This window comes from Martelella lutilitoris (assembly GCF_016598595.1).
Classification (GTDB): domain Bacteria; phylum Pseudomonadota; class Alphaproteobacteria; order Rhizobiales; family Rhizobiaceae; genus Martelella; species Martelella lutilitoris_A.
Genome location: NZ_CP066786.1, coordinates 2,326,967 through 2,381,329, shown reverse-complemented (window position 1 = coordinate 2,381,329; position 54,363 = coordinate 2,326,967). Strand labels below are relative to the sequence as shown.

62 protein-coding genes, 1 other RNA gene and 1 pseudogene (2 of these 64 only partly in view) are annotated in these 54,363 nt (G+C 62.8%); 39 read left to right on the top strand and 25 right to left on the bottom strand.

Annotation, left to right across the window (positions count from 1 at the left end; translation table 11 throughout):
• The 6 genes in view from bamA to lpxB are tightly spaced (at most 45 nt apart) and all read left to right on the top strand, a layout consistent with a single transcriptional unit that may run on beyond the window.
• A protein-coding gene (gene bamA / locus JET14_RS11310; RefSeq protein ID WP_200333604.1) for an outer membrane protein assembly factor BamA crosses the window boundary here: on the top strand, positions 1-787 show its 3' portion. 1,553 nt of this gene lie to the left of the window's left edge; only the last 787 of its 2,340 coding nucleotides appear in the window; its start codon lies beyond the left edge, outside the window; its stop codon occupies positions 785-787.
• A 45-nt stretch (positions 788-832) separates the two neighbouring features.
• On the top strand, positions 833-1,888 hold the full coding sequence (lpxD, locus tag JET14_RS11305; protein ID WP_200333602.1) for a UDP-3-O-(3-hydroxymyristoyl)glucosamine N-acyltransferase: 1,056 nt from the start codon (positions 833-835) through the stop codon (positions 1,886-1,888).
• On the top strand, positions 1,881-2,348 hold the full coding sequence (fabZ, locus tag JET14_RS11300) for a 3-hydroxyacyl-ACP dehydratase FabZ (RefSeq protein ID WP_200333600.1): 468 nt from the start codon (positions 1,881-1,883) through the stop codon (positions 2,346-2,348). Before lpxD ends, fabZ begins: the two co-directional genes overlap by 8 nt.
• Positions 2,345-3,175 carry an acyl-ACP--UDP-N-acetylglucosamine O-acyltransferase gene (lpxA, locus tag JET14_RS11295; protein WP_200333598.1) on the top strand — a complete coding sequence of 277 codons (831 nt, stop codon included), beginning with the start codon at positions 2,345-2,347 and terminating at the stop codon, positions 3,173-3,175. The genes fabZ and lpxA overlap by 4 nt, the downstream gene beginning before the upstream one ends.
• The gene (locus tag JET14_RS11290) at positions 3,172-4,053 is read left to right on the top strand and encodes an LpxI family protein (protein WP_200333597.1); all 882 of its coding nucleotides are present in this window, start codon (positions 3,172-3,174) and stop codon (positions 4,051-4,053) included. Before lpxA ends, JET14_RS11290 begins: the two co-directional genes overlap by 4 nt.
• A 30-nt stretch (positions 4,054-4,083) precedes the next feature.
• Entirely contained in the window at positions 4,084-5,247 is a 1,164-nt protein-coding gene (lpxB, locus tag JET14_RS11285; RefSeq protein WP_200333596.1) for a lipid-A-disaccharide synthase, read from the top strand.
• Positions 5,248-5,322: 75 nt separating this feature from the next.
• Here the strand turns inward: lpxB and rpsI are convergent, their stop codons facing one another.
• Positions 5,323-5,802 carry a 30S ribosomal protein S9 gene (rpsI, locus tag JET14_RS11280; protein WP_024707949.1) on the bottom strand — a complete coding sequence of 160 codons (480 nt, stop codon included), beginning with the start codon at positions 5,800-5,802 and terminating at the stop codon, positions 5,323-5,325.
• Positions 5,802-6,266 (bottom strand): 50S ribosomal protein L13, encoded by a 465-nt coding sequence (rplM, locus tag JET14_RS11275; protein ID WP_138749648.1) that lies wholly within the window; start codon positions 6,264-6,266, stop codon positions 5,802-5,804. Before rplM ends, rpsI begins: the two co-directional genes overlap by 1 nt.
• A gap of 374 nt (positions 6,267-6,640) precedes the next feature.
• Here rplM and JET14_RS11270 point away from each other — a divergent pair, with 374 nt between their 5' ends.
• The 3 genes from JET14_RS11270 to murI all read left to right on the top strand — a co-directional run bounded on the left by JET14_RS11270 (position 6,641) and on the right by murI (position 8,733).
• Entirely contained in the window at positions 6,641-7,057 is a 417-nt protein-coding gene (locus JET14_RS11270) for a VOC family protein (RefSeq protein ID WP_246750293.1), read from the top strand.
• 73 nt (positions 7,058-7,130) lie between these two features.
• Positions 7,131-7,925, top strand: a complete 795-nt coding sequence (locus JET14_RS11265; protein ID WP_200333594.1) for an RNA methyltransferase — start codon at positions 7,131-7,133, stop codon at positions 7,923-7,925.
• Positions 7,918-8,733: a glutamate racemase gene (gene murI, locus JET14_RS11260; protein WP_200333593.1), complete on the top strand. Its 816-nt coding sequence runs from the start codon at positions 7,918-7,920 to the stop codon at positions 8,731-8,733. Before JET14_RS11265 ends, murI begins: the two co-directional genes overlap by 8 nt.
• Here the strand turns inward: murI and JET14_RS11255 are convergent.
• On the bottom strand, positions 8,730-10,043 hold the full coding sequence (locus JET14_RS11255; protein ID WP_200333592.1) for an Nramp family divalent metal transporter: 1,314 nt from the start codon (positions 10,041-10,043) through the stop codon (positions 8,730-8,732). The genes murI and JET14_RS11255 overlap by 4 nt on opposite strands.
• Before the next feature lie 347 nt (positions 10,044-10,390).
• On the opposite strand from JET14_RS11255, the gene mntR reads away from it, so the two are divergent.
• Positions 10,391-10,807 carry a manganese-binding transcriptional regulator MntR gene (mntR, locus tag JET14_RS11250; protein WP_200333591.1) on the top strand — a complete coding sequence of 139 codons (417 nt, stop codon included), beginning with the start codon at positions 10,391-10,393 and terminating at the stop codon, positions 10,805-10,807.
• Here the strand turns inward: mntR and JET14_RS11245 are convergent.
• Positions 10,804-11,013, bottom strand: a complete 210-nt coding sequence (locus JET14_RS11245) for a DUF1127 domain-containing protein (RefSeq protein ID WP_200333590.1) — start codon at positions 11,011-11,013, stop codon at positions 10,804-10,806. The two genes, mntR and JET14_RS11245, sit on opposite strands and share 4 nt — an antisense overlap.
• 117 nt (positions 11,014-11,130) lie before the next feature.
• On the opposite strand from JET14_RS11245, the gene JET14_RS11240 reads away from it, so the two are divergent.
• Complete coding sequence (locus tag JET14_RS11240; RefSeq protein ID WP_200333589.1) at positions 11,131-11,862, top strand: ArsR/SmtB family transcription factor; 732 nt, start codon at positions 11,131-11,133, stop codon at positions 11,860-11,862.
• A 77-nt stretch (positions 11,863-11,939) separates the two neighbouring features.
• The gene (locus tag JET14_RS11235; RefSeq protein ID WP_200333588.1) at positions 11,940-13,466 is read left to right on the top strand and encodes an ATP-binding protein; all 1,527 of its coding nucleotides are present in this window, start codon (positions 11,940-11,942) and stop codon (positions 13,464-13,466) included.
• 217 nt (positions 13,467-13,683) lie between these two features.
• On the opposite strand, the gene JET14_RS11230 is transcribed toward JET14_RS11235, so the two are convergent.
• The 4 genes from JET14_RS11230 to ssrA form a co-directional block, all read right to left on the bottom strand.
• Positions 13,684-13,896 (bottom strand): ribbon-helix-helix domain-containing protein, encoded by a 213-nt coding sequence (locus JET14_RS11230; protein WP_200333587.1) that lies wholly within the window; start codon positions 13,894-13,896, stop codon positions 13,684-13,686.
• Positions 13,893-14,075, bottom strand: a complete 183-nt coding sequence (locus tag JET14_RS11225; protein ID WP_246750292.1) for a DUF4169 family protein — start codon at positions 14,073-14,075, stop codon at positions 13,893-13,895. Before JET14_RS11225 ends, JET14_RS11230 begins: the two co-directional genes overlap by 4 nt.
• 33 nt (positions 14,076-14,108) lie before the next feature.
• Complete coding sequence (locus tag JET14_RS11220; protein WP_024707937.1) at positions 14,109-14,588, bottom strand: SspB family protein; 480 nt, start codon at positions 14,586-14,588, stop codon at positions 14,109-14,111.
• Between the two features lie 103 nt (positions 14,589-14,691).
• Positions 14,692-15,051: a transfer-messenger RNA gene (gene ssrA, locus JET14_RS11215) on the bottom strand.
• A gap of 99 nt (positions 15,052-15,150) precedes the next feature.
• Between ssrA and JET14_RS11210 the strand changes: the two genes are divergently transcribed.
• The 6 genes from JET14_RS11210 to JET14_RS11185 all read left to right on the top strand — a co-directional run bounded on the left by JET14_RS11210 (position 15,151) and on the right by JET14_RS11185 (position 20,500).
• Positions 15,151-15,945 (top strand): thymidylate synthase, encoded by a 795-nt coding sequence (locus JET14_RS11210; RefSeq protein ID WP_200333585.1) that lies wholly within the window; start codon positions 15,151-15,153, stop codon positions 15,943-15,945.
• Between the two features lie 25 nt (positions 15,946-15,970).
• A complete protein-coding gene (locus tag JET14_RS11205; protein WP_432443033.1) occupies positions 15,971-16,489 on the top strand; it encodes a dihydrofolate reductase in 519 nt (172 codons plus the stop codon).
• Between the two features lie 153 nt (positions 16,490-16,642).
• Positions 16,643-17,806 (top strand): FtsH protease activity modulator HflK, encoded by a 1,164-nt coding sequence (gene hflK, locus JET14_RS11200; RefSeq protein ID WP_200333582.1) that lies wholly within the window; start codon positions 16,643-16,645, stop codon positions 17,804-17,806.
• Entirely contained in the window at positions 17,806-18,756 is a 951-nt protein-coding gene (hflC, locus tag JET14_RS11195; protein WP_024707933.1) for a protease modulator HflC, read from the top strand. The genes hflK and hflC overlap by 1 nt, the downstream gene beginning before the upstream one ends.
• Positions 18,756-18,947 (top strand): DUF2065 domain-containing protein, encoded by a 192-nt coding sequence (locus JET14_RS11190; protein WP_200333580.1) that lies wholly within the window; start codon positions 18,756-18,758, stop codon positions 18,945-18,947. The genes hflC and JET14_RS11190 overlap by 1 nt, the downstream gene beginning before the upstream one ends.
• Positions 18,948-18,994: 47 nt before the next feature.
• Entirely contained in the window at positions 18,995-20,500 is a 1,506-nt protein-coding gene (locus JET14_RS11185; RefSeq protein WP_246750291.1) for a Do family serine endopeptidase, read from the top strand.
• Between the two features lie 100 nt (positions 20,501-20,600).
• On the opposite strand, the gene JET14_RS11180 is transcribed toward JET14_RS11185, so the two are convergent.
• Positions 20,601-21,161 (bottom strand): GNAT family N-acetyltransferase, encoded by a 561-nt coding sequence (locus tag JET14_RS11180; protein WP_200333578.1) that lies wholly within the window; start codon positions 21,159-21,161, stop codon positions 20,601-20,603.
• On the bottom strand, positions 21,158-22,045 hold the full coding sequence (serB, locus tag JET14_RS11175) for a phosphoserine phosphatase SerB (protein ID WP_200333576.1): 888 nt from the start codon (positions 22,043-22,045) through the stop codon (positions 21,158-21,160). The genes JET14_RS11180 and serB overlap by 4 nt, the downstream gene beginning before the upstream one ends.
• Here serB and miaA point away from each other — a divergent pair.
• From miaA to JET14_RS11155, 4 genes are all read left to right on the top strand, one after another.
• Positions 22,044-22,949: a tRNA (adenosine(37)-N6)-dimethylallyltransferase MiaA gene (gene miaA / locus JET14_RS11170; RefSeq protein ID WP_200338071.1), complete on the top strand. Its 906-nt coding sequence runs from the start codon at positions 22,044-22,046 to the stop codon at positions 22,947-22,949. The genes serB and miaA overlap by 2 nt on opposite strands.
• Positions 22,950-23,249: 300 nt before the next feature.
• On the top strand, positions 23,250-25,001 hold the full coding sequence (locus tag JET14_RS11165; protein ID WP_432443084.1) for an acetolactate synthase 3 large subunit: 1,752 nt from the start codon (positions 23,250-23,252) through the stop codon (positions 24,999-25,001).
• 21 nt (positions 25,002-25,022) lie between these two features.
• Positions 25,023-25,595, top strand: coding sequence for an acetolactate synthase small subunit (gene ilvN / locus JET14_RS11160; RefSeq protein WP_200333573.1), 573 nt, complete (start codon positions 25,023-25,025; stop codon positions 25,593-25,595).
• An 89-nt stretch (positions 25,596-25,684) separates the two neighbouring features.
• Entirely contained in the window at positions 25,685-26,281 is a 597-nt protein-coding gene (locus tag JET14_RS11155; protein WP_200338070.1) for a LysE family translocator, read from the top strand.
• Between the two features lie 39 nt (positions 26,282-26,320).
• Here JET14_RS11155 and JET14_RS23060 read toward each other — a convergent pair.
• Together JET14_RS23060 and JET14_RS11145 are read right to left on the bottom strand one after the other, a co-directional pair.
• Positions 26,321-26,710, bottom strand: a pseudogene (locus JET14_RS23060) (RNA polymerase sigma factor); the annotation flags it as partial.
• An 88-nt stretch (positions 26,711-26,798) separates the two neighbouring features.
• Positions 26,799-27,185, bottom strand: a complete 387-nt coding sequence (locus JET14_RS11145) for a COG4315 family predicted lipoprotein (protein WP_200333569.1) — start codon at positions 27,183-27,185, stop codon at positions 26,799-26,801.
• A 142-nt stretch (positions 27,186-27,327) separates the two neighbouring features.
• Here JET14_RS11145 and JET14_RS11140 point away from each other — a divergent pair, with 142 nt between their 5' ends.
• The 3 genes from JET14_RS11140 (at position 27,328) to cobU (ending at position 30,537) form a co-directional block, all read left to right on the top strand.
• Positions 27,328-28,455 carry an ATP-dependent DNA helicase gene (locus JET14_RS11140; RefSeq protein WP_200333567.1) on the top strand — a complete coding sequence of 376 codons (1,128 nt, stop codon included), beginning with the start codon at positions 27,328-27,330 and terminating at the stop codon, positions 28,453-28,455.
• Positions 28,456-28,778: 323 nt separating this feature from the next.
• Positions 28,779-29,783 carry a glycine betaine ABC transporter substrate-binding protein gene (locus JET14_RS11135; RefSeq protein WP_200333565.1) on the top strand — a complete coding sequence of 335 codons (1,005 nt, stop codon included), beginning with the start codon at positions 28,779-28,781 and terminating at the stop codon, positions 29,781-29,783.
• 229 nt (positions 29,784-30,012) lie between these two features.
• Entirely contained in the window at positions 30,013-30,537 is a 525-nt protein-coding gene (gene cobU, locus JET14_RS11130) for a bifunctional adenosylcobinamide kinase/adenosylcobinamide-phosphate guanylyltransferase (protein ID WP_348648066.1), read from the top strand.
• Here cobU and JET14_RS11125 read toward each other — a convergent pair.
• Positions 30,527-31,312: a TSUP family transporter gene (locus tag JET14_RS11125; RefSeq protein ID WP_246750289.1), complete on the bottom strand. Its 786-nt coding sequence runs from the start codon at positions 31,310-31,312 to the stop codon at positions 30,527-30,529. The two genes, cobU and JET14_RS11125, sit on opposite strands and share 11 nt — an antisense overlap.
• 129 nt (positions 31,313-31,441) lie before the next feature.
• Between JET14_RS11125 and JET14_RS11120 the strand changes: the two genes are divergently transcribed.
• Positions 31,442-32,392: a nucleoside hydrolase gene (locus JET14_RS11120; protein ID WP_200333559.1), complete on the top strand. Its 951-nt coding sequence runs from the start codon at positions 31,442-31,444 to the stop codon at positions 32,390-32,392.
• 117 nt (positions 32,393-32,509) lie between these two features.
• A complete protein-coding gene (locus tag JET14_RS11115; RefSeq protein ID WP_081725849.1) occupies positions 32,510-32,962 on the top strand; it encodes a L,D-transpeptidase in 453 nt (150 codons plus the stop codon).
• Positions 32,963-33,102: 140 nt separating this feature from the next.
• Here the strand turns inward: JET14_RS11115 and JET14_RS11110 are convergent, their stop codons facing one another.
• Complete coding sequence (locus JET14_RS11110; protein WP_200333557.1) at positions 33,103-33,804, bottom strand: outer membrane protein; 702 nt, start codon at positions 33,802-33,804, stop codon at positions 33,103-33,105.
• A gap of 389 nt (positions 33,805-34,193) precedes the next feature.
• Between JET14_RS11110 and cysS the strand changes: the two genes are divergently transcribed.
• From cysS to rarD, 5 genes are all read left to right on the top strand, one after another.
• Positions 34,194-35,672 (top strand): cysteine--tRNA ligase, encoded by a 1,479-nt coding sequence (cysS, locus tag JET14_RS11105; protein ID WP_200333555.1) that lies wholly within the window; start codon positions 34,194-34,196, stop codon positions 35,670-35,672.
• 80 nt (positions 35,673-35,752) lie between these two features.
• Positions 35,753-36,115, top strand: a complete 363-nt coding sequence (locus JET14_RS11100; RefSeq protein WP_200333553.1) for an endonuclease domain-containing protein — start codon at positions 35,753-35,755, stop codon at positions 36,113-36,115.
• Positions 36,112-36,612: a GFA family protein gene (locus JET14_RS11095; protein WP_200333551.1), complete on the top strand. Its 501-nt coding sequence runs from the start codon at positions 36,112-36,114 to the stop codon at positions 36,610-36,612. The genes JET14_RS11100 and JET14_RS11095 overlap by 4 nt, the downstream gene beginning before the upstream one ends.
• 43 nt (positions 36,613-36,655) lie before the next feature.
• The gene (gene cimA / locus JET14_RS11090) at positions 36,656-38,275 is read left to right on the top strand and encodes a citramalate synthase (protein ID WP_200333549.1); all 1,620 of its coding nucleotides are present in this window, start codon (positions 36,656-36,658) and stop codon (positions 38,273-38,275) included.
• 115 nt (positions 38,276-38,390) lie between these two features.
• Positions 38,391-39,335 carry an EamA family transporter RarD gene (gene rarD / locus JET14_RS11085; protein ID WP_200333547.1) on the top strand — a complete coding sequence of 315 codons (945 nt, stop codon included), beginning with the start codon at positions 38,391-38,393 and terminating at the stop codon, positions 39,333-39,335.
• 19 nt (positions 39,336-39,354) lie between these two features.
• Here the strand turns inward: rarD and JET14_RS11080 are convergent, their stop codons facing one another.
• The 10 genes from JET14_RS11080 to JET14_RS11035 all read right to left on the bottom strand — a co-directional run bounded on the left by JET14_RS11080 (position 39,355) and on the right by JET14_RS11035 (position 46,917).
• Positions 39,355-39,924, bottom strand: a complete 570-nt coding sequence (locus JET14_RS11080) for an antibiotic biosynthesis monooxygenase (RefSeq protein ID WP_200333545.1) — start codon at positions 39,922-39,924, stop codon at positions 39,355-39,357.
• Complete coding sequence (locus tag JET14_RS11075) at positions 39,921-40,121, bottom strand: 2-hydroxymuconate tautomerase (RefSeq protein WP_024709392.1); 201 nt, start codon at positions 40,119-40,121, stop codon at positions 39,921-39,923. The genes JET14_RS11080 and JET14_RS11075 overlap by 4 nt, the downstream gene beginning before the upstream one ends.
• Position 40,122: 1 nt before the next feature.
• A complete protein-coding gene (locus JET14_RS11070; RefSeq protein WP_200333543.1) occupies positions 40,123-40,890 on the bottom strand; it encodes a 2-keto-4-pentenoate hydratase in 768 nt (255 codons plus the stop codon).
• On the bottom strand, positions 40,887-41,906 hold the full coding sequence (dmpG, locus tag JET14_RS11065) for a 4-hydroxy-2-oxovalerate aldolase (RefSeq protein WP_200333541.1): 1,020 nt from the start codon (positions 41,904-41,906) through the stop codon (positions 40,887-40,889). Before dmpG ends, JET14_RS11070 begins: the two co-directional genes overlap by 4 nt.
• A 1-nt stretch (position 41,907) precedes the next feature.
• Positions 41,908-42,852, bottom strand: coding sequence for an acetaldehyde dehydrogenase (acetylating) (locus tag JET14_RS11060; RefSeq protein ID WP_200333539.1), 945 nt, complete (start codon positions 42,850-42,852; stop codon positions 41,908-41,910).
• 4 nt (positions 42,853-42,856) lie between these two features.
• Positions 42,857-43,651: a 2-keto-4-pentenoate hydratase gene (locus tag JET14_RS11055; protein ID WP_200333537.1), complete on the bottom strand. Its 795-nt coding sequence runs from the start codon at positions 43,649-43,651 to the stop codon at positions 42,857-42,859.
• Between the two features lie 9 nt (positions 43,652-43,660).
• Entirely contained in the window at positions 43,661-45,109 is a 1,449-nt protein-coding gene (locus JET14_RS11050; protein WP_200338069.1) for a 2-hydroxymuconic semialdehyde dehydrogenase, read from the bottom strand.
• A 66-nt stretch (positions 45,110-45,175) separates the two neighbouring features.
• Positions 45,176-45,607, bottom strand: a complete 432-nt coding sequence (locus JET14_RS11045; protein WP_200333531.1) for a GlcG/HbpS family heme-binding protein — start codon at positions 45,605-45,607, stop codon at positions 45,176-45,178.
• Entirely contained in the window at positions 45,607-46,527 is a 921-nt protein-coding gene (locus tag JET14_RS11040; RefSeq protein WP_200333530.1) for a catechol 2,3-dioxygenase, read from the bottom strand. The genes JET14_RS11045 and JET14_RS11040 overlap by 1 nt, the downstream gene beginning before the upstream one ends.
• Before the next feature lie 24 nt (positions 46,528-46,551).
• Positions 46,552-46,917 (bottom strand): 2Fe-2S iron-sulfur cluster binding domain-containing protein, encoded by a 366-nt coding sequence (locus JET14_RS11035; RefSeq protein WP_200333529.1) that lies wholly within the window; start codon positions 46,915-46,917, stop codon positions 46,552-46,554.
• A 185-nt stretch (positions 46,918-47,102) separates the two neighbouring features.
• Here JET14_RS11035 and JET14_RS11030 point away from each other — a divergent pair, with 185 nt between their 5' ends.
• The 7 genes from JET14_RS11030 (at position 47,103) to JET14_RS11000 (ending at position 53,365) form a co-directional block, all read left to right on the top strand.
• Complete coding sequence (locus JET14_RS11030; protein WP_161633052.1) at positions 47,103-47,819, top strand: GntR family transcriptional regulator; 717 nt, start codon at positions 47,103-47,105, stop codon at positions 47,817-47,819.
• Positions 47,820-47,828: 9 nt separating this feature from the next.
• On the top strand, positions 47,829-48,362 hold the full coding sequence (locus JET14_RS11025) for a redoxin domain-containing protein (RefSeq protein ID WP_200333528.1): 534 nt from the start codon (positions 47,829-47,831) through the stop codon (positions 48,360-48,362).
• 247 nt (positions 48,363-48,609) lie between these two features.
• On the top strand, positions 48,610-49,887 hold the full coding sequence (locus JET14_RS11020; protein WP_200333527.1) for an ABC transporter substrate-binding protein: 1,278 nt from the start codon (positions 48,610-48,612) through the stop codon (positions 49,885-49,887).
• A 157-nt stretch (positions 49,888-50,044) separates the two neighbouring features.
• Positions 50,045-50,779, top strand: coding sequence for an ABC transporter ATP-binding protein (locus tag JET14_RS11015; protein WP_200333526.1), 735 nt, complete (start codon positions 50,045-50,047; stop codon positions 50,777-50,779).
• Positions 50,763-51,485 (top strand): ABC transporter ATP-binding protein, encoded by a 723-nt coding sequence (locus tag JET14_RS11010; protein WP_200333524.1) that lies wholly within the window; start codon positions 50,763-50,765, stop codon positions 51,483-51,485. Before JET14_RS11015 ends, JET14_RS11010 begins: the two co-directional genes overlap by 17 nt.
• Positions 51,485-52,345 (top strand): branched-chain amino acid ABC transporter permease, encoded by an 861-nt coding sequence (locus JET14_RS11005; protein ID WP_200333522.1) that lies wholly within the window; start codon positions 51,485-51,487, stop codon positions 52,343-52,345. The genes JET14_RS11010 and JET14_RS11005 overlap by 1 nt, the downstream gene beginning before the upstream one ends.
• A gap of 9 nt (positions 52,346-52,354) precedes the next feature.
• On the top strand, positions 52,355-53,365 hold the full coding sequence (locus JET14_RS11000; RefSeq protein WP_200333520.1) for a branched-chain amino acid ABC transporter permease: 1,011 nt from the start codon (positions 52,355-52,357) through the stop codon (positions 53,363-53,365).
• Between the two features lie 314 nt (positions 53,366-53,679).
• On the opposite strand, the gene JET14_RS10995 is transcribed toward JET14_RS11000, so the two are convergent.
• Positions 53,680-54,363, bottom strand: the final stretch of a protein-coding gene (locus tag JET14_RS10995; protein ID WP_200333518.1) for a hypothetical protein. 5,805 nt of this gene lie beyond the right edge of the window; 684 of the gene's 6,489 nt are visible here — the last part of the coding sequence; its start codon lies off the right edge, out of view; the stop codon is at positions 53,680-53,682.

Genomic DNA, 54,363 nt, shown 5'->3' with positions numbered 1-54,363 from the left:
GGCCGGCGATATCCGCCTGACGGCGCCGCTGACCGACGAGCTGAGCTCGACGATCAAATATGTCTATCAGCAGTTCGAATATGACGGCACGGGCGACTGGCAGAACCCGAACAACCTGTCTCCGATCTTCCAGAACCTGATCGACGGCAGCCCGTGGACGGTGTCCTCGGTCGAACAGGCCTTCAACTTCTCTAGCGTCGACAATTACCAGCAGCCGCGCGAGGGCATTCTCGCCAATCTCACCAATACCGTGGCCGGTCTTGGCGGCGATTCGCACTATTATGCGCTGACGGGTAAGGTCCGCTGGTATCAGATGATTTCCGATCAGGCCGACATCATCGGCTCGCTGACGGCGCGCGGCGGTCTCGTGACCCCGTTCGACAGCAATCTGAACGTGTTCGACCAGTTCACGATCGGTGGTCAGGAAATCCGCGGCTTCAAGCAGAACGGCCTTGGTCCGCGCACGGTGCAGCAGGGCGATGCGCTCGGCTCGCAGTACTACACCACGATTTCGGCCGAGGCGAATTTCCCGCTGCCGGGTATCCCCGAGGACATCAATCTGCGCGGGGCGGCCTATGTGGATGCCGGTTCGGCCTGGGGTAATGCCGTTGAGCTTGCCAATACGGCCATCGAGGGAACGGATTTCTCGATCCGTGCATCCGGCGGCGTCGGCCTCATCTGGAATTCGCCCTTCGGCGACCTGCGCTTCGACTACGCCATTCCCTTCGCCAAGGAAGATTTCGACGAAACCCAGCGGTTCCGGTTCGGAATTGCCAACACCTTCTGATATTGCTGTCCAGAGCTCATATCGTTTCCGTTCTGGAGAGATTGAATGGATCAGAACCAGTTTTTCGGTGCGCGACAGTCAATTCGTCTCGACGAGTTGGCGTCGCGCATCGGATCTGTTTTGTCGAACGCGGATGCCGGCGAGCGGATGGTGGAATCCGTTGCGCCCATCTATCGCGCAGGTCCCTATGATATTTGCTACATCCTGTCCCGGCACAGCATTGACCAGTTGAAGAGCTGCAGGGCAGCGGCGGTGATCTGTTCCCCGGAAATGAAAAAGCATATTCCGGCGTCCTTGCCGTCGCTCGTTTCCGATATGCCGCAGCTTGCCTTTGCCCGCGCGGCGGCACAGCTCTATCCGGCCGCCATGCGACCGCAGCCGGTGATGCAGCGCCAAAGCGGCATCTCCGCGCAGGCCGTTATTGACGATTCGGCCGTCATCGAGAAGAGCGTGGAGATCGCGCCGTTTGCCGTGGTCGGCGCGCGCGCCGTGATCGGCGCGGGAAGTCGCATCCTGTGCGGCACGGTCGTGGGAGCGGATGTCAAGATTGGCCGCAATGTCACCCTGGGAGCGCATGTTTCTGTCTCCAATGCGTTGATCGGGAATAATGTGATCATTCACACCGGCGCGCGCATCGGTCAGGACGGCTTCGGCTATGCGCCCGGACCGACCGGCATGGTGAAACTGCCGCAGATCGGCCGGGTCATCATTCAGGACGATGTCGAGATTGGCGCGAACAGCACGATTGACCGCGGCGCGATGGACGATACCGTGATCGGCGAGGGTACAAAGATCGATAATCTCGTGCAGATCGGGCACAATGTGCAGATCGGCCGGCATTGCGGAATTGTCAGCCAGGTTGGAATTGCCGGCAGCACCAGGATCGGCGATGGCGTGATGATCGGCGGACAGGCTGGGCTGAACGGCCATATCGAGATCGGCAGCGGCGCGCAGATCGCCGCGAAGAGCGGCGTGCTGACCTCCGTGCCGGCCGGCGCCCGCATAGGGGGGAATCCGGCCCGGCCGATCCGGGACTATCTGCGGGACGTGGCGGAGATCGCCCGGCAGGCCGCCAAATCGGGAGACAAGCAAGGTGAGTGACGAGACCAAGACGACGATGGGGAAGATGGATCTTCTTGAGATCATGAAGTTCCTTCCGCACCGTTATCCTTTTCTGCTGGTGGACCGGATTATCGAGATCGACGGCGACGACAGTGCGGTCGGCATCAAGAATGTGACGGCCAATGAACCGCATTTTCAGGGCCACTTCCCGGAAATGCCGATCATGCCGGGCGTTCTGCTCGTGGAGGGCATGGCCCAGACCGCCGGCGCGATCTGCGCGCGCAAGGCCGACGAGATCGACAATCTCGTATATTTCATGACGATCGACAATGCCCGCTTCCGCAAACCCGTGGTGCCGGGCGATCAGGTGCGGTTCAAGGTCGTCAAACAGAAGCAGCGCCGGCGCGTGTGGAAGTTCCACTGCGAAGCGCTTGTCGACGGCCAGCTCGTCGCCGAGGCCGATATCGGCGCCATGATGGTGCGCAAGGACGAAGAATGACCAGGATTTCCAGCTCCGCGAAAATCGACAGGACTGCCATTGTCGAGGACGGAGCCGTGATTGGTGAACATGCCGCGATCGGCGCGTTTTGCTATGTCGGGGCGAATGTCGTGCTCGGCGACAATGTGAAGCTTCACCATCACGCCGTGGTCGAGGGCATCACGCGGCTCGGCGATGGCTGCGCGGTCTTTCCCATGGCCGTCATCGGCGGCGCGCCGCAAAGCATTCGCCACGATGGCAGCGATACGCGCCTCGAGATCGGCGCCAATTGTATTTTCCGCGAGGGCGTCACCGTCAATACCGGTTCCTCCCATGGCGGCGGCGAGACAATTGTCGGCCACGACAACCTGTTTCTGGCCAATTCCCATGTCGGTCATGACTGCCGCATCGGCAGCCACGTGATCCTTTCAAACAATGTCATGATCGGCGGCCATGCCACCGTTCACGACCGGGCGATCCTGAGCGGCGGCGCGGCGATCCACCAGTTCGTGCAGATCGGCCGCCAGGCTTTCATCGGCGGGCTGGCGGGGGTCGTCAACGACGTCATTCCCTATGCGATGGTGGTCGACAATCCGGCCTTCATGGGCGGGCTGAACGTTGTCGGCATGCAGCGCGCCGGCATGAGCAAGAGCGAGGTTCATGCCGTGCGGCGGGCATACCAGGCGATCTTTTCGGCGGGGACGGTTCTGGAGAATGCGCGGGCGCTGCGCAGCGGACCGGATGCGCCTGAAGGGGCTGCCCGCGAGATCATCGATTTCATTCTCGACCGTGACAGCGAGCGGGCGCTGACGACACCGGGTTCGCGCCGCCGGGGCAGCCAGGCGTGAGCGGCACATCGGCCCGCGATGCGGAGCCGGTCGCGATCATCGCCGGAAACGGCCGTCTGCCCCTTTATGTCGCCGAAGCCGCACGGGAGGTCGGTACGCCGACCTTCATCGTTCAGTTGCGTGGCGAGGGCGGCAATGACTGGTCGGATTTCGAACATATGGACGCCGATCTCGGCGGGTTCCAGCCGGTTGTCGCGGCGCTGCAGAAGCGCGGGATCCGCAGGGTCGTGCTCTCTGGCGGCGTACGCACTCGCCCGGAACTGAAGAGCCTGCGTCCGACGGCGCGGGTGATCTGGTCGCTGCCCGCTATCCTGAAAAAGCTGCGTAGCGGCGGTGATGACAAGGTCCTGCGCATGGTGATCGACCTGTTCGAGCGCCACGGCTTCGAGATCATCGCCGCGCAGGACATCGCCGGCGATCTTCTGGCGACCGCGGGCACGCTCGGCGCTGTCGCGCCGGATCGCGAGGATCGGTCCGATATCGACGCTGCGGCACGGGCGGCTCACGTCATCGGCTCCATGGATATCGGTCAGGGCGCCGTCAGTCTCGGCGGGCGCGTGGTGGCTCTGGAGGGCGCGGAGGGCACCGACCAGATGCTCGAGCGCGTGCGGACGATGCGCGCGGCCGGTCGGATTTCAAAGAAGCGTCGCGGCGTCCTTGTCAAACTGTGCAAACCGCAGCAGGATCTGCGCGCCGACCTGCCGTCGATTGGCCCGGAGACGGTGCGTGCGGCGGCTGCCGCCGGGCTTGGCGGCATTGCCGTGGAAGCCGGGCGGGCACTGGTCCTGGATCGGGAAGCGGCCATTGCCGAAGCCGACAGGGCAGGGCTTTTCCTGCTGGGACTGGAGCCGGGCCAGGCTGAGAAAACGGTCACCTGAACGAGCGACACATTCAGCGGAGGGAGCCTCTTGTCCAGAAGCTTGAAAATCGGCGTGATCGCGGGAGAGGTTTCCGGCGATCTGCTCGGCGGCGACCTGATCGCCGCGCTGAAGGCGATGCATGCCGGTCCGATCGAGCTCGTCGGCGTCGGTGGCGATGCGCTCACCGAAGAGGGGCTCGAGTCTCTCTTTGACTATTCCGATCTGTCGATCATGGGGTTCACCCAGGTGCTCGCGCGGCTGCCGCTCCTGATCCGCCGCATTCGCCAGACGGCGGATGCGCTGATTGCCGCGCGGCCGGACGTGCTCATCATCATCGACAGTCCGGACTTCACCCATCGGGTGGCCAAACGGGTGAAGAAGGCGCTGCCGGATCTCTCCGTCATCGATTATGTCTGCCCCAGCGTCTGGGCCTGGAAGGAATACCGCGCGCGCGACATGCTGGCCTATGTCGACCATGTGCTGGCGGTTCTGCCCTTCGAGCCGGCGGCGATGGAACGCCTTGGTGGCCCGCCGACAACATTCGTCGGCCACCGGCTGAGCGAAGAGCCGGGCGTCCTTGCGGCCCGTCGCCACACTGCCTTGCCGGAGGAGGGTGCGCCACCGACCATTCTTCTGTTGCCGGGATCGCGCGCGGGCGAAATCAATAGTCTTGCGCCGATCTTCCGCGATGTTGCCAGCATCTATGCCGAGCGCAACGCGATGCCCCGCTTCGTGCTGCCGACGGTCACCCGCCGCGAAGAGATGGTGCGCGCCGCCATTGCCGACTGGCCGGTGAAGCCCGAGGTCGTGGTCGGCGACGCGGCCAAATGGGAGGCCTTTTCTGCGGCGCATGCGGCCGTTGCCGCCTCCGGAACGGTGGTGCTGGAGCTCGCGCTTTCCGGCATTCCGGTCATTTCAGCCTACAAGGCGGATTTCATCGGCCGGTTCATGCTGAAGAAGATCACCATCTGGTCCGCCTCTTTGCCGAATCTGATCGCCGACCGACCTCTGGTGCCGGAATATTTCGATGACACGATGCGGGCCGGCGCGCTGGCGCGGTGGATGGAGCTTCTGACCCGCGACACGCCGCAGCGCAAGACCATGCTGGATGGTTTCGACGAGGTCTTTGCGAAGATGCACACAGAGGTCCCGCCCGGCAGGCGGGCGGCGGAAGTGACGCTTCAGGTGCTGGAAGACAGGAACGCTCTGTAGCCGGACCCGCAGACTCGGACAGCAAAAAGGGCCGCGATTGCGGCCCTTTTCGATAATTGCAAGGGGCTTTTGAAATCAGCGCTTGGAGAACTGGAACGAACGGCGGGCTTTCGCGCGGCCGTACTTCTTGCGCTCGACGACGCGGCTGTCGCGGGTGAGGAAGCCGTTCTTCTTCAGGATGCCGCGCAGTTCCGGCTCGAAATAGGTCAGAGCCTTGGAGATGCCGTGACGCACGGCGCCTGCCTGACCGGAAAGGCCACCGCCGGTGACCGTCGCGACGATGTCGAACTGGCCGGCACGCGACGTCAGCACGATCGGCTGCTGCAGGATCATCTGCAGAACCGGGCGACCGAAATATTCGGTGAAATCCTTGCCGTTGACGGTGATCTTGCCGGAACCGGCCTTCACCCACACGCGGGCGACGGCGTCCTTGCGCTTGCCGGTGGCATAGGCGCGGCCGAGATCGTCAACCTTGCGTTCGTGAACGGGGGCTGCGGGGGCTTCGGAGGCCGTGGCGACATCGCCAAGCGTCTTCAGATCGGACAGGTCAGCCATTAAGCGCTCCTTACATTCTTCTTGTTGAGCTTGGCAACGTCGAGAACTTCGGGCTGCTGGGCTTCATGCGGATGGTTGGTGCCGGCGTAAACGCGCAGGTTCTTCATCTGGCGGCGGCCAAGCGGGCCGCGCGGAATCATGCGCTCGACAGCCTTCTCGATGACGCGCTCGGGGAAGCGGCCCTCGATGATCTGGCGCGCATTGCGCTCCTTGATGCCGCCGGGGTAACCGGTGTGCCAGTAGTACATCTTGTCATTGTACTTCTTGCCGGTCATCGCGACCTTTTCGGCATTGATGACGATGACATTGTCGCCATCATCGACATGCGGGGTGTAGGTGGCTTTGTGCTTGCCGCGAAGACGCATGGCGACGAGCGAAGCGAGACGGCCGAGGACGAGGCCTTCGGCATCGATCACGACCCACTTCTTCACCACCTCTTCAGGCTTCTGGGAGAAGGTAACCATTTTCTGATACTCTCAAATTCAATCCGATCCCGAGGGACGGACGTTTCTTGTTGCTTTGCTTGGCGTATCCAAGCGGTAACAGATGCGGGATGCGCATATGTTGGCGGTTGTATAGAGCGCGCTTTGCTGAACGTCAAGCGCAATTGCGTGACTGAAGAAATGAATTCTGTATATTTTTCAATGACTTGTGATTGAGGTAATATTTTACCGTATTTTGTTCGCCCAGTTTGGACCTCAACCCGGCGTCAAGCGGAGAAAGTTTTCTCCAGGACGGCTCCATTTCCTGTAGCCTGCCATGTGAATTCGTGAGAACATATGAAGAACAAAATAGATATTATCGGGAGTTTGGGATGGGCCTTGAGCGCAGGATAAGCATGATCACACTCGGCGTCGACGATCTGCCGGCGGCAACCGCCTTTTATGAGCGGCTCGGCTGGAAGCGGTCATCGGCCTCGCAGGAGGGCGTGAGCTTCTTCAGGCTCGACGGCATTGTGCTCGGTCTTTTCGGGCGCAGGGCGCTGGCGGAAGATGCGAGGCTGACAGGCATTGCGGCGGAACGGCCCGCATTTTCGGGCGTAGCGCTTGCCTACAATGTTTCCTCCGAGAAGGCGGTGGATGAAACCATCGCCTTTGCCGAACAGTGCGGCGCGACGGTGGTCAAGCCGGGCGAGGCGGTGTTCTGGGGCGGCTACAGCGGCTATTTCGCCGATCCGGAGGGGCATCTCTGGGAAGTCGCCTATAATCCGTTCTCGCCCCTTGATGCGGACGGCCGCATGACCTTGCCGGATTGACGGCGTTTTTCTTGCATTCACCGGCCTGCGGAGCGATAAGCCGCTGCAATCGATCGAAATGAAGAAGGATGCCATGGCAGGCACGAACAGCGAGCTTCCGCTCATCGCCGAAGGTCCGGTGATCATTCTGGTAAACCCGCAGCTGGGCGAGAACATCGGCATGGTGGCGCGCGCCATGGCGAATTTCGGGCTTGCCGAACTGCGCCTTGTCGACCCGCGCGACGGCTGGCCGAGCGATACGGCCCGCGCCGCAGCCTCCAAGGCCGACCATGTGATTGACGGCGCGACGGTGCACGGGACCCTCGCCGATGCGATTTCCGACCTCAACTTCGTCTACGCCACGACGGCGAGAAGCCGGGACGGGTTCAAGCCGGTGAGGGGACCGAGCGTTGCCGCCCGCACGCTGCGAACGCGCTATCGCGGCGGCGAGCGCACCGGCATCCTCTTCGGCCGCGAACGCTGGGGCCTCAACAATGAGGAGGTCGGCATGGCAGACGAGATCGTCACCTTTCCGGTCAACCCGGCCTTTGCCTCGCTCAACATTGCCCAGGCCGTGTTGCTGATGTCCTACGAGTGGATGAAATCCGGCATGGAGGACGAAAGCCAGACGCCGTTCCAGGCGGTCGAGCAGACGCCCGCGACGAAACAGGATCTCTTCGGTTTCTTCGACCATCTGGAAGAGGCGCTCGATGCCCGCGGCTATTTCCGCCCGGCCGACAAGAAGCCGCGGATGATCGACAATCTGCGTTCGGTGTTCACCCGCCGCGCCATGAGCATGCAGGAAATCCATCTTCTGCGCGGGGTGATCTCCTCGCTCGACAGATACAGCCGCAAGAACCCGCGCGGCGGCGAGGGCAGCGATGGCTGAGGCGGCCGAAGGTCCGGTCCTGGTCTTCGATTCCGGCATAGGCGGGCTGACCGTGCTGCGCGAGGCGCGCATGCTGATGCCGGATCGGCGCTTCGTCTATGTCGCCGACAATGCCGCCTTTCCCTATGGCGACTGGCCGGAGGAGGCGCTGCTGGCCCATCTTCTGGCGCTGTTCGAGCGCCTGCTCGAAGATATCCGTCCGGCCTGCGTCATCATCGCCTGCAATACCGCCTTCACGCTTGCCGGAAGCGCGCTGCGCGCCCGGTTTCCGGCAACCGATTTCGTCGGCACGGTTCCGGCGATCAAGCCGGCGGCCGAACGCACCGCTTCGGGGCTGATCTCGGTTCTGGCGACGCCGGCGACAGTCAAACGCGATTACACCCGCGCGCTGATCGAAAGCTTCGCCGCCCATTGCCATGCGCGGCTGGTCGGCTCGAAATATCTGGCCGCTCTTGCAGAGTCCTATATCAGCGGCGGCGTGGTTTCGGACGAGGCCTTGTGGGCGGAAATCGCGCCCTGCTTCGTGGAGGAAGACGGCCGTCGTACCGATATCGTCGTGCTCGCCTGCACGCATTATCCCTTCCTTGCCAACCGTTTCCGAAAGCTTGCGCCGTGGCCGGTCGACTGGCTCAACCCGGCGGAGGCGATTGCGCTGCAGGCCAGACGGGTTCTGGGCGAGCGGCCGTCTGCGGCGATCGAGGGGGTGAACCGCGACGTCGCGATCTTCACCGGCAGCGATGTTCGAGCGGAGATCAAGCGGTTGATGCAGGGCTTCGGACTGATCGTCGCCGACGCGGCGGAGGTTTAGCCGGCCGCAAGCCCCGGAATCGGAACGCCGAAGGTTTGCGCCAGCAGCACGATGTTGAGCGAGAGCACGGCGAGCGCGCCGAGGATCGCCAGCGCGCCGATCAGCCGGCCATTGGCATAATCGCCCATGATCGCGCGGCTGCGGGTAAAGATCACCAATGAGATCATCGGCACAGGCAGCGCGATCGACAGGATGATCTGGCTGACCACGAGCGCTTCCGTCGCGTTGACGCCGAGCGCCACGACCACGAAAGCCGGCGCCATGGTGATCAGCCGGCGCAGCCAGATCGGAATACGGAAACCGACAAAACCCTGCATGATCATCTGTCCCGCCATGGTGCCGACAACCGAGCTCGAGATGCCCGAGGCGATCAGCGAGATCAGGAAGGCGCCGGCGGCCGCGCCGCCGAGAAGCGGCGTCAGCATGTGGTAGGCGGTCTCGATCTCCGCGACCTCGCTGTGGCCCTTGTGGAAGGCGCTTGCCGCCATCATCACCATCGCCATGTTGACCACGCCGGCCACGGCAAGCGCCACCACTACCTCGGTGTTGGAAAAGCGCAGCACGCGGCGGCGGTCGGCCTCGTTGCCGATCTTGATGCGGTGCTGGGTGAGGCCCGAATGCAGGAACACGGCGTGCGGCATCACGGTCGCGCCGATAATGCCGACGGCGATCGCAAGCGCGGTCGCGTCGGGTATTTCGGGCCTGACAACGTGGAAGGCGGCTTCGCCCCAGGCGATCGGGGCGATGAACAGTTCGACGATATAGCAAAGGCTGATCACGCCGATCAGCGCGCCGATGATCAGCTCCATCGGACGAAAGCCGCGCCGTTCGAGCAGCAGGATGCCATAGGTGACGATCGCGGTGACGCCCATGCCCGCCATCAGCGGCATGTCGAACAGCAGCGCGAGCCCGATGGCGCCGCCGAGGAACTCGGCAAGGTCGGTCGCCATGGCGGCGATCTCGCTGACGATCCACATCAGGATGACGACGGGCTTGGAAAACTCGTCGCGACAGACCTCGGCCAGGTTGCGGCCGGTGACGATGCCGAGCTTGGCGGAGAGGCCCTGGAACAGCATGGCGATCAGATTGGCGAACAGCACCACCCACAACAGGGTATAGCCATAGCCGGCGCCCGCCTGGATGTTGGTCGCGTAATTGCCGGGATCGACATAGGCGATGGAGGCGATGACGGCCGGGCCGACGAAGAGCAGCGCGGAGCGCGGCCTGACGCGGCCGGAAGCCATGGCCTGCTCGATCGCCGTATTGGTGCGCTCACTCAGGGAGGGACGTCTGGATTGGGTGTCTGGCATTCTGGAACTGGCGCAAAATCACAATTGGAATGATTATGAATATAGCCAAGGCTACATTTTTGTCAATCGGCGTTATAACCGAAAAGCCTTTCCCGTCGCTTCGGTTCCGCCTAATATTGCGATGACACAGTTTAGCCTGGGCTTGAAAGTGTGATATGGCGCAATTCCGCCATATTGGGGCGGCTTTGTTGGCAATGCCGTGACGCGCCCTGCGGCGCGGCGGCTTTGCGCGTGTTGCGGCGGGCAAGGCCGGTTTGTTCTCGACCGCGCGATCGCGGGAACGAAGAGACGAGGCGAAGCGCGTTTGCGGCAGATGCGGTCTTCGGGCAGAAGGAAGAGGCAGCGACATGAGCGACGGACCCGAGAGCCAGGCGGATCGTTTCTCCAAGGCCCGCTCGGAGCGCGCCTCGGCGCTTCTGGAGGACTATACGGAGCTGATCGCCGACCTGACGGATGAGCACGGCGAGGCGCGACTGGTCGATATCGCCAGAGCCATGGGCATTGCCCATCCGACGGCGGCAAAGGCCGTTTCCCGGCTGAAGCGCGAGGGGCTTGCGACATCGCGGCCCTATCGCGGCGTGTTTCTGACGGAGGCCGGCGAGGCCATGGCCGAGAAGGCCCGTATTCGCCACGCGCTGGTTTTCGATCTGCTTCTGGCGATCGGGGTTCCCAAAGAGGCCGCCGAGCTCGACGCCGAAGGCATCGAGCATCATGTCTCCGACGAGACTCTCACGGCCTTCGAGGCGTTTTTGAGGAAGGGCTAGTCCCAGAATGGGCGGCTTGCCTCCTGTCGCGCCTGATGCGGCTCGATCCCTATATCGCGCAGCCGCTCGTCGGTCAGTTCGAGGAGTTGCAGCCGCTGCCGGCGACGCTGCGGCCAGCGGATGAAGATCAGTCTCGCCAGATTGCGGGCGCCTGTGGCGATCTTCGTGGGTAGGGAGCGGGGCTTGGCGATCACGGTCTCATGCATGGTCTTTTCCTTCGGTTGGAAACGAAGGCAATAGCCCGTCTGCATTCGCGCATGCTTCGATCGGGAACGAAGTAACGGACGCTGACGGCGGCGGTTTGCGGTGGTAGATTGAGCGTCATGACAAACATGGTTTCGGGAAATACGCTCGCCGCCGTCGCCGCGCTCATCGGCGATGTCTCGCGCGCCAATATCCTGGCGGCTCTCATGGGCGGCAGGGCGCTGACGGCCGGCGAGCTTGCCGAATGCGCGGGTGTTTCACCACAGACGGCGAGCAATCATCTGTCCAGGCTCGTGGATGGTCAGCTGGTCACCGTCGAAAAACAGGGCAGGCATCGCTATTTCCGGCTGGCGTCGGCGGAGGTTGCCGAAACGCTGGAACATCTGAGCCTGCTCTCGGCCATCGGCCCCGTGCGATACCGCCCGACAGGACCGAAGGAGGAAGCGCTGAGGGTGGCGCGCACATGCTACGACCACATGGCCGGTGCGATCGCGGTCGGCATCGCCGATTCGATGGTGCGGTCCGGCGCGGTCGTCTTCGACGGCAATGCCGGCATGGTGACCGACAAGGGAGAGGCGCTTCTCGCGGAGTTCGGCATCTCGCTTTCCTCCGCCGGCAACAGCCGGCGCCCGCTCTGCCGGACCTGTCTCGACTGGAGCGAGCGTCGCCCCCATATCGGCGGCTGGCTCGGCGCGGCGGTGCTTCGGCGCTCCTGCGAGCGTCACTGGCTGCGGCCGGCCGCCGAGGGCCGTGCATTGATGCTGACGCGCTCCGGCCAGGCCGGCCTTGCCGCGCTCTTCGGCCTGCCCGACGAGATGCTGAAGATCGTCACCCCGGAAAGCTGTGGGTAACGACGCGAGGTCTCGGCACGGGCGCTCATGACCTGTTACAAACGGGCGCAACACCGAACAGAAGGCAAAGGCGAAAAGTGCAGGTCGATATCGATATGGGAACGACATCGGCGGGTGACGTGGCCACACTCGATATCGAGGAGCTGCTGGCGACCCGTCTTCTCGTCCAGGGCAATTCCGGTTCGGGAAAGTCTCACCTTCTCAGGCGGCTTCTGGAGCAGTCGGCGAAATGGGTGCAGCAGGTGGTGATCGATCCGGAGGGCGATTTCGTCACCCTTTCGGACGCGTTCGGCCATATCGTCGTCGATGCCGAGCGCTCGGAGGGCGAACTGATCGGAATCGCAAACCGCATCCGCCAGCATCGCGTTTCCTGCGTGCTGACTTTGGAAGGTCTCGAGATCGACGACCAGATGCGCGCTGCCGCCGTCTTCCTCAATGCGCTTTTCGATGCCGACCGCGACCACTGGTATCCGGTGCTGACCGTGGTGGACGAGGCGCAGATGTTTGCCCCGTCTGCCGGCGGCGAGGTGAGCGAGGAGGTGCGCCGGCTTTCACTCGGGGCCATGACCAACCTGATGTGTCGCGGGCGAAAGCGCGGCCTTGCCGGCGTCATCGCCACCCAGCGGCTGGCCAAGCTTGCCAAGAATGTCGCTGCGGAAGCCTCGAATTTTCTGATGGGGCGGACCTTTCTCGATATCGATATGGCGCGCGCGGCCGATCTTCTCGGCATGGATCGCCGCCAGGCCGAACAGTTTCGCGATCTGAAGCGCGGCAATTTCGTCGCTCTCGGGCCGGCCCTGTCGCGCCGTCCGCTGCCGGTCACGATCGGGCCGGTGGAAACCTCCGCGCGCTCCTCCAGTCCGAAGCTGATGCCGTTGCCGGAAAAGCCGGAGGATGTGGAGGATCTGATCTTCACGCCGGATCCGGAAGATATGGCCCGTCAGGCCTCGGCCCCGCGCCGGGTGGCCCCGCGTCCGCGCCCGACCGTCGACATCATGGATGCGCTGTCGAAGTCTTCCGAAGAGGCCGAAGCGCCTGAGACGCCGACGCGCGGACCCCGTGCGCCGGCGATGTCGGATGAGGAAAAGGACGACTGGATCGCGATGACGCTGGCGGAGATCGCCGGCGCTCCGGAATCTGCTTTTCGTTCTGATTCAGAGCTTTACCAGGATTTCCTGATGCGCGGTCGGATGAAACGGATATCCGGCGCTCCGCTTGCCATGAACGAATTCCGCCGCCGGCTCGCGATCGCCCGTTCGGGCGCGGACGCGGCGATGGTGGAAAGCGAGCAATGGCAGATGGCGGTCTCGCTGCTGGCGCATGTCACCGAAGACCTGCAGGGCGTGTTCCTGATGCTGGCAAAGGCGGCGATCGCCGGCGATGCCTGTCCCTCGGACGCCATGATCGCGCGCGCCTACGGCACGCATTCGGCGCGCCGGGCCAGGCGCTTTCTCGACTGGTTCGAGGAGCAGGGGCTGATCGTGCAGCACACCGGTCTTGCCGGCCTGCGCATCGTCGCCTTTCCCGATCTCGACCGGCAGACGGCGGGCGGGAACCCGGACGCGCCGGCGGAAGAGGCCGAAAGGCGGGATGCGGCCGAGTAGGACGCTTCAGGACTTTAGATCATCGGGCGATTAGAGCGCCGTGCGTCCTTTAGGACGCACAAAGGACGCTCTAACTTATTGAATCTGCGCATCGTTCTTTTCGAAAATCGATTCCGATTTTCGAGCCGATGCGCTAGTTGGCATCGCCCGATGATCTAGGTTCTCTTTTTGATGCATCGGGTTATCGAAAAACCGGATTCCACTTTTTCGGCCGATGCTATAGGCGTGCCTTCAGGTCATCCAGCACGAACAGGCGCACGGCGGAGGAGAGGTTCACATCCGGCGGGCGCTGTTCGTCGATTTCGCTGAGAAGGAAGGCAAGGCTGACGCCGCGCCTGTCGGCGATGTCACGGATCTCGTTGAAGAATGCATCCTCAAGGGAAAAGCTCGTGCGGTGCCCGTGAAGGCTGACGGAGCGCTTGCGGATCAATCGTCCTTGTCCCCTTGGGAAGGCGTCAGGCGTTCGATGCGCCCTTGCTCAAAGCGCCGCTCGCTCTTCTCGCGTTCCAGCTTGTCGCGGCCCTTTTCGCCCTTTGTGCGGCCGTGGATCGCCCGGTTTTCAGCGGCGTTGTCGGCCGCCTTCTGCCGCGCCGCGCGCTTGCGGCTCATCCTGAGATTGACGATCTCGGCGCACATCGGCTGTCAGTGCTTCTTGCGGAAGGCATCGAGGGAGACGACCGAAGCGCCGTCATCGCCGCCGGGGCCGTCATCGTCACCACCCTCGTTTTCCGGCTCGAGCGGCTTTTCGTCTTCCAGATCCAGCGTGGCGACATCGAATTCGAGCTCGAAATTCACCGACGGATCGTAAAAGCCGACGATGGCGTTGAAGGGGATGACGAGGCGCTCGGGCACATCGGAGAAGGACAGGCCGATCTCGAAATGGCTGTCGGTCACCTTCAGGTCCCAGTACTGGTGCTGGATGACGATGGTCATCTGCTGGGCATATTTTTCCTTCAGCGCCTGGGAAATGCGCACGCCCGGCGCGTTGGTCAGGAAGGTGATAAAGAAGTGATGCTCACCGGGCAGGTGGCCTGTTGCGGCGACCTCTGCGAGAACCTTGCGCACCATGCCGCGCAGTGCGTCCTGTGCCAGAATGTCGTAGCGAATATGGTCTTGCCCCATCACGTCTTTCCCGCCTTTGGCCGTTTGATTGCGCTCTGCCTGTAGCCAATTAAGTCGCCTGATGCCGATGCGCAATCTTTATAGGGGATTTTGTTCAAATTCAGGTGGAGGCTTCTGTTGCCAGGTGCCTCCGGACCCCGCCTTACAGTGCTACCCGCAAGGACTTAAGGTGGGTTTCTGGAACCGCCATTAGGCAGCTACAGCGTAACCCTGAGCTTTGTTGTCATTTGCAACTACTCGTTTGACCCGATAACGGTGGTATCATGCCGGGTAAAAGGTCGTTCTTTACACTCTTGTCGATCCTGTTTCGCCCCCATCACAAAAAGGCCTGAACCGCCTGTTTGTGGTGGAGGCGCCGGGTACCGCCCCCGGGTCCAATGAGCTTATTACAACGCCGTTTATCACCATAGCCGGTCAAGCCGGCACGCTTGATATAAGTGTTTCAAAAGCTTCTGCAAAGGGGGGGTGGCGCGCAAAAGGCGGGGAAAGGCGTCTCCGGGCCCTTTTCGCGGCGCCTTTCGTCGCGATAGAAGAGAAAACCGACTTCGAACGAGGAAGCATCATGCGCCAATATCTGGATCTTCTGGGCCACGTGCTGGAAAACGGAACCGACCGGGCGGATCGGACCGGCACGGGCACGCGCTCCGTTTTCGGCTACCAGATGCGCTATGACCTTGCGGCGGGCTTTCCGGTCCTCACGACGAAGAAGCTGCATCTGCGCTCCATCATCCACGAATTGCTGTGGTTCCTGAAGGGCGACACCAACATTGCCTATCTGAAGGAAAACGGCGTCTCGATCTGGGACGAATGGGCCGACGAAAACGGCGATCTCGGACCGGTCTACGGCGCGCAGTGGCGCTCCTGGCCGACGCCGGACGGCGGCCATATCGACCAGATCGCCAAGGTGGTCGAGAGCATCCGCAACAACCCCGACAGCCGCCGCCATATCGTCACCGCCTGGAACCCGGCAGAGGTCGACAACATGGCGCTGCCGCCCTGCCACTGCCTGTTCCAGTTCTATGTTTCCGATGGAAAACTCTCCTGCCAGCTCTACCAGCGCTCCGCCGACATCTTCCTCGGCGTTCCCTTCAACATCGCCTCCTACGCGCTGCTGACACTGATGGTGGCGCAGGTGACGGGCCTGAAGCCCGGCGATTTCGTCCACACGCTCGGCGACGCCCATCTTTACGCCAATCATTTCGAACAGGCGCGCGAACAGCTTTCCCGCATCCCGGGCCCTCTGCCGGTGATGCGGCTCAATCCGGATGTCACCGATCTTTTCGCCTTCACCTTCGAGGATTTTGTCCCGGAGGGCTATGAAGCCGCGCCGTCGATCAAGGCGCCGATCGCGGTTTGAGCGACAGACATGTGAGGAGGCGGGGTTGATGACTGCCGAAATCGTAATCATGGCCGCCGTCGCGAAAAACGGCGTGATCGGCAACGGCGCGGCGATGCCCTGGCACCTGGGATCGGATTTTCGGCGGTTCAAGGCCCTGACCATGGGCAAGCCCCAGATCATGGGACGCAAGACCTATCAGTCGATTGGAAAGCCGCTGCCGGGGCGGACGAATATCATCATCTCGCGCAACCCGGATTTCCTGGCGCCCGGATGCATTGTCGTGCCGAGCCTTGAAGATGCTGTTGCGCTGGCCCGCAAGGATGCTGCCGAAAAGGGCCTCGACGAAATCTATGTGCAAGGCGGTGGCGAGATATACCGGCAGGCGATGACGCTCGCCGACCGTTTGCGCATCACCCATGTGGAAACCGAGGCGGAAGGGCAGACCACTTTTCCTGTGATAGATCCGGCGCTTTGGCGACCTGAAAGCAGCGAGAACCTGCCGGCCGGCGAGAAGGACGATTATCCGACGCGCTATGTGGTCTACGCGCGCAAACCCCGATGAACAGGAATTTACCGCGATTTGGCCGCACAGTTGACCGATCGCGTTGAAAGCGCCCTTCTGCGTCCCTATAACGGGACAAACGCTGAATGCGTCAATGCGCGGCTGCGGCAATGGTTCCGCAGCCAGGAACTGTTTATTTTGGAAGAGGTGTGAATGCCCTGGAGCAATCAGAATGGCGGCGGTCCCTGGGGAGGGGGCGGTGGCGGCGGCGACAATCAGGGTCCGTGGGGTCAAGGCCCCAAGCGCCCCGGTGGCGGCGGCAATGGCGGGGGCGGCAATGGCGGCCCGCCGGATATCGAGGACTTCTTCCGCAAGGGCCAGGATCAGTTCAAGGGCATGTTTCCGGGCGGTTTCAGCATCGGCCTGGTGATGATCGTCATCGTCGTGCTGGCCGGCTTCTGGGTGATGCAATCCGTTTATACGATCCAGCCGGAAGAGCGTGGCGTCGAGCTTCGCTTCGGCGTTCCCAAGGCAGATGTTTCCGGGCCTGGCCTGCATTTCATGTTCTGGCCGGTGGAGACCGTCGAAAAGGCGAATATCACGGAACAGCAGCTCAATATCGGGTCGCGGAATTCCGCGCGCACGGGCATCATGCTGACCGGCGACCAGAACATCGTCGATGTTCAGTTTGCCGTGCTCTACAGCGTCACCGACCCGCAAGCCTATCTGTTCAACGTCGAAAACCCGATCGAGACGCTGCAGCAGGTTGCCGAAAGCGCGATGCGCGAAGTCGTCAGCCGCCGGCCGGCCCAGGACGTCTTCCGTGACGATCGTGAAGGCATTTCGGAGGATGTGAAGCAGATCATTCAAAGCACGATGGACGAATACGGCGCCGGGCTGACGATTGCCGCCGTTTCGATCGAGGATGCCGCTCCGCCGGCCGAGGTGGCTGATGCCTTCGACGAAGTCCAGCGTGCCGAGCAGGACGAAGATCGTTTCCTTGAAGAAGCGAACCAGTATGCCAACCGGGCACTCGGGCAGGCGCGCGGTGACGCGGCCCAGATTCGCGAAGCCGCGGCAGCCTACAAGGACCGCGTGGTCATGGAGGCGCTGGGTGAGGCGGATCGGTTCAATTCGATCTACGAAACCTACGTTGCCGTGCCCGAGATCACCCGCAAGAGGCTCTATCTGGAGACCATGCAGGAGGTCTTCTCCAGGTCGAAGAACGTCATCATGGATGAGGACGGGGAGGGTGTCGTGCCCTATCTGCCGCTTGATGCGATCGACCGGAACGCGGCCGCCAGGACAAATGCCGCCAATACGAGCGGCAGCTCATCCTCGTCAACATCGCAGAGCAGCCAGGGAGCGAACCAATAATGTCTTCAAATCGCATATTCGTTCTGCTTGGCGGTATCGTCGCTCTGGCACTTTTGATCTACGCATCGATTTTCGTGGTCAATCCGCGTGAACAGGCGCTGGTCATCCGTTTCGGCAAGATCTACGCCGTCAAGACCGAGCCCGGCATTTACTTCAAACTTCCGTTCTCGTTTGCAGGCGCCGATCAGGTCCAGTTCGTGTCCAATCAGGACCTCCGTTTTGACCTGGACGATATCCGCGTCCAGGTTTCGGGCGGCAAGTTCTACGAGGTTGATGCTTTCGTCGTTTACAGGATCACGGACGCACAGCGCTTCCGTGAGTCCGTTTCCGGCGATCGCATGGCTGCGGTTTCGCGGCTCCGCACCCGTCTTGATTCGGCATTGCGCCGGGTCTACGGCCTGCGCGGCTTTGAGGCAGCGCTTTCGACCGAGCGGACGGCCATGATGAAGGAAGTTGGCGACCAGCTCCGTCCGGCGGCTGAAGCGCTCGGCATTTCGATCGTTGACGTGCGTATCCGCAGAACCGACCTGACGCAGGAGGTTTCGGACGAGACATACGCACGGATGCGTTCGGAACGTCTGGCCGAGGCCGAGGCGACGCGCGCGCGCGGCCGTGAGCGCGCCGAAGTGCGGCGTGCCGCAGCGGACCGTGAAGTGGTTGAAATCCAGTCGGCGGCCGACCGCGATGCGCAGGTTCTGCGCGGCGAGGGCGATGCCGAGCGGAACCGGGTTCTCGGCGAAGCTTACGGCAAGGATCCGGAGTTCTTCTACTTCTACAGGTCGATGAACGCCTACAGGGACGTCCTCGGTGAGAACTCGACCATGGTTCTTTCGCCGAATTCGGAGTTCTTTGAGTACTTCCGCTCGTCAGGGGCGAGTGCGCTGCCTCTGAGCCCGGCGCTGCCCGGCGGCGCGCCGGCCGAAGAGGTCCAGCAGCAGGCAACCGAGTAATGTTGCTTCAGGATGTTTTGATCGGATTTGCGTTTTATCTGATCATCGAGGGGCTGGTCTATGCGCTGGCCCCTTCCCTCCTTGTAGCCATGGCGCGGCTGTTGCCGACAGTGCCGGAAGGCGCGTTGCGCGTGACCGGCCTCATTGCCGTTGCGCTCGGCGTCGGCCTTGTCTGGCTGATCCGCGGATAGGCTTTCCCTGAGCCTTTCGCTATGATGACAATCGACAGGACGGAGGCATGATGACGACGGTCAAGCTTAATTCCCCGGTTTTCCGGGTTATGGCCCGGAACATCGCCGGCGCAGGGCTTCTCGCCGTGGCCGTCATGTTGCCGGTCTCCATGCCGATGATGCCGGTGCGCGCCCAGACGCTTTCCGATGTGTCCGTGGCGGACATCGCCGAGGGATTGCTCCCCTCCGTCGTCAACATCTCCATTTCCGAGGAGGGCGGGCCGACGGGCGAGACCCGGCCCCTGCCGGACGTTCCCGAGGGCCAGCCCTTCGAGGACCTGTTCGAGGATTTCTTCGAGGGCGAGGAGGGGCAGCGCAGCCGGCAGTTCTCCTCGCTCGGTTCCGGCTTTATCATTGATCCCACGGGCATCATCGTCACCAACAATCATGTCATCGAGAATGCCGACACGATCGAGGTGACGTTCTCCGACGGCGCCACGCTCGACGCGGAACTGCTCGGCGTCGATGACAAGACCGACCTTGCCGTGCTCAAGGTCAATCCCGACCGGCCTTTGCCTGCGGTGAAATTCGGCGATTCGCGCAAGGTCCGGATCGGCGAGTGGGTGATGGCGATCGGCAACCCGTTCGGCCTCGGGGGCTCGGTCACGCTCGGCATCGTCTCGGCGCGCGGGCGCGAGCTCGACGGCCCCTATGACAATTTCATCCAGACGGATGCCGCCATCAACAAGGGCAATTCCGGCGGACCGCTGTTCAACATGGATGGCGAGGTCATCGGCATCAACACGGCCATTCTGTCGCCGTCCGGCGGCTCGATCGGCATCGGCTTTTCGGTGCCGAGCGAGCTTGCAGAAAACATCATCGACCAGCTGATCGAGTTCGGACGCACCCGCAGGGGCTGGATCGGCATTCGCGTTCTGGAGGTGAGCGACGCGCTGGCCGCCTCGCTTGGCACCGAGGATCCCGCCGGCGTCGCCGTGGGGTCAATCATCGAAGGCGGGCCTTCGGATGGCGGACCTCTAAGAGAGGGCGATATCATCCTGTCCTTTGACGGGCAGCCGATCGACAGTCCGCGCGACCTGCCGCGATTCGTCGCCGAGGGCCGGGTCGGAGATCCCGTGGATGTCGAGATCGTCCGCGACGGCGAGCGCATGACGGTGCAGGTTACGCCTGAACTGCTGGAAGAGCCGGAGGCGGTGAACGAGGCGCTGGTCGACAGGCCGACAGCAGACGGCGATGCCGACACGCCCGGCCTGCCGGTCAGCCTTTACGGCATGACGCTTGCCGAGCTCGATGACAATGGCCGTGCGCTCTACCAGATCGACGGCGGTATCGAGGGCGTGCTGATTACCGAGGTGGAAGAGGGCAGCGCGGCCGCCGACGAGGGGCTGATGCCCGGCATGGTGATCGCCGAAGTCGGCCAGGACGCCGTGACGACGCCGCAGGAGGTGCGCTCGCGCATTGTCGAGCTGATTTCGGAGGGGCGCCGCAGCGTCTCGATCATGGTCGCCGAGCCGGACGGCACGCTCGTCATCAAGAGCCTGGTGCTGGAATAGGGCATTTCCCGGGAGAGCGGATACCGGTTTCGCGTCCGAAGGCGCTTAAAAAACAAAGAGATAGAGCGCTCTCGCGATTCGCCGAGAAAGCGGCAGCGTCTTAACTGTCGCGTTGCCACTCACCCTTCATAAGGCGGTAGAGCACGTGGCGTTTGAGATGGGGGTGGCTGTCGGGAATCGAGGGATGATCGAAATCGCCCTCAGGGTCCCGCCGCATGCCGAGCCTTTCCATGACCGCCGTCGAGCGGTGATTCGCTGCAACAGCGAATGACACAAGCTGGTCGTGGCCGCGTTCGTCGAAGGCCAGTGCGATCATGGCGCGCGCGGCCTCGGTTGCGTAGCCCTTGCCCCAGTAACGGGTCGCCATGCGCCATCCGATTTCGGGCGTGCCCTTCGGCGAGATGTCGGCGCTGTAGCTCGTGTTCAGCCCCGTGAAGCCGATCACATCCCCGGTCCCTTTCAGCTCAACGGCGGGAAAACCATAGCCGCTGTCCGCGATCACCTTGCGGATCGTGTCGAACATCTCATCGCTCTCGGCGCGAGTGCGGCGCATGGGAAAGAAGGCCATGACCGTTTCATCGGCGTTGATCTCGTGGAACAGGTCGCGGTCGCGATCCTCCCAGTTGCGGATGACAAGGCGTTCGGTTTCAGTGAGCTTCACCGTCTGAACTCCTCTTCGTGGTATCCCTGAATATAAAGCAACGCGGTCAGATCTGCGTGGTCGATGCGGATATCGGCCTTTTCGGCAACCGTGGGCTTGGCGTGAAGCGCGACGCCGGCGCCGGCCAGTTCCAGCATGCCGAGGTCGTTGGCGCCGTCCCCGACCGCCATGATCTCGGTCTCTGCAATACCGCGCTTGCGCGCCACGTCATGCAGCGCCTCGATCTTGGCCTGCCGGCCGAGGATCGGGTCCGCAACCTGGCCGGTCAGCTTGCCGTCTCTCTCGATGAGCGTGTTGGCGCGGTTCTCGTCAAAGCCGATCATCGCGCCGATGCGGCTGGTGAAGACGGTAAAGCCGCCGGAGACCAGCGCGGTGTAGCCGCCATTGGCCTTCATCGTCGCGACCAGTTCCTTGCCGCCCGGCGTCAGCGTGATGCGCTTTTCGATGATCTCGTCGACAATACCGATATCGAGACCCGCGAGCAGTGCGACGCGCTCGCGCACGGCGGGCTCGAATTCGATCTCTCCGTTCATGGCGCGCGCCGTGATGCCCGCGACCTTGTCCTTCAGTCCGACTTCGGCGGCCAGTTCGTCAATGCATTCCTGACCGATCATGGTGGAATCCATATCCGCCAGAAGTGCCTTCTTGCGACGGCCGATATGCGGCTGAATGACGAGGTCGATCGGCAGGCCGGCAAGCGCCTCGCGGATGGCTTCCTCGACGGCTTGCCTGCTGACATGGTGTTCGAGGTGCAGATCGACCGCCACGCCCTGGTTCAGCCAGTCGATCTTTTCCACGGCAATGGCTTGTGAAACCTTCAAAACCTGTTCCGGGGTCACAACAGGGTTTGACGGATTGGCGACAAGCGTGGCAACGAGAACCATGGCGAATTCCTCGGGTAAAAAATGGCGTGCGGTTCTGATAACCGGGCCGACGGCGGGCGGCAAGTCCGCTTATGCGCTTGGCCGCGCGCGCGCGACCGGCGGCGTCGTGATCAATGCCGACAGCATGCAGGTCTATGACACGTTGCGGGTTTTGACGGCCCGTCCTTCGGGCGAAGACATGGCCGGCATCGACCATTTTCTCTATGGGCATGTCGCCGCCGGGACCGACTATTCCACCGGCGCATGGCTGAGAGAAGCGGCTGCGCTCGTCGACCGGCTCGAGAGCGAGGGGCGGGTACCTGTTTTCGTCGGCGGCACGGGGCTCTATTTCAAGGCCCTGACCGAGGGGCTTGCCGAAATGCCGAATGTCCCGTCGGATATCCGTGCGCATTGGCGGCGGGCGCTGGCCGAAGAGGGTTCCGAAGCGCTCCATCATGTTCTGGCCGACCGTGACCCGGTCATGGCGGCGCGGCTGGAGCCTGCCGACGGGCAGCGGATCGTGCGCGCGCTTGAAGTCAAGGAGGCATCCGGGCGATCGATCGCGGATTATCAGGCGGAGACGCCGCGGCCGCTGATCCCTTCGGACGCGGCGGAGAAGGTGGTCATTCTGCCGGAGCGCGCTGTTCTGCATCAGCGCATCAATACGCGCTTTTCCGCCATGCTGGACGAGGGAGCGGTTGAGGAGGTGCGCTCGTTGCTGGCCCTTGACCTTGCCCCCGAAATGCCGGTGATGCGGGCAATCGGCGTGCGCGAGATCGCTGCGATGCTCAAGGGAGAGATGGACCGTGAAACCGTCATCGATCGGGCGAGTGCCGCAACCCGGCAGTATGCCAAGCGGCAGATGACCTGGTTTCGCAACCAGATGGGCGATGACTGGAAAAGGCTCGATCCCGCAGCGCTTTAGCCTCGGCGGGCACCGCCATATCTGCCTAATTTAATTTCACTCGATCGCCCGTTTGGCTATTTTTCTTGCACTCGCGCGTTGACTGATGCGGCAAGACGGGCTATCAGCCAAGCATGGCTATGAAAGAACTTCTTATTGTGGTGGGATCGCGCATGGGCAGGATGGTGTAACCATCCGGCATAAGCCACCCATGCGCGACGACAGGCTCCTTGAAGGGGCCTTTTTTTATGCCCGGTAGGAACGCAAACACCTAGAGACCATCGAAACGGAAAAATGACGATGACCGCGACGGACAACTTGATGACAGGCGCCGAGATCGTTTTGCAGGCGCTGAAAGAAAATGGGGTTGAACATATCTTCGGATATCCCGGCGGCGCCGTGCTGCCGATCTATGACGAAATCTTTCAGCAGGACGAGATCGCCCATGTGCTTGTGCGTCACGAGCAGGGCGCGGGCCATGCGGCCGAGGGCTATGCCCGCTCCACCGGCAAGGTCGGCGTCATGCTGGTCACCTCCGGCCCGGGCGCGACCAATGCGGTCACGCCGCTGCAGGATGCTCTGATGGATTCCGTTCCGCTGGTCTGCATTTCCGGCCAGGTTCCGACGACGCTGATCGGCTCGGATGCGTTTCAGGAGTGCGACACCGTCGGCATTACCCGGCCCTGCACCAAATATAACTGGCTGGTCAAGGACGTGAACGACCTCGCCAATGTCATCCATGAGGCCTTCCGCATTGCCCAGAGCGGTCGTCCCGGCCCCGTCGTCGTCGATGTCCCGAAGGACGTGCAGTTTGCCAAGGGCCGTTACACGCCGCTCGAAGGCCATCCGATCCGCGAGAGCTATCGTCCGGAGGTCAACGGCAATGCCGATGCGATCCGCACGGCGGTCGAGCTGATGGCCAAGGCGAAGCGCCCGATCCTCTACACCGGCGGCGGCGTCGTCAATTCCGGCGACGACGCCACGCGGCTGCTGCGCGAACTGGTCAGCCTCACCGATTTCCCGATCACCTCGACGCTGATGGGTCTCGGCTGCTATCCGGCCTCGGGCAAGAACTGGCTCGGCATGCTGGGCATGCACGGGTCCTACGAGGCCAATATGGCCATGCATGACTGCGACGTCATGGTCTGTATCGGCGCGCGTTTCGATGACCGCATTACCGGCCGCGTCGACGCCTTCTCGCCGAACTCGACCAAGATCCACATTGATATCGACCCGTCCTCGATCAACAAGACCATCCATGTCGACGTCCCGATCCTCGGCGATGTCGCTCATGTTCTCGAAGAGATGGTTCGCGCCTGGCGCGCGCTGCCGGCGGAAAAACCGTCGCTCGATGACTGGTGGGGCAATATCGAGCGCTGGCGCGGGCGCGACTGTTTCGCCTACACGCCCAACAAGGACGTGATCATGCCGCAATATGCGCTGGAGCGGCTGAACGCGGCGGTCAAGGGCCGGGATTTCTACATCACCACCGAAGTCGGCCAGCATCAGATGTGGGCGGCGCAGTTCTTCGATTTCGAGGAGCCGAAGCGCTGGATGACGTCGGGCGGTCTCGGCACGATGGGTTACGGCCTGCCGGCAGCCCTTGGCGTCCAGATCGCGCATCCGGAAGCGCTCGTCATCGATGTCGCCGGCGATGCCTCGATCCAGATGTGCATTCAGGAGATGTCGGCGGCGATCCAGCACAATGCGCCGATCAAGATATTCATCATGAACAACCAGTATATGGGCATGGTCCGCCAGTGGCAGCAACTGCTCCACGGCAACCGGTTGTCGCACTCCTATACCGAGGCGATGCCCGATTTCGTCAAGCTGGCGGAAGCTTACGGCGCTGAAGGGATCTATTGCGATAATCCGGACGACCTGGATGAGGCGATCCAGCGGATGATCGACAGTCCCAAACCGGTGATCTTCGACTGCCGCGTCGCCAATCTCGCCAATTGCTTCCCGATGATCCCGTCGGGCAGGGCGCACAACGATATGCTTCTGCCGGACGAGGCCAATGACGAAGCCGTCGCCACCGCCATCGATGCCAAGGGCCGTCAGCTCGTCTGAGCTTGAGAAAGGTTTGAAACAATGAACGCCAAACTACAGCCGACCGGTTCAGCCTATTTCATCTCGAGCCCCACCGCGCCGCCGGAGCGCCACACGCTGTCCGTGGTCGTCGCCAACGAGCCGGGCGTCCTTGCCCGCGTCATCGGCCTCTTCTCCGGTCGCGGCTACAATATCGAAAGCCTGACGGTTTCGGAGACCGAGCACGAGGCGCATCTGTCGCGCATCACCATCGTCACCAAGGGCACGCCCGACGTGCTGGAGCAGATCAAGGCGCAGCTCGACCGGCAGGTGCCTGTGCACAAGGTGGTCGATCTTTCGGTGCGCGCCCGCGAACTGGGCATTGCCCCGCCGGTCGAGCGCGAGGTGGCGCTGGTCAAGGTTGTCGGCAATGGCGACCAGCGTCAGGAAGCGCTGCGGCTTGCCGATGCGTTTGAAGCCAAGGTGGTGGATGCCTCGGTCGAACATTTCCTGTTCGAACTGACGGGCAAAGTCTCCAAGGTCGATCAGTTCATCTCGATCATGCGACCGCTCGGCCTTGTCGAGATCTGCCGCACGGGTCCGGCCTCGATGAACCGCGGTCCGCAGGGCATGTGAGGACAAAGGGGCGAGGAGATGCTCGCCCCGGTCCTGCCGGATCAGGGTCCGCCGCTGCGGCATGTGCTTGAGACAAGAAGGGCATGGCGATGACGCATGACACGCTTCTGGCATTGCTCGGCTTCGCGCTTGCGGCATCGATCACGCCAGGCCCGAACAATATGATGGTCTTCGCCTCGACGGTGAATTTCGGCTTTTTGCGGACGCTGCCGCACATATCCGGCGTCGTTGCGGGTTTCGCCATTCTGATGGCCGGCGTGGGCGCCGGTCTGGGTGCTGTCATCACCGCCTTTCCGCCCATCCTTGTTTTCGCGAAGGTTGCCGGCGCTCTCTATCTTCTCTGGATTGCCTGGAAAATCGGCACGACGCGGAAGATGGCTTCCGGCGAGGCGACGACCGGCAGGCCGCTCACCTTCATTCAGGCGGTCGGTTTCCAGTGGGTCAACCCGAAGGGCTGGATCATGGCGCTGACGGCCATGTCCGTCTTTACCGATCCCGCCGATTATGCCCGCTCCGTCGCGATCGTCGCGGTCGTGTTCGGGCTGATCACGATCCCCAGCATTTCGCTCTGGGCCGGCTTCGGCTCGGGGCTCAGGCATTGGCTTTCCTACGGCGATCGGCTCAAATGGTTCAATATCGTCATGGCTCTGGTGCTGGTGGCAAGCCTCTGGCCGATGCTGCGGTGAGGCTTCACCTCCTGCAAAGTGGGCCGCAAGGCGATGGCGCGCGCGTGACAGGCGCGACATGACCGTGCCTGCCGGCACGTTCAGGCGTTCTGCGATTTCCACATAGGTGAGCCCTTCAAGGTCGCACATCACGACGATATCGCGGGCAGCCGGCGGCAAAGCGTCGAGCGCATCGGCAAGTCTCAGCCGGTCGATTTCGACATCTTCGTCGGCATGGTCGTCCGGCAATTCCTCGGCCGCATCGATTTCGACGAAGGACAGCGTGTTGCGGTGGCGGAAGTGGTTGGCGTTGATATGCACCATGATCGCATAGAGCCATCCGGCGAGATTGTCGCCATGCCATTGCGCCCTGTGGGAGAGCGCGCGTTCGATCGTGTCCTGCAGCAGGTCCGCGCCATCTTCGCCGGAGCCGGCCAGGCTCTGCGCCATGCGGCCGAGTTGCGGAAGGCAGCGCCGCAGCTCCGTTTCGAACAGGCGTTCGGGCGCGGCGGCATCGCGTCGCCGCGCCGGTTTGGGGTCAGGCCGGGCGCGCGACCTGCCAGAGATTGCTGACGTTTGCGCCGGTAACGTCGCCGGGCTTCTTGTCATTTGCCCGCAAATAGAGAGGTTCGCCATTCAGAGCCCACTGTTTCTGCCCATCCTTGCGCACCACAAACGAGAAATTTGCAAAAGGTTGCGCGGTTGGGTTGGCGATATATGGCGGCCAATCGGTCGCGCAGCTACCGTAGCAGGCGGATACGTCCCTTGCGTCCTTGTCATAGGTGTAGAGCGTGTGACCGTTCTGCGCGGCCAAAACCTGACCGTCATAGGTGTCGACGGTGCGGAAGGTGGTGGTGCCGGCAAAGGCGGCGCCGGCCACGGCAATCAGCGCGGCGGCGGCAAGAATGGATGCTTTCCTGATCATGTCTTTCAGTCCGTTTCGGTTCATCGCGTCGGGGTTCGAAATGACGCGTTCACCCCATAGACACGTCGGCCCCCTGTTTTATTCCAAGAGGGGGCAAGTTTTTTTGTTGCCCCGCCGCGGCGAATCCTGCCAAGTCACGGCCATGGAGTTTTCACCGCAACAGGATGAGGCGCTCAAGGCTGTTTCGCGCTGGCTGAAGGAAGGCCGGTCGCCGGTGTTCCGGTTGTTCGGCTTTGCCGGAACCGGCAAGACCACGCTTGCGCGCTATTTTGCCGAACATGTCGACGGCGAGGTGCTGTTTGCCGCCTTCACCGGCAAGGCCGCACAGGTGCTGCGTTCGCGCGGGGCCAGCAACGCGCGCACCATCCATTCGCTGATCTACCGGCCCAAGGGCGAGGAGATGATCGAGGACGAGGAGACCGGAAAGACCTCGGTGGCGCCAATGTTCTCGATCAACCGGCAGAGCCCGCTCGCCAAGGCGGCTCTGATCATCATCGACGAATGTTCGATGGTCGACGAAAAACTCGGTCAGGATCTCGTCAGTTTTGGCACGCCGGTTCTGGTGCTCGGCGATCCCGGGCAGTTGCCGCCCGTCTCCGGCGGCGGCTATTTCACCAATCACGAGCCCGATTATCTCTTGACCGAGATCCACCGCCAGGCGCGCGACAACCCGATTATCGATCTGGCTATGCGGGTGCGCGAGGGTGATGAAATCCCGCTCGGCGATTACGGCCAGGCGAAGGTGATCACCAAGCGCGACGTCACCCAGGATCTGGTGCTTGATGCCGATCAGGTTCTCGTCGGCACCAATCGCACGCGTCGGCGCTACAATCAGCGCCTTCGCGAGCTCAAGGGGTTTTCGCAGGTCTATCCGCAGGCCGGCGACAAGCTGGTCTGCCTGCGCAATGACCCGGCCAAGGGGCTGCTCAACGGCTCTCTGTGGAAGGTGATGTCCGCCTCCAAGGAAACGGTGAAGCCGGGCATAAATCTTCTGGTAAACCCGGAAGAGGACGATCCCGATCGCGGCGCGGCAAGGATCAAGCTCCTGAAGGCGGCCTTTGAGGACAGCGAGACGGAAATCCCCTGGTCCACCAAGAAACGATATGACGACTTCGACTATGGCTACGCGCTGACGGTCCACAAGGCGCAGGGCTCGCAGTGGAACAATGTCGTGCTGTTCGATGAAAGCTGGGCCTTCCGGGATACGCGAGAGCGTTGGCTCTACACCGCGATCACGCGCGCGGCCGAAAGGCTGACGATCGTTTCCTGATGCCGCAGGAGAGGCGGGAGAAAACGCGCGGCGGCTGCATACGCAGTACCTTTAACGGCACCCCGATCACGCAGAAACTTCAAAAAGGTCGGGGCTTTGTCGCCGCGCAACCGTCCGCCGCCTTTTTCTAGCGCCAGAACCTTACTGCTTGGTTAGCGCAGACGCATTCTTTTCCGCCCTCTGCCACAAAAAAAGCCGAAGCCCGTGTTTGTCATTTGAGCCTTCGGACACTACTCTTGACAAAAATCGATTTCGATCCGGTTTCAGCGGTCAGCCCGGTCGGGGGACGGCGGAAATCTCGGAGAGGGGATGGACCAACAGCCATGAATGCGCACATCGCCACCGCCTCCATTCTTTTTGGCGCCCTTGCTCTGCTTGCCGAAGGAGCGGACGCGCGGGAAAGCTGCGGCGCGGTTTCGATCGCCGAGCTCGACTGGTCGTCGGCGGGGCTTGCCGCCTGGGTGGACCGGCTGATCCTGGAAAAGGGATTTGACTGCATGGTGAACATGGTGCCCGGCGATACCGGAAGCGCCGTGGCCAGCATCATCGTCACCGGGGAGCCGGAGATCATTCCCGAATTCTGGTTCGAGAGCGCGACGCCGGCGCTTGACCATGCCGTCGCCGAAAAGCGCGTCGCCTTCGGCGCGCCGCTTCTGAGCGAGGGCGGCGTCCAGGGCTGGTGGGTCCCGAAATTCATCGTCGACGCGCATCCGGAAATCACGACCGTTCAGCAGGCGCTCAGCCATCCAGAGCTGTTCATCGCGGCCGAGGGCAGCGACAAGCCCGCCGTGTTCAGCTGTCCGGCGGGGTGGGCGTGCCGGGTTTCGACCGCCAATCTCTTTCGCGCGCTTGATGGCGCGGACAAGGGGTTTGAACTGGCGGAGGCCCAGTCGGGCGCAGCGCTCGATGCCTCCGTCGCGCGTGCCTTCGAGGCGCAGCAGGGCTGGCTTGGCTACTACTGGGCGCCGACGGCGCTTCTCGGTGAATATGACATGGTGAAGCTCAGCTTCGGCGTCGAATTCAGCAAGCAGGAATGGGACCGGTGCACGATCGTTGCCGATTGTGCCGATCCGAAGCTTAACGCCTATCCCGTATCAGCCGTATACACCCTGGTCTCCGGCGCTTTCGTGACTGAGCACGAAGACCTGATGGACTATTTCAACAACCGTTCCTGGAGCAACGGCACCGTCAGCGAGGTTCTGGCCTTCATGAGCGCGAACGACGCAGACAATGAGGCCGGCGCCCGTTATTTCCTCGAAACCTATCCCGAGGTCTGGAAGGCCTGGCTGCCGGAGGATGTGGCCGACAAGGTCGCCGCAGCTCTCTGAGATCGTTTTGCGAGCGCCTTGTGAAAAGGCCGCTGCGACGCTATATCAATAATGCGCCGGTTGATGGTTTGCGGTCGATCGAGGGTGGTCTTCGACGACGCGCGCCGGACATGATCAACAGCGCGGACGCCTCTTTGTTCTACGAATCGTCCGCTTTCATGTCCGAACCGTTTTCCGGCGCATCTTCCTTTCTAGCGGCAAGCAGGACGAGGCGTTGCGGATGCAAGCGATGGGTCGGAAAACCTGCCTCATTCTCGGCGGCGCGCGATCTGGCAAATCGTCCCATGGCGAAAAACTGGCGCGCCAGGCGGCCGGCAATCTCCATTATGTCGCGACGGCCGAGGCGCTTGATGCGGAAATGGAAGCCCGCATCGCTCGCCACAAGGCCGCGCGCGGGGAAGGCTGGCAGACGCATGAGGCGCCGCTTGATCTGGTCGCCTGCCTTGAGGGCCTCGTCCGTACCGAACGCCCGGTGGTTCTGGTCGATTGCCTGACGCTGTGGGCCACCAACCTCATCCTCCGCGACATGGATATCGGCAGGGCAGGCGACGGGCTTGCCGGTTTCGTCGCCGATTGTCCCTATCCGCTCTTCCTTGTCGCAAACGAGGTCGGTCTCGGGATCGTGCCCGACAATGCGCTCGCCAGAAAGTTTCGCGACGAGGCTGGCCTCCTGAACCAGAAGGTTGCGGCCGCGGCCGACACGGTGATCTTCATGGCGGCAGGCTTACCGATGACGATGAAACCTACATCATGAGCCACTGATACACAGGGTTCTGTTCGTCGAGAAACACCTTGGTGGCCATGGCGAGGCTGGAGACTGCCAGTAGCGGCCGGATGATCTTGGCGCCGCGCTTCATTGCCAGTCTGGAGCCGGTCTGGGCCCCGAGAAACTGGCCGACCCCCATGACAAGGCCGATCTTCCACAGGATCGCCCCGCCGGCGAGAAAGACGGCAAAGGCGCCGAGATTGGATGAGAGATTGAGCATCTTGGTGCGCGCCGTCGCCTTCAGCATGCCAAGCCCGCCAAGCGTGACGAAAGCGATCATGAAGAAGGAACCGGTGCCGGGCCCGAACAGCCCGTCATAAAAGCCGATTGCCGGAACCACGAGCCCGGCGAAGACGGGCACTGCGAGGCGCTGCTGCCGGTCGGTATCGTCCAGTCCGCTGCGCAGCGCGAAATAGAGCCCGATGCCGGCGAGCAGGAAGGGCAGGACCGCCAGAAGAATATCGCCCGAGATCACGGTTGCCAGCGCCGCGCCGAGCGCGCCGCCGCCGAAGGCGAGAAGCGCCATCGGCCATTGCGTTCTCGGATCCACCCTTCCGCCGCGGGCATAGGAGATCGTCGCCGAGGCCGCGCCGAAAATGCCCTGCAGCTTGTTGGTGCCGAGTGTCTGAAGCGGCGGGATGCCGGCGATCAGCATGACCGGAATGGTGATCAGGCCCGCGCCGCCGGCAATGGAATCGACGAAGCCGGCGACAAAGGCCGCCGCAAAAAGGATGAGCAACAGGTCAAGACTTGCTTCGAACAAACGGGGCGGGCTCCGTGAGAGGGCAGGCGCGGGCGGACATCGTTTCCTTTTGCGCCCGGATCGTGTAGGTCGTTTCACGGGCGGCGCTTCAGCCGGTTTACGATCTTTCAAGAAGCAGGATTCGTTTTCATGCACAAGGTTATTTTCGACACGGACCCGGGCATTGACGATGCCATGGCATTGCTGTTCCTCGAGCGTCACCCCGATATCGCGCTTCTCGGCATCACGTCGGTTTTCGGCAATGCGTCCGCCGACACCACCACCCGCAACGCGCAGTTCCTGAAGCGTGAGTTCGGCATTTCGGCCCCGGTCGCGCGCGGCGCGGACGAGACCTATGATCCGGCCCGCCCGATGGCGCCCTGGCCCGTGGTCGTGCACGGCGTGAATGGCCTCGGCGACATCGAAATGCCCGAGACGGTCGACGATGTGCCGCTCGACCCGCGCCCGGCCTATCAGTTCATCATCGACACCGTCAGGGAAAATCCGGGCGAGGTGGAAATCGTCGCCGTCGGGCGCATGACCAATCTGGCGCTGGCGCTGGCCCGTGATCCGGAGATCGCCGGCCTCGTCAAACAGGTGGTCGTCATGGGCGGCGCGTTTGAGCGCAACGGCAATGTGACGCCGGCGGCAGAAGCCAATATCCACGGCGACCCGGAAGCCGCCGACGCGGTCTTCACCGCGCCGTGGAAAGTGGTGATCATCGGTCTCGACGTGACGATCCAGACGGTGATGACCCGCACGACGATGAAGGATCTGGCGCTGCGCGGCGGCCCGGCGGTCGAACTGCTCGCGAAGATCTCCGACCCCTATATCGACTTCTACAGCCAGCAGGTGGACGACGGCATGGTCGTGCATGACAGCTGCGCCTGCGTCTATGTCGTCGCGCCGGAGCTCTTCGGTCTTAGGGCAGGAACCGTGCGCGTCGTCTGCGGCGGCATCGCCGACGGCCTGACGCTGCAGAAGCCGGCCGGCCCGTTCTTCCCGCCGAGCGCGTGGGACGGCAAGCCGGAACAGCAGGTCGCCATGACGATCGAGGCGAAGAAGGTCGTCGATCTGGTGGCGGCCACGCTTGCGCCCTGATCCCAGTAACGCGCGCGTCAAGTCTGAATTGTTTACCTTGTTGGCAGTAACGCGTTGAATGAATTCCCCGGTGCGCATAACTTGACTTCAAGGGGTTATGTGTATCCGGGGGATGTTATGCGTTCTTTTCTTGTCGGTCTGTTCGTTTTGCTCGCGACAACGTCCGCGGCCAACGCGGCCCGCAAGTCCGGCGATGACATTTTCGAGCCTGGCAAGGTTGTCGCTGCCGTCAGCCTCAGCACGCAGACGATGAAGGTGATTGTCGGCGGCTATGAGCGCTATGTCTGGCCGGTGTCGACGGGCGCGGGAAGCTATGCGACGCCCGCGGGCGTCTATGGCGCGGAATGGCTGTCGAAGAACCACCGCTCGCGCAAATACAACAATGCGCCGATGCCCTATGCCATCTTCTTCTATCACGGTTACGCGGTTCACGGGACCGATCAGCTGTCGCGTCTCGGCTCACGCGCCTCGCATGGCTGCGTGCGGCTTCATCCGGACAATGCGGCACTACTCTTCAGCCTGGCCCAGTCCGTCGGACTGGACAACATGACGGTCGTCATCGGCGACTAGAGCGCCGTGCGTCCATTCGGACGCACAAAGGACGCTCTAACCTATTGAATCTACGCATCGTGCTTTCCGAAAATCGATTCCGATTTTCGGGCCGATGCGCTAGCAGACGCCGGCCTTTGTACAGTGCGATCGCACTCCGGTCAGAACTTGTAGCCCAGTCCGACCTGAAATTTGTTCCGGCTCGCCTCGATGCTGAAGTCCTTGTCCCAGCTGAAGTCGTGGCTGATTTTCGGATAATAGGAATAGCGATATTCGGCGCGGGCGAAGAAATTATCGGTGAACGCGTGTTCGATGCCGGCGCCGACCGTCCACGCCTTGACCGTCCGGGTGCCGGTGTCGATCGATTGTCCGTTGAAACTGCCCGTGCCGCGCCCGCTTGCCAGCTCGCCGCCTGCTGTGCCGAACAGCATCGTGTTTTCATAGGCATAGCCGAAACGACCGCGCAGCGAGCCCGACCAGCCGAGATCCAGCTTTCCCTCGGCCGTCTCGACCTTGTTGGAAATCACCACCTGGAGGTTCTCGTTGCCCGAGCCGGCGAGATAGTCAAATTCGCCTTCGATGCCGACGACGAGATTGTTCTCGAACTGGTAGTTGGCGCCGACAAAGCCGCCGCCCAGCCAGTTGTCGATCCTGATATGGTCCTGGACGACGCGAAAGGTGTGCGGGTCTGCGTCCGTCCAGTGATACCCGGCCAGAGCGCCGACATAAAAGCCCGTCCAGTCAAAGACGGCGGGAGGCGGAGCGACCGGCGGCAGGGACGGTGGCGGGGTGACGATATCCGCTGCCAATGCCGGCACTGCGGAAACCGCCACAAGTGCAATAATACTGATTGATCTGATCATGGTTTGCGCCCTCGTGAATTATCTCAAGTATAAATTCAATATTATAATGGTTAAGGAAAAGATAACTGTAAATAGTCAATACTATATTATGTATTAGTTTTATTTTATGTGTCTCGTTTTTATACATTATTACATTTATATTTATTACTTATATTTCAGGTGAAAGGGTTTGAGCTGATCGCCCAACGAATCAAGGGTCGGCTCTTGACGCCTTGGCGCGCGCGGGGCATAAGGTCTGCCATGAACACGGCCCTTTGCATTATCTGCACGATTATTCGCTAGCGTCTCGCTGGCCGGCCGTTCTTGTCCTGAAATCCATTCTCTGACAGACGACCCGGCCGGGCCGCCGGCCTGTGCGTGCATCAAGACTGGATTTCGGGAGACTGGACATGGGCGACGCCCTGAAGCTCTACAACACACTGACGCGCGAGAAGGCCGAATTCCGGCCGATCGATCCCGACAATGTGCGCATGTATGTGTGCGGGCCGACGGTCTATGACTTTGCCCATATCGGCAATGCGCGACCGGTGATCGTCTTCGACGTGCTGTTCCGTCTGCTGCGCCATCTCTATGGCGAGGACCACGTCACCTATGTGCGCAACATCACCGACGTCGACGACAAGATCAACGCGCGGGCAAAGCAGGACTACCCGGACCTGCGGCTGAACGAGGCGATCCGCCGCGTGACCGAAAAGACCGCCGACCAGTTCCACAAGGACGTCGCCGCGCTCGGCGTGCTGGAGCCCACCGTGGAGCCGCGCGCGACCGAGCATATCGACGGCATGGTGGCGATGATCCAGACGCTCATCGACAAGGGCAACGCCTATCTCGCGCAGGGCGCCGAGGGCAGGGAAGTGCTGTTCGATGTGCCGTCCATGCCCGACTATGGGCGTTTGTCACGGCGCAATCTGGAAGACCAGCAGGCCGGCGCCCGCATCGCCGTCGAAAGCCACAAGAAGAGCCCGGCGGATTTCGTGCTGTGGAAGGAAAGTGCGGCCGACGAGCCCGGCTGGGACGGGCGTTTTACCTTTGACGGGAAGGCCGAAACCATCAACGGCCGCCCCGGCTGGCATATCGAATGCTCGGTGATGTCGGAGAAGCATCTCGGCGAGACCTTCGACATTCACGGCGGCGGCCTTGACCTGATCTTCCCCCACCACGAAAACGAGATCGCGCAATCCTGCTCGGCCCACGGCAATCACGTGATGGCCAATGTCTGGATGCATAACGGCTTCGTGCAGGTCGAAGGCCGGAAGATGTCGAAGTCCGACGGCAACTTCTTCACCATCCACGAACTGCTGGAAACGGAAAACTTCGGCGGCCGCAAATGGCCGGGCGAGGTGCTGCGCCTTGCGATGCTGATGACCCACTATCGCGAGCCGATCGATTTTTCGACAGAAAAACTACTCGAAGCTAGGCGCACCCTCTGGAAGTTTAGAAAGTGGGCTTTCAAAGATCAGGAAGTGGGGTACCAATCCATTCACAATACTCAGGCACCTCACCCAGGTGTGCTGGATGCCCTTCGCGATGACCTTAATACACATGCCGCGATTAAATCCCTGCATGAACAAATTAACGTATTGAGCAACTCGTCGTCACATGCAGACCCAGAACATGAGCATAGGTTAATTCAGTTCCGCCAATCTTTGCGTTTGCTTGGCTTTTCGGTGGAAGCCAATCAGCTTAGTGAAGATCAGACTAGGCTAATTGACGAAAAGATCACCCAGCGTCTCGCCTTCATCCGCGAAAAAAACTGGGCCGAGGCCGACCGCATCCGCGATGAACTGGCATCTCAGGGCATCCAGCTGAAGGACTCCAAGAACAAGGAAACCGGCGAGCGCGAAACCACATGGGAGGTCAAGCGGTGAGCACCGTCGCCGGCCTCTTGCTCCCATCAATCTCCCCCCTTGAGGGGGAGATGTCGCGAAGCGACAGAGGGGGGTATTCTATGCCGCATTACAGCGTCTCACGACGTTTGCGCTCCAACGCGAGACGCATGCGCAGCGACATGACCGAGGCAGAGCTGAAGCTTTGGGATGAATTGCGCGCGGGACGGTTGGAGGGGCTGCAGTTTCGCCGCCCGATGCCGATTGATCGCTACATTGCCGATTTCGCCTGTCCCGGTCACAAGCTGATCATCAAAGTCGACGGCTCGCAGCATGGCGAAAGGCTCGCTGAAGACGCAGAACGCACCACGCGCCTCGCCGCGCAAGGCTGGACCGTGCTCCGCTTCTGGAACGACGATGTGCTGCGCGATATCGACGCCGTTTGCACCCATATTCGCAGAACCATCGGGGAGCATGAGTCATGACGAAACCCAGCTTCTCCGGCGGTTGTCAGTGCGGCGCCGTGCGCTACCGGGTCGAGGGTGCGCTGGCGACGCCGCATCTTTGTCATTGCCGCATGTGCCAGAAGGCGGCCGGCAATTACTTCATGCCGCTGGCAAGCGCGGAAAACGGCGCGTTTTCGCTGACGCGCGGCGCGCCGCGATGGTTCTTTTCCTCTGAATTCGTCAAACGCGGCTTTTGCGAAAACTGCGGCACGCCGCTGTTCTTCATGACGGAGGGGGGCGATCATATATCGGTGACCCTGGGCAGTCTTGATGATCCCGCCGCGGTGGTTCCAGCCACGCAGGATGGCGTGGAAGGCCGTGTCACCTTTTTCCGAGATCTGCCCGGTCTTCCCGAACGCGGCACGGACCGCTCGGACCTTCCCGGCGGAACCGAAGGTGTGGCCGCCAGCAACCGCCAGCACCCCGACCACGACACCGAACAATGGCCGCCTGTAAATGAAGCGGATGCCGGATAACAAGGCCGAAAACGGCCGATCAAATGGGATGGAGACCCACGACATGGAAAAGCGCGAGCGAATCTATCTGTTCGACACCACATTGCGCGACGGCCAGCAGACGCCGGGCATCGACTTCTCGGTGGAGGACAAGATCGCCATTGCCGACATGCTGGACCAGGCCGGCATCGACTATGTCGAGGGCGGCTATCCGGGCGCGAACCCGACGGATACGGCCTTCTTCGCCGCGCGGCGCACGAGATCCGCGAAGATGACCGCCTTCGGCATGACCAAGCGCGCCGGCGTGTCGGCCTCGAACGATCCGGGGCTTGCCGCGCTGATCGCCTCCAACAGCGACGCCGTCTGTCTGGTGGCGAAAAGCTGGGACTATCATGTGGACGTGGCGCTCGGCATCACCAATGACGAAAACCTTGCCTGCATCGCCGAGAGCGTGGCCGCCGTCGCGGCCTCGGGCAAGGAGGCGATGGTCGATTGCGAGCATTTCTTCGATGGCTACAAGGCAAACCGGTCCTATGCGCTTGCCTGTGCGAAGGCCGCCTATGACGCCGGCGCGCGCTGGGTCGTGCTGTGTGACACCAATGGCGGCACGCAACCGGACGAGATCGCCGAAATCATCGCCGATGTGATCGCAAGCGGCATTCCGGGGACGTCGCTCGGCATCCATGCGCACAACGATACGGGCCAGGCGGTCGCCAATTCGCTTGTCGCCGTCAGGGCGGGCGTGCGCCAGGTTCAGGGCACGCTGAACGGCATCGGCGAGCGCTGCGGCAATGCCAATATCATCACGCTGGCGGCAACGCTTTCGTTGAAGCAGCGCTACGCCGAACGCTATGTGTTGGGCCTTAACGAAGAGCAGCTTGCCGAATTGACCGCGCTGTCCCACGGCTTTGACGAACTGCTGAACCGCGCGCCGGACCCGCAGCTGCCCTATGTCGGCGCATCCGCCTTTGCCACCAAGGCCGGCATCCATGCCTCGGCGCTTTTGAAGGACCCGCGCACCTATGAGCACGTCGATCCGGAAAGGGTCGGCAACACCCGCAGGGTGATGGTCTCCGACCAGGGCGGCAAGTCCAACTTCATCAATGAACTGAAGCGCCGCGGCATCACGGTCGCCAGGAACGATCCGCGTCTCGACAAGCTGATCGCGATCGTCAAGGAGCGCGAATCCATGGGCTATGCCTATGAGGGCGCGGATGCGAGCTTCGAGCTTCTGGCGCTGCGCGAACTCGGCAGCGTGCCGCATTTCTTTCACGTCGAGAGTTTTCGCGTCATGGTCGAACGCCGCTATGACAGCCACGGCCGCGTCAAGACCGTGTCGGAGGCGGTGGTCAAGCTGGAGATCGACGGGCGGCAGATGATGTCGGTTTCCGAAGGCGATGGCCCGGTCAACGCGCTCGACAGGGCCTTCCGCAAGGATCTCGGCAAGTTCCAGTCGGAGATCGCCGACCTCAAGCTTGCCGATTACAAGGTGCGTATTCTCAACGGCGGCACGGAGGCCATCACCCGCGTTCTGATCGAGAGCATCGATGATGACGGCGTGCGCTGGTGGACGGTGGGCGTTTCGGAAAACATCATCGATGCGTCCTTCCAGGCGCTGATGGATTCCATCACCTTCAAGCTGATGAAGAACCGCGCCCTTGCCGGCCGGGTCGCGGCGGAATAGCGCGTGACCGCGTGCCGTCATCCATCACCTTTACTGATGAATGCTTCACCAGAAACGGGTGGCGCGCGGCGCCGATCGTCGATATCTGCATTTGATCAACCGATGGGAATGCGCCATGGCGGCCAATGAGACTGATACGATCGTGACCGCGCCGGTGAAGACGGCCGCCGACGGCGATACGCCCAAGGGCTTCGTTCTGGCGCTCGTCGTCTTCATGATGTGGGGCTTCCTGCCGCTCTATCTCAAGCTGGTGGCGCACCTGCCGCCCCTGGAGGTGCTTGCGCACCGCATCATCTGGTCGGTGCCCTTCGCCGGCGTCGTCGTCGGCTATGCGGGGCAGGGCGGCGAGATCGCTGCGGCCTGCCGCCAGCCGAAGACCATCGCCGTCGTCGCGCTCTGCAGCGTCTTCATCTGCATCAACTGGGGCACCTATATCTGGGCCGTATCGAATGCGCACACGGTGGATGCGGCGCTCGGCTATTTCATCAATCCGCTCTTCTCCATTGCCCTGGCTGCTGTGATCCTGCGCGAGCAGCTTTCTAGGACGCAGCTCATGGCGATTGCGCTCGCCGTGATTGCCGTGGTCATCATGGCGGTGGAAATCGGCAGCATTCCGGTTGTCGCGCTGCTGCTGCCGTTTTCCTTCGGCATGTATGCCTTCCTGCACAAGATCGTGCCGATCGGCGGCAATCCGGGCTTCACCCTTGAGGCGCTGATCATGAGCCTGCCGGCAGCAGGCTATATCATATGGCTGGAGGCGACCGGCAACGGCCATTTCCTTGGTTCGCTCCCCGATGCGCTGCTTCTGATCGGCTGCGGAGCGGCGACCGCCATTCCGCTGATGATCTATGCGAATGCGGCAAAACTGCTGAAGCTCTCGACCATCGGCATCATGCAGTATATCGCGCCGAGCATGATCTTCCTGATCGCAGTTCTGGTCTTCCGCGAGCCGCTGCAGCCGGTCAAGCTCCTCGCCTTTGCACTGATCTGGGCGGCGCTGGCGATTTACACCTCGTCTCTCCTGCGCGCCCGCCGCAGGCCAGCCCCGGCGTCGCGCTGACGGCCGCCGGAGACCGCGGTCAGCCGGCAAACAGCCAGGATTTCAGCGCCCTCGTCACCCGCGGCATCACGACATAGGTCATGGCCAGCACCTGGATGATGGCAATCGTGAGCGTCTTCGCCCAGTGCGGCCAGTCCGGAACGAGCGGCGGCACGATCAGCTGCAGCGGATAGACGAGCACGAAGACGACCGCGACGAGGACGATCGACATCTTCCAGCGCGGGGCGGGCTTCGTCACCGGCAGTTCCGGCAGTTCGAACCAGGCCTCAAGCCCGGTGACGCGGCGGCGCTCGGTCTCGCCCTCGACCAGGTCGCCCAGAAGGGCGACGTAGCCCGCGCGGGCCGAGGAGTTTTCCCAGGCCTCGCAATGGGCGAAACTGTCGAAGCGGTAGATCAGCACGTAGCCCCCGCCGGTCTTGCCGGAGGGTTTCAGGATGTTGACGCCCATATGGCCGGGAAAGTCCTTTGCCGCCTCGACGATGCCGTGCAGCCAGGCCTCGTAATCGGCCTCGCGGCCGGGGCGCACCCGGCGCGAGACCTGAACCGTGACCGGGCCTTCCTCGCCCGGTTCGACGAACCCCTCGGTCATGATCCAGCGTCGGGGGCGGGAAATTTCGGCTTGCCCGCGATGCCCCAGTGGTGGCCCGGCACTTCGCGCAGGACCACGCGCACGCTCTCGATCGGCACGCCGGTGGTCTCGACAACCGCCTCGGTCAGTTTTTCGATCAGCTTTTCCTTCACCGCATTGCTGCGGCCCTCGATCATGGTCACATCGACGAAAGGCATGTCACTCTCCCACGTTGAAGGCGACGGTGCCGAGCCGCTCGACCTCAAGCGTCACGGCCTGTCCGGCAACCATCGGAATGGCGGCCGTCGCGCCGCCGGCAAGCACGATGTCGCCCGCCTTCAGCTCCTCGCCGGCAGCCGCGACCATGCGCGCGGCGGCGACGAGCGAGCGGACCGGATGGCCGAGAATGGCGGCCGACGAGCCGATCTCGCGCGGTTCGCCGTTGATCGAAAGAACCATGCCGAGATTGGCGATATCGGTCGACGCATCCGACCACTGGCCGATGACAAAACCGGAGGAGGACGAATTGTCGGCGATCACATCGCCGATATCGAACTTGAAGGCCTTATAGCGGCTGTCGATGATCTCCAGCGCCGGCGCGATGGCGGCGACCGCCTCCATTGCCTCTAGCGCCGAGACCTTGCCCGAAAGCGGCTTCTTCATCAAAAAGGCGATCTCCGGCTCGACGCGCGGATGAACGTATTTCGCAAGCGAGACGGTTCCGCCTTCCTCCTCGCGCATCGCATCGGTGAGGCGTCCCCAGATCACGTCGGAGACGCCGACCTGCACCATCTTGACGCGCGAGGTCAGACCCATCTTGATGCCGACGCGCTTCTCGCCGCGGGCATAACGCCGCTGCAGCGACAGCGCCTGGGCGGCATAGGCCTCGTCCATCGAAAGCGCCGCCGTGTCGGAAAACTGGGGGATTTCCGTCGCCGTCATCGCTGCCCGGTCGACAATCTCCGCAATTGCGCTGATATCGGTCATATCGCCAGCTCCTTTTCCTTGATCATGTCGAGGGCGACATCGACAATCATGTCCTCCTGGCCGCCGACCATGCCGCGCCGGCCCACCTCGACGAGAATATCGCGCGTGTCGAGCCCGTAGGCTTCGGCCGCCCGTTCCGCGTGGCGCAGGAAGGACGAGTAGACGCCGCCATAGCCGAGCGTCATGGTTTCACGGTCGACCCGGACCGGCCGGTCCTGCAGCGGGCGCACCAGTTCCTCGGCCGCATCCTGCAGCTTGAACAGGTCGCAGCCATGTTCGAAGCCGTAGAGATTGGCAACGGCGATGAAGGCCTCGATCGGCGTATTGCCGGCGCCGGCGCCCATGCCGGCAAGCGAGGCGTCGACGCGGTATGCGCCGTGCTCGACGGCGGTAACCGAGTTGGCGACTGACAGCGACAGGTTTTCGTGCATATGCGCGCCGCGCTGGGTCTCAGGCTTCAGAACGGCGTTATAGGCCTCGAAACGGGCGGCGACGTCCTTCATGGTGAGCCTGCCGCCGGAATCGGTGACGTAGACGCAGTCCGCGCCGTAGCTTTCCATCAGCTTTGCCTGTTCGGCGAGCTTTTCCGGCGTGTTCATATGGCTCATCATCAAAAAGCCGGAGACGTCCATGCCCATTTCCTTTGCCGCGGCGATGTGCTGGGCGGAGACGTCGGCCTCGGTGCAGTGGGTGGCAACGCGCACGGAGGCGACGCCCATGTCGCGTGCCCGCTTCAGGTCGTGGATCGTGCCGATGCCGGGCAGAAGCAGCGTCGTCAGCTTCGCCTTCTTCACCACCTTGGCGGCCTCGGAGATCCAGGCCTCGTCGGTGCATTTGCCGAAACCGTAATTGAAGGTCGAGCCCGTCAGCCCGTCGCCATGGGCGACCTCGATGGCATCGACGCCGGCCTCGTCCAGCGCCTCGGCAATGGCGCGGACATGGCCGAGATCATACTGGTGGCGCACGGCGTGCATGCCGTCGCGCAGCGTGACGTCCTGTATGTAGAGCTTGGTCATCTCAGGCGGCCTTTGCGATCCAGTTGCGTTTTTCGGCGAGGCGTTCGGCGGTCTTCAATGCCGCCGAGGTCATGATGTCGAGATTGCCGGCATAGGCGGGCAGGTAGTGGGCAGCGCCCTCCACCTCGAGAAACACCGTAACCTTGAGGCCGGTGAACTCCCCGCCCATTTCCGGAATATGCAGCGGCGCGTTGGAGCCGATATGCTCGAACTGCACCGCCTGCTTCAGCCGGTAGCCGGGGACATAGGCGCGCACGTCCTCCACCATGTCGTGGATCGACTTGCGGATCGCCTCCTGGTCGGCCTCGTCGCAGAGGCAATAGACCGTGTCGCGCATCATGATCGGCGGCTCGGCCGGGTTGAGGATGATGATCGCCTTGCCGCGTTCAGCGCCCCCGACCTTCTCGATCGCCGCCGCTGTCGTCTCGGTGAATTCGTCGATATTGGCGCGGGTGCCGGGACCTGCCGAACGCGAGGAGATCGAGGCGACGATCTCGCCGTAGCGCACGGGACTGACCCGGTTGACGGCGGCAACGATCGGGATCGTCGCCTGGCCGCCGCAGGTGACCATGTTGACGTTGGATTCGGTCAGATTGGCGTCGAGATTGACGACCGGGATCGTGTAGGGACCGATCGCCGCCGGGGTCAGGTCGACCACCTGCTTGCCGTCCCTCTGGAGCACCTCGTTATGGCGCTTGTGGGCGCCGGCCGAGGTTGCGTCGAAGACGATGCGGATGTCGCCGTAGCAGTCGAGCTTCGTCAGCCCGTCAATGCCCTCATGCGTGGTCGCGACGCCGAGGCGGGCGGCGCGCGCAAGCCCATCGGATTTCGGGTCGATGCCGACCATGGCGGCCATTTCCAGCGTCTTCGACTTGCGCATGACCTTGATCATCAGGTCGGTTCCGATATTGCCGGAGCCGATGATGGCGCATTTGATCTTTTCCATCGTCTCAATCCTTCGAAAATGCGGCGCGAACCGAGCCAAGGCCGTTGATGCGGGCCTCGAACACGTCGCCGGGGGCGGCGGGCTGCATCGGGCCCAGCGCGCCGGAGAGAATGACGTCACCGGGACCGAGCGCGCGGCCGGCCTTCGCCATGGTGCGCGCCAGCCACAGGGCGGCGTTGAGCGGCGAGCCCATGCAGGCCGCGCCCGCGCCGACGGAGACCGGCTGGTTGTTCCTGAACATCACCATGCCGCACATGCGCTGGTCGAAATCGCCGACGCGTTTCGGGCTCTGGCCGAGCACGTAGAGGCCCGACGAGGCGTTGTCGGCGATGGTGTCGGTGATGCGGATATCCCAGTTGGCAACGCGCGAGCCGACCACCTCGATCGCCGGCACGACGTAGCCGATGGAGGCCATCAGATCGACCATGGTGATGAAGCCGCCGGTGAGCGGCGCTGCGATCACATAGGCGATCTCCGCCTCGACCTTCGGCTGCATGACGCGCGAGAAGGCGATCTCCTCGCCGTCCATCACCTCCATGTCGGCAAACAGCATGCCGTAATCGGGTTGGCCGACGCCGAGTTGCTTCTGCACCGCCTTGGAGGTCAGACCGATCTTGCGGCCGGAGAGCTGGCGTTCCTCGCCGCCAAGCCAGCGCCTGGTGTTGATCTCCTGCACGGCATAGGCCGCCGCCACATCGCCTTCATCGAGAAGGTCGCGGATCGGCGCGGTTGTCTCGCCCGCCTGCCAGGCCTGCCAGAGCCGATCGGCGGCCTGTTGGATGTTTTCTTCGCTGCTCATGATGTTGTCCTAGAGTTTGATGCAGACATTCGTCAGCTCCGAATAGAACTCGAGGCCGTGAACGCCGCCCTCGCGGCCAATGCCCGACTGTTTGGAGCCGCCGAAGGCGGTCCTGAGATCGCGCAGGAACCAGGAATTGACCCAGACGATGCCGGCCTCGATCTTGCGTCCGACCCGGTGGGCGCGGCTCAGATCCTCGGTCCAGACGGCGCTGGCGAGCCCGTATTCGGTGTCATTGGCAAGGCGGATCGCCTCTTCTTCCGTATCGAAGGGCGCGATATGACAGACCGGGCCGAAGATCTCCTCGCGGATGACGCGGGCGCTCTCGGGCAGACCGGTGAAGATGGTCGGCTCGACCCAAGCGCCGCCGGAAAGCTCATCGCCCATGTCGGGCACGCCGCCGCCGGTGACGACCGTCGCGCCGTCCTTCTTTGCAAGGTCGAAATAGGAGAGCACCTTTTCGCGGTGTTCCTGCGAGATCAGCGGGCCGAGACTGGTGCCGGCCTCGTCGGGCGCGCCGAGCTTCAGGCCCTCGGCCTCTTTCTTCAGCCGCGCGACGAACTCATCGAAGATCGGCCGTTCGACATAGAGGCGCTCGGTCCCGAGACAGACCTGGCCGCAATTGGCGAAGACCGAACGCATGGTTCCCTCGATCGCCTTGTCCATGTCGCAGTCGGCGAAGACGATGCCGGCATTCTTGCCGCCGCATTCCATCGAGACCTGGCGCAGGCCCTTGGCGGCCGAGCGCATGATGACCTCGCCGGTGCGGGTCTCGCCGGTAAAGGTGATGGCGTCGACGCCCGGATGCTCGGTGAGATAGGCGCCGGCCGAATCCGGCCCGAAGCCGTGGACGACATTGAAGACGCCCTTCGGAATGCCCGCCTCGTTCATGACCTCGCCGAGGAGCGTCGCCGTCAGCGGCGTTTCCTCGGACGGCTTGACGACGACCGTGTTGCCGCTCGCCAGCGCAGGGCCGACCTTCCAGGTCATCAGAAGAAGCGGCAGGTTCCAGGGCGAGATCACGGCGATGACGCCCTTGGGCTTGCGCACGCCGTAGTTCAGCGCGCCGGCGCCATCCGGCGTATCCAGCATGAAGCTTTCCGTCGGGACGTTCTTCACCAGGTCGGCAAAGACCTTGAAATTGGCCGCGCCGCGCGGAATGTCGACATGGGAGGCAAGGTTTTTCGGCTTGCCGGTGTCGAGGATCTCGGCCTCGAGAAACTCATCGAAACGCCTGGTGATGCCGTCGGCCACGGCGTGCAGAAGGGCCGCGCGCTCGGCAAGCGGCAGATAGCCCCAGGGGCCGGAAAGCGCCGCCCGGGCGGCGGAAACGGCTGCATCCACTTCCGGTCTCAATCCCTCATGCACGATGCCGATCTTGCGTCCGGTCACCGGCGAGACGTTGTCGAAGGTCTTGCCGGAGCTGCCCGCGGTATATTCGCCGTCGATGAAGTGCATTGCCTCGCGCAGGTTGATCTTGAGCACGATCGTGATCCTTTATGCTTTTCAAGCCCTTGGTAAATTCTACTGCTCCGAGAGGCCGATCGCCTGGAGCCCGGACCGGGCGCAAATCTCGTCTTCCTCGGCCGAAGCGCCGGAAACGCCGATGCCGCCGATAAGTTCGCCGTCCGCCCGGATCGGCAGGCCGCCGGGAAAGGCGGCAACGCCCGGCTGGCCGGTGATGCCGGCGAGAACCGCCGGCTCCCCCGCAAGCGCCTCGTAAAAGGCGCCTGTCGCCGCGTTGAAGCCCGCCGCCGTATAGGCCTTGTCGCGGGCGATCTTGCCGGACGGGAGGAAGGCGTCGTCTCCCCGCAGGAAGGCGAGGGGATTGCCGCCGGCATCGACGACGCAGGCATTGACCGCGACGCCGAGTTCGATGGCCTTTTCCACCGCCGCGCCCACGGCCTTGTGGGCGGCGGCGGCGGTCAGCCGCAGCGAAGCGCGGGTCACCTCCATCAGGTCACGACCGACAGGAAGGCTTCGTTGAGCTGGCGCTCGTAGTAGAAGATGCCGCGACCGACATTGTTGTGATCCCAGATGCGCGTCGGGTGGTCCTTGTAGGCGGTGTAGCCGCCGGAGAAGACCTCGTTGCGATTGCCGGACGGATCGAAGAAATAGATCGTCTGGCCGCGGGTAATGCCGTGGCGGGTCGGGCCGAGGTCGCGGCTCATGTCGTAGCGCGTCATGATGTCGGCGGCGTTGCCGATCGCGTTCCAGTCTTCCAGGAAGAAGGCCAGGTGGTGCAGCTTGCCGGGTTCGTCATGCTTGACGAAGGCAATGTCGTGCGCCTTGTTTGACACCGTCATCCAGATCGCCAGCGTGCCGTCGGGCAGGTCGACGCGCTCGGGCAGGTGGAAGTCGAGCACCTTGGTGAAGAATTCCTCGACCTGGTCGATATTCGGGCCGTAGAGCAGGCAATGGTCCATGCGTTGAGCGCGCATGCCGCGCGGTTCGGTCTTCCAGGTGTAGGGGTTGCGGGTGTCCGGGCCGTCGTCCGAGAGCTCCATGTCGGCAAAGAGCTCGATGCGGTGACCGGAGGGGATGGTGAAGCCGATGCGCGGACCGACGCCGGGCTGTTCGCCGGCAGGCACGTCGTCCACGGCCAGGCCCCATTCCTCGATGCGGCGGCGGAAATTGTCGACGCTGTCCTGGCTGTCGGCCTTGAAGGCGAAGTAATCGATGCCGGCGCGATCGGCTTCGCGCAGCACCACCGAATGACGGTGGAATTCGTCATACCCCTTCAGGTAGACGCGGCCGTCGGCCTCCTTGCTGACGAGTTCGAGACCGAGCCGATCTACATAGTGGGTGATCGACTCATCCATGTCGAGAACGCGCAACTGGGCGATGCCCGGGCGCAGCAGACCTTCCTGAGACATTTTGGCGTTCCTCCTTACCTGTTCTCAGACTTCTTCCCGTTGTCTCTCGTTTCGCGTCTCGTCCGGCGCACGCGGCGGACGATAGGCGGGTTCAATCACGAGATCGCTCCGGGCAATGAGCCGGCAGGAGAGGGCATAGCCTTCCTCCTGCTCCTGCTCGGAGACGTGATAACGGCTCATTTTCAGGGTTTCGTAGCTTCCGGAGATGACCCGAACCCGGCAGGCGCCGCAGCCGCCGCGACGGCAGCCGATCCTGACCGGCGGACGCTCATGCGACGATGTCGCCCGTTCGATGGAAAACAGAACCGGTTCGCCGTCCCTGCAGGAAAAGACCTTTGAGCGGCCGGCGATACGGATCGCGTGTTCTTTCGTGGCGTTGCTCTCGGTCATCTCTCCTCCCGCAGTCGAAACCGATGATCGGAGACTGCGCCCGGCAATCTCGTTTGTCAAACAGAAAAACGATATTTTTGAATAATCAAACTTAAAAACGATATTTTATAATTTTATCGTTGTTTTTGACGGTTGATATGTTAATCATTGCGGAAGACAAGCATGCCGCATGGATTGGAGAGGTCGTGACGCATCTGAAGAAGGTCGAGGAAATCAGCGCCACATCGGGCAGCCGGACGACGATCGAGCTCGTCTATGAGGCGTTGCGGCGGGCTATCCTGTGCGGTGAGATCCCGCCGGAAAGCCGGATGCGGGTGGAGGATTTGCGCGCGACCTTCGGCGTCGGCTCTTCGACCGTGCGCGAGGCGCTGTCGCGGCTCCTGGCCGAGAACCTGGTGACCACCGAGGGTCAGCGCGGCTTTCGCGCCGCGACGATCTCGATCGAGGATTTCAAGTCGATCGTCGAGATGCGCGCGCTGCTTGAGGCCCGCGCGGTGCGCCATTCGATCGAGACGGGTGATGACGACTGGGAAAGCGCCTTCGTCGCCGCCCATCACCGCCTGGCAAAGCTCGAAACCGAAGCCGTGGGGCGTGAGGATGAACTGGTCGGTGACTGGGAAAAGCGCAACCGCGCCTTTCATGACGCGATGACGGCGGCCTGCACCAATGTCTGGCTCCTGAACTGCCGGTCCATGCTTTACAGCCATTCGGTCCGCTATCTGCAGATCTCTTTCGCGCAGAAACGGTGCATCCCGCGGGACGTGCGCGGCGAACACCAGGCGATCTTCGAGGCGGTGATCGCCCGCGACGCGGCACGCGCCGAGAAGCTGACCGCCGACCACATTTTCCGCACCGTTCCCGAAATCGAGGCGCGGCTTGCGGAGATGAAGCTTTCCGCGTGAGGCCCGGCCATGGTCGCGCGGCTTGTTCCGGGTATCGAGGCTCCCTCATTGCGGTGCGAGACCGTTTCACACGGCCTGTTCGATCTTGCCGCAGATGCGCCGGAAGGCGGCACCTTCGTCGCCTTTCATCGCGGCCGCCACTGCAAGTGGACGCGCAACGCACTGAAGGAGCTTGACGACCGGATCGGCGATTTCGCCATTCGCGGCATTCGGCTCATCGCCGCATCGGCCGACGGACGGGCGGAGACCGAGCGGCTGAAGGAGGAGATGCAGCTCATTCGCCTGCCGCTTGCCCATTCTCTGGATGTCGCGGCGATTGCTGAAGCCTTCGGGCTCTATGTCACGCGCGACAGCGGCGAGCCGGAGGCCCCGGCGCTCAATTTCGAGCCGGCGCAGATCTGGGTGCGGCAGGACAACAGGATCGGCGCGGTTGCGATCCAGAGCGGGCCCAATCTCTGGGCAGACGTGACGAACACGCTGCGCGGCATCGAGAATACGATGAAGAAATTCCCCGAACGGGGGGCAGGCGAAACAGCAGCCTGAGGGGACGGACCCGGCCTTGCCGGGGCAGCGCGGACAAGAACAAGCCGGAGCCTCCGGGCGACGGGGAGCAGTCCGCCCGAAAAAAAAGAGCGCGCCGGCGAGCGGGAGGTCGCCGGCCGCATTTGAAGAAACACCTTTTCCGAGCCGGTTTCGATTGATCCGCGCACGCCCGGCGCGCGCGGGATGGGCGAAGCCGTGCCGAAAAGCGGGTTCATGCAGGATCGGACGTTCAGGAGGAGGAAACCCCATGTCCAGAAAATTCATCACGCGCAGGACATTCATCAAGACCACAGGCGTGGCCGGAACGCTCGCCGCGACCGGCGGGCTCGCCATGCCGGCGATCGCGGCGCCGAAGACGATCAAGATCGGCTTCGTATCGCCGGAAACGGGGCCGCTCGCCATCTTCGCCGAGCCGGATCGCTTCACGATCGAGCAGTTCTCCAGGGGGCTTGCCGACGGGTTGATGATCAACGGCACGAAGCACCCCGTCGAGATCATCGTCAAGGACAGCCAGTCGAGCTCGAACCGCGCCTCGTCGGTTGCCCAGGACCTCATCTTCGGCGACCAGGTGGACATTCTCTGCGCCGCCTCGACGCCCGACACCACCAACCCGGTGGCCGATCAGGCCGAACTGAACGGCGTGCCCTGCGTGACCAATGACACGCCCTGGCAGCCGCATTTCTTCGGCCGGCAGGGCGATCCCAAGGTTGGCTTCCAGTACACCTACCACTTCTTCTGGGGCCTCGAGGACGTGATCTCGACCTTCATCAACATGTGGGACGAGGTGCCGACCAACAAGGTTGTCGGCGCGCTGTGGCCGAACGATCCGGACGGCAACGGCTGGAGCGACAAGATGGTGGGCTTCCCGCCGGTCATGGAAAAGCGCGGCTATTCGCTTGTCGATCCCGGCCGCTTCCAGTCTGGTTCCGACGATTTCTCGGCGCAGATTTCCGCCTTCAAGAATGCCGGCGTCGAAATCGTCACCGGCGTTGTCGTGCCGCCGGACTTCACCAGTTTCTGGACCCAGGCCGCCCAGCAGGGCTTTGCCCCGAAGGTCGTCAATGTGGCCAAGGCCACCGAGTTTCCCCAGGCCGTCGCCGGTCTCGGCCAGCGCGCCGACGGTCTTTCCGTGGAGGTCTGGTGGTCGCCCTATCATCCCTTCTCCTCCGGTTTCACCGGCCAGTCCTCGGCCGAGCTTGCCAAAGCCTATGAGGAGGCGACCGGCAATCCCTGGACCATGCCGCTCGGCTTCAAGCATGCTTTGTTCGAGGTCGTCGTCGATTCGCTGAAGCGCACCGAGGACATCTCCGATCCGGACTCGATCGCGAGAGCGATCGCAGCGACGAATTACAACTCCATCGTCGGTCCGATCGATTTCTCCAAGGGTCCGGTTCCCAATGTCGCCAAGACGCCGCTGGTCGGCGGCCAGTGGCACATGGACGGCGACAGTCCGGTTCTCGAGATCGTCGAGAACAAGGACCATCCGGAAATCCCGCTCACGGGCACAATGAAGCCGATCGGCTAGCGCATCGGCCCGAAAATCGGAACCGGTTTTCGGAAAGCACGATGCGTCGTTTCAACACGATAGAGCGCCCTTTGTGCGGCCGAATGGACGCACGGCGCTCCAAAGCGTGCGGTCCGGGGAGGGCGCGCCCTTCCCGGATCCCGCCGGGAGAGTTTTCATGACGACGATCCTTTCGCTTTCGGGCGTCAACAAGAGTTTCGGCGCGCTGACGGTTGCCGACAATGTCACCTTCGACCTTCCGGAGGGCCAGGCCCTCGGCATCATCGGCCCGAACGGCGCCGGCAAGTCGACGCTCTTCAACCTGATCGGCGGCGCGCTGTCGCCGTCATCGGGCGCCATCTTCTTTGAGGGCCGCGACGTCACCCGCAAGAGCGCCGCCGAGCGCTGCCGTATGGGCATTGCCCGCTCGTTCCAGATCCCGCACCCCTTCACCGGCATGAGCGTCTACGAAAACCTGCTGGTGGCCGCCGCTTTCGGAGCGCCGGGCGGCGGCGGCGGCAAGGAGGTATGCGCCGAAATCCTTCAGCGCACCGGGCTGATGGGCAAGGCCAACCGGCCGGCCGGCAGCCTGACGCTGCTGGAGCGCAAGCGGCTGGAGCTTGCTCGCGCGCTCGCCTCCGGGCCGAAGCTTCTGCTGCTCGACGAGATCGCCGGCGGGCTGACGGAGGCGGAGTGCTATGACCTTGTCGAAACGGTCCGCGGCATCCGCGATGCGGGCGTGTCCATCATCTGGATCGAGCATGTCGTGCATGCGCTGACGGCGGTGGTCGAGCGGCTGATCGTCATCGACTTCGGCCGCATCGTCGCCGATGGCAAGCCCACCGCCGTCATGGCCGATCCGCTGGTTCAGGAAATCTACATGGGGATCGCCGTCGATGACGAAACTGCTTGAAACCGAAGGCCTCGAAGCTTTCTACGGCGATTTCCAGGCGCTGTTCGGCGTCGATATCGCGGTCGGCGAAGGCGAGGCCGTGGCGCTGATCGGCGCCAATGGCGCGGGGAAATCCACCTTCCTCAAGGCGCTGACCGGCCTGGTGCCGTCGCGCGCAAAAACGCTCTCCTTCAGCGGCGAGGCCATAGCGGGGTGGCCGGCCGATCGCATCCATCGCGCCGGCATTGCGCTGGTGCCCGAGGGCAGGCGGCTTTTCCCCTCGCTTTCCGTCGAGGAAAACCTCTTGATCGGGGCCGCCGGCGGGCGCAAGGGCGCCTGGAACCTCGAGGCGGTCTATGATCTGTTTCCCGATCTCGTTGAGAAACGGAAAAATCCCGGCACGGCGCTCTCCGGCGGGCAGCAGCAGATGGTGGCGATCGGCCGGACGCTGATGTCGAACCCGGTGCTGCTGCTCTGCGACGAGATCAGCCTCGGCCTGTCGCCGAAGATCATCCGCGACATCTACCGGGCCCTTCCGAAAATCCGCGCCTCGGGGGCGTCGGTGCTCGTCGTCGAGCAGGATGTCGGGCAGGCGCTTGCCGTCGCCGACCGGGTCTATTGCCTGATGGAGGGCAGGGTGACGCTGACGGGCACGCCCGCCTCGCTCACCCGCAAGGAAATCGCCGCCGCCTATTTCGGCGCGTCCGATCTGAAGGAGGCTTCGTGATGGTTTTCGTCAACGCGGTTCTGCAGGGCGTCCTGCTCGGCGGCCTTTATGCGCTCTTTGCCGCTGGCCTCAGCCTGATGTTCGGCGTCATGCGCTTCATCAACATCGCCCATGGCGATTTCATCGTCACGGCGGCCTATCTCATGGTCGCCTTCGTCGCTGGCTGGGCCATTCATCCGGCGATCGCCGCCGTCGCCGTTCTCGCCATTCTGGGGGCTGCCGGTTACCTCAATCAGCGCGTCCTCCTGAACCGCATGCTGGGCAAGGACATTCTTCTCCCGATCCTGGTGACCTTCGGGATGTCGATCATCATCCAGAACGCGCTGCTGGAGATCTTTTCCGCCGACAGCCAACGCCTTGTCGCAGGCGGGCTCGACACCGGCAGCCTTTCGCTCGGCGGCGGGCTTGCCGTCGGTTACCTGCCGCTCCTGATGTTCGCGACGGCCGTGGCGGTGATTGCCATCCTGCAGTTCATCTTCTATCGCACATCGCTCGGAAGGCTCCTGCGCGCCACTTCCGACGACCCGGAAATCGTGCCGCTGATGGGGGCGAAGAACGCCCACATCTTTGCGCTTGCGACGATGATGGCGAGCGTCGTCGTCGGCGTTGCCGGCATCTTCCTGGCGATGAAGACCAATTTCGATCCGTCGGCCGGTCCTGTCCGTCTGATCTTCGCCTTCGAGGCGGTGATCATCGGCGGGCTCGGCAGCCTCTGGGGCACGCTTGCCGGCGGCATCATTCTCGGCATCGCCCAGACCGTGGGCGCGCAGATCGACGCGGGCTACCAGATCCTGGCGGGGCATCTCGTCTTCCTCGCCCTTCTCGTCGTGCGGCCGCGCGGCCTGTTTCCGAAAATGTGAGGTGAGCCGATGACCCTTTCCCTTCCGACCGCGCCGCCCGTCCCGCGCGATTTCGTCTCGCCCGGCCTGCGCGTGGTTCTCGCCGCAGCGCTCGTCCTCTTTGCCGTCGCGCCGCTTTGGGCCGGGCCTTCGGGGTTGCGGCTTCTGATGGAGGCCTTCAGCCTTCTGGCGCTTGCCCAGATGTGGAACCTGCTTGCCGGTTACACCGGGCTGATCTCCGTCGGTCAGCAGGCTTTCGTCGGGCTCGGCGGCTATCTGTTCTTCGCGCTCGCCATGTTCCTGAACGTGCCGTTGCTCGTGGCCATTCCGGCGGCAGCCGTCGCCACCGCCGTCATCGCGGTGCCCACGGGATGGGTCGCCTTCCGTCTGAAAGGCGCCTATTTCGCCATCGGCACCTGGGTGATAGCCGAGGTCTTCCGGCTTTCCATGGCGCAGATCGGCGCGCTCGGCGGGGGATCGGGGATATCGCTGCCGGTTGCAATTGTCCGCTCGCTTTCGGCCGACCGCTTTGCCCGCGAAATGATCATGTACTACATCGCCTTTGGCCTCGGCGTCGTTTCCATCGCCGCCGTGTGGGGCCTTCTGCGCTCGCGCTGGGGTCTGGCGCTGACGGCGATCCGCGACAGCGCGCCGGCAGCGGAAAGCGTCGGCGTGCGCGTCGAGGCGGTCAAATTCATGGTCTATGTCTTCGCCGCCTTTTACACGGGCCTGACCGGCGCCTTCATCTTCCTGCAGAAGCTGAGAATCACGCCCGATGCCGCCTTCAGCGTCAATGAATGGACGGCCTTCGTCATCTTCATCGTCGTCATCGGCGGGCTTGGCTCCATCGAGGGGCCGATCATCGGCACGGTGCTGTTTTTCCTCTTGCGCTGGATCGCCGCCGACTGGGGCGCCTGGTACCTGATGGCCATGGGCGCGATCGCGATTGCGGTGATGGTCGTCAACCGGCGCGGGGTCTGGGGCGCGCTTCGGTCGACCTTCGGTACGCTCTCGGTCCTGCCGGTTTCGCGAAGGCTTTAGGGAGGTCGGGTTCGGGGAAGGCTGCTGGGGCTGCCTCTCAGGCTACCGACAAAGCCATCCTTCTGTATGGACGTCATCCTCGGGCTTGTCCCGAGGATCTAACCACCGTTTCGCACGAGCGGTGTTGGTGTTTTGTAATATATTGTATTTAAATGCATTTTGATTGGCCGAAACGCTTGTCGCGTTGATGTGTGTCTAGATGCTCGGGACAGGCCCGAGCATGACGGATGAGGGTGGCGCAAGCTTTGTCGAAAAATAAGGGGCGGTCCCGTCGGAACCGCCCCTTTCTGATTGGGATGCGCTTGACGCTTGCCCTACTTCAGCCGACCCGCCGCATGGGCAAGCATGGTGTAGACCTTGCCGGTGTCCGACGTCAGGTAGGACTGGACGGCGCCGCGGTCGCGGTTCTTGCGCATCACGTCCGAAAGCAGCTTCTCGAAATCGGCGATATAGCGGTCAACGGCCGTCTTGAATTCGCGGTCGCCCTCATATTTCGCCTTGATCTCGTCAAAGGTGCGCTGGCCCTTGAGCGTGTAGAGCCTGCGTGTGAAGACGTCCCTTTCACCCTGCTGGTAGCGGCCCCAGAGTTCGACCGAGGCATCGTGGTCGATGGCGCGGGCGATATCGACGGACAGTGAGTTCAGCGAATCGACAACCTGGTTGGGCTTGCGCTCGCTGGCCGTTGACTGCGCGGGGCGCGCCTGCTGGCTGTCGCGCTGGCCGGCTTCCTCGCGGGCGGCTGCCCTCAGAAGATCGCTGATCCAGCCTTCTCCGCCCGGCGCATTGCCGGCGGTACGTGTCACCGCCTGCTGTCGCGGCGCGTGCCCAGGCTGCTGTTTCGGCATTACCGCCGAAAGGCTGGGCGCGCTCAGCGAACCGGCGGGCGGGCTGGCGAAGGGCCGCCGGGCGACGGGCTCTTCCGTCTTCTGCTGCGGGCGCGGCGCTTCGGGCGCGGAAACCTGCGAGCGCGATGTCGCGATCATTGACGAGATATCCTC

Coding starts and splice junctions, on each gene's coding strand:
- JET14_RS11190 (WP_200333580.1), top strand. CDS start 18,756: ATGTTGCTTCAGGATGTTTTGATCGGATTTGCGTTTTATCTGATCATC.
- lpxA (WP_200333598.1), top strand. CDS start 2,345: ATGACCAGGATTTCCAGCTCCGCGAAAATCGACAGGACTGCCATTGTC.
- JET14_RS11035 (WP_200333529.1), bottom strand. CDS start 46,917: ATGACCGAGAGCAACGCCACGAAAGAACACGCGATCCGTATCGCCGGC.
- JET14_RS11095 (WP_200333551.1), top strand. CDS start 36,112: ATGACGAAACCCAGCTTCTCCGGCGGTTGTCAGTGCGGCGCCGTGCGC.
- JET14_RS11050 (WP_200338069.1), bottom strand. CDS start 45,109: ATGCACTTCATCGACGGCGAATATACCGCGGGCAGCTCCGGCAAGACC.
- JET14_RS11240 (WP_200333589.1), top strand. CDS start 11,131: ATGACAAACATGGTTTCGGGAAATACGCTCGCCGCCGTCGCCGCGCTC.
- ilvN (WP_200333573.1), top strand. CDS start 25,023: ATGAACGCCAAACTACAGCCGACCGGTTCAGCCTATTTCATCTCGAGC.
- JET14_RS11255 (WP_200333592.1), bottom strand. CDS start 10,043: ATGCCAGACACCCAATCCAGACGTCCCTCCCTGAGTGAGCGCACCAAT.
- JET14_RS11040 (WP_200333530.1), bottom strand. CDS start 46,527: ATGTCTCAGGAAGGTCTGCTGCGCCCGGGCATCGCCCAGTTGCGCGTT.
- JET14_RS11165 (WP_432443084.1), top strand. CDS start 23,250: ATGACAGGCGCCGAGATCGTTTTGCAGGCGCTGAAAGAAAATGGGGTT.
- JET14_RS11055 (WP_200333537.1), bottom strand. CDS start 43,651: ATGAGCAGCGAAGAAAACATCCAACAGGCCGCCGATCGGCTCTGGCAG.
- murI (WP_200333593.1), top strand. CDS start 7,918: ATGGCTGAGGCGGCCGAAGGTCCGGTCCTGGTCTTCGATTCCGGCATA.
- JET14_RS11025 (WP_200333528.1), top strand. CDS start 47,829: ATGGTCGCGCGGCTTGTTCCGGGTATCGAGGCTCCCTCATTGCGGTGC.
- JET14_RS11015 (WP_200333526.1), top strand. CDS start 50,045: ATGACGACGATCCTTTCGCTTTCGGGCGTCAACAAGAGTTTCGGCGCG.
- mntR (WP_200333591.1), top strand. CDS start 10,391: ATGAGCGACGGACCCGAGAGCCAGGCGGATCGTTTCTCCAAGGCCCGC.
- JET14_RS11245 (WP_200333590.1), bottom strand. CDS start 11,013: ATGCATGAGACCGTGATCGCCAAGCCCCGCTCCCTACCCACGAAGATC.
- rpsI (WP_024707949.1), bottom strand. CDS start 5,802: ATGGCTGACCTGTCCGATCTGAAGACGCTTGGCGATGTCGCCACGGCC.
- JET14_RS11110 (WP_200333557.1), bottom strand. CDS start 33,804: ATGATCAGATCAATCAGTATTATTGCACTTGTGGCGGTTTCCGCAGTG.
- JET14_RS11155 (WP_200338070.1), top strand. CDS start 25,685: ATGACGCATGACACGCTTCTGGCATTGCTCGGCTTCGCGCTTGCGGCA.
- rarD (WP_200333547.1), top strand. CDS start 38,391: ATGGCGGCCAATGAGACTGATACGATCGTGACCGCGCCGGTGAAGACG.
- JET14_RS11115 (WP_081725849.1), top strand. CDS start 32,510: ATGCGTTCTTTTCTTGTCGGTCTGTTCGTTTTGCTCGCGACAACGTCC.
- rplM (WP_138749648.1), bottom strand. CDS start 6,266: ATGGTTACCTTCTCCCAGAAGCCTGAAGAGGTGGTGAAGAAGTGGGTC.
- cimA (WP_200333549.1), top strand. CDS start 36,656: ATGGAAAAGCGCGAGCGAATCTATCTGTTCGACACCACATTGCGCGAC.
- cysS (WP_200333555.1), top strand. CDS start 34,194: ATGGGCGACGCCCTGAAGCTCTACAACACACTGACGCGCGAGAAGGCC.
- JET14_RS11045 (WP_200333531.1), bottom strand. CDS start 45,607: ATGGAGGTGACCCGCGCTTCGCTGCGGCTGACCGCCGCCGCCGCCCAC.
- serB (WP_200333576.1), bottom strand. CDS start 22,045: ATGGTTCTCGTTGCCACGCTTGTCGCCAATCCGTCAAACCCTGTTGTG.
- cobU (WP_348648066.1), top strand. CDS start 30,013: ATGGGTCGGAAAACCTGCCTCATTCTCGGCGGCGCGCGATCTGGCAAA.
- JET14_RS11010 (WP_200333524.1), top strand. CDS start 50,763: ATGACGAAACTGCTTGAAACCGAAGGCCTCGAAGCTTTCTACGGCGAT.
- JET14_RS11000 (WP_200333520.1), top strand. CDS start 52,355: ATGACCCTTTCCCTTCCGACCGCGCCGCCCGTCCCGCGCGATTTCGTC.
- JET14_RS11080 (WP_200333545.1), bottom strand. CDS start 39,924: ATGACCGAGGGGTTCGTCGAACCGGGCGAGGAAGGCCCGGTCACGGTT.
- JET14_RS11020 (WP_200333527.1), top strand. CDS start 48,610: ATGTCCAGAAAATTCATCACGCGCAGGACATTCATCAAGACCACAGGC.
- JET14_RS11225 (WP_246750292.1), bottom strand. CDS start 14,075: ATGAGCCGCAAGCGCGCGGCGCGGCAGAAGGCGGCCGACAACGCCGCT.
- JET14_RS11120 (WP_200333559.1), top strand. CDS start 31,442: ATGCACAAGGTTATTTTCGACACGGACCCGGGCATTGACGATGCCATG.
- miaA (WP_200338071.1), top strand. CDS start 22,044: ATGGCGAATTCCTCGGGTAAAAAATGGCGTGCGGTTCTGATAACCGGG.
- JET14_RS11220 (WP_024707937.1), bottom strand. CDS start 14,588: ATGGGGCAAGACCATATTCGCTACGACATTCTGGCACAGGACGCACTG.
- JET14_RS11185 (WP_246750291.1), top strand. CDS start 18,995: ATGATGACGACGGTCAAGCTTAATTCCCCGGTTTTCCGGGTTATGGCC.
- JET14_RS11145 (WP_200333569.1), bottom strand. CDS start 27,185: ATGATCAGGAAAGCATCCATTCTTGCCGCCGCCGCGCTGATTGCCGTG.
- JET14_RS11140 (WP_200333567.1), top strand. CDS start 27,328: ATGGAGTTTTCACCGCAACAGGATGAGGCGCTCAAGGCTGTTTCGCGC.
- lpxD (WP_200333602.1), top strand. CDS start 833: ATGGATCAGAACCAGTTTTTCGGTGCGCGACAGTCAATTCGTCTCGAC.
- JET14_RS11005 (WP_200333522.1), top strand. CDS start 51,485: ATGGTTTTCGTCAACGCGGTTCTGCAGGGCGTCCTGCTCGGCGGCCTT.
- hflK (WP_200333582.1), top strand. CDS start 16,643: ATGCCCTGGAGCAATCAGAATGGCGGCGGTCCCTGGGGAGGGGGCGGT.
- JET14_RS11270 (WP_246750293.1), top strand. CDS start 6,641: ATGATCACACTCGGCGTCGACGATCTGCCGGCGGCAACCGCCTTTTAT.
- JET14_RS11100 (WP_200333553.1), top strand. CDS start 35,753: ATGCCGCATTACAGCGTCTCACGACGTTTGCGCTCCAACGCGAGACGC.
- hflC (WP_024707933.1), top strand. CDS start 17,806: ATGTCTTCAAATCGCATATTCGTTCTGCTTGGCGGTATCGTCGCTCTG.
- JET14_RS11060 (WP_200333539.1), bottom strand. CDS start 42,852: ATGGAAAAGATCAAATGCGCCATCATCGGCTCCGGCAATATCGGAACC.
- dmpG (WP_200333541.1), bottom strand. CDS start 41,906: ATGACCAAGCTCTACATACAGGACGTCACGCTGCGCGACGGCATGCAC.
- JET14_RS11070 (WP_200333543.1), bottom strand. CDS start 40,890: ATGACCGATATCAGCGCAATTGCGGAGATTGTCGACCGGGCAGCGATG.
- JET14_RS11135 (WP_200333565.1), top strand. CDS start 28,779: ATGAATGCGCACATCGCCACCGCCTCCATTCTTTTTGGCGCCCTTGCT.
- JET14_RS11075 (WP_024709392.1), bottom strand. CDS start 40,121: ATGCCTTTCGTCGATGTGACCATGATCGAGGGCCGCAGCAATGCGGTG.
- JET14_RS11265 (WP_200333594.1), top strand. CDS start 7,131: ATGGCAGGCACGAACAGCGAGCTTCCGCTCATCGCCGAAGGTCCGGTG.
- JET14_RS11210 (WP_200333585.1), top strand. CDS start 15,151: ATGCGCCAATATCTGGATCTTCTGGGCCACGTGCTGGAAAACGGAACC.